The organism is Listeria booriae, assembly GCF_000766865.1.
In the GTDB taxonomy this organism is placed as follows: domain Bacteria; phylum Bacillota; class Bacilli; order Lactobacillales; family Listeriaceae; genus Listeria_A; species Listeria_A booriae.
Genome location: NZ_JNFA01000028.1, coordinates 57,672 through 115,342 on the forward strand (window position 1 = coordinate 57,672; position 57,671 = coordinate 115,342).

Annotated in this window: 54 protein-coding genes and 1 pseudogene (2 of these 55 cut by a window edge); 50 read left to right on the plus strand and 5 right to left on the minus strand. The window is 40.7% G+C overall.

Features of this window, described 5'->3' with window-relative positions:
- From mreB to EP57_RS12930, 7 genes and pseudogenes are all read left to right on the plus strand, one after another.
- Positions 1-124: the end of a rod shape-determining protein gene (mreB, locus tag EP57_RS12900; protein ID WP_036087330.1), read on the plus strand. 869 nt of this gene lie to the left of the window's left edge; the window shows 124 of its 993 coding nt (coding positions 870-993); its start codon lies beyond the left edge, outside the window; it ends in the stop codon at positions 122-124.
- A gap of 37 nt (positions 125-161) precedes the next feature.
- Entirely contained in the window at positions 162-593 is a 432-nt protein-coding gene (gene fabZ / locus EP57_RS12905; protein WP_036087331.1) for a 3-hydroxyacyl-ACP dehydratase FabZ, read from the plus strand.
- 282 nt (positions 594-875) lie between these two features.
- A complete protein-coding gene (locus EP57_RS12910; RefSeq protein WP_036087333.1) occupies positions 876-1,244 on the plus strand; it encodes a single-stranded DNA-binding protein in 369 nt (122 codons plus the stop codon).
- Between the two features lie 400 nt (positions 1,245-1,644).
- Complete coding sequence (locus tag EP57_RS12915; protein ID WP_036087335.1) at positions 1,645-2,478, plus strand: LysM peptidoglycan-binding and 3D domain-containing protein; 834 nt, start codon at positions 1,645-1,647, stop codon at positions 2,476-2,478.
- Between the two features lie 151 nt (positions 2,479-2,629).
- Positions 2,630-3,361 (plus strand): WecB/TagA/CpsF family glycosyltransferase, encoded by a 732-nt coding sequence (locus EP57_RS12920; protein WP_036087336.1) that lies wholly within the window; start codon positions 2,630-2,632, stop codon positions 3,359-3,361.
- Between the two features lie 9 nt (positions 3,362-3,370).
- Positions 3,371-4,496: pseudogene (gene menC / locus EP57_RS12925) on the plus strand (o-succinylbenzoate synthase).
- Positions 4,497-4,518: 22 nt separating this feature from the next.
- On the plus strand, positions 4,519-5,556 hold the full coding sequence (locus EP57_RS12930) for a glycosyltransferase family 4 protein (RefSeq protein ID WP_375379796.1): 1,038 nt from the start codon (positions 4,519-4,521) through the stop codon (positions 5,554-5,556).
- A 48-nt stretch (positions 5,557-5,604) separates the two neighbouring features.
- Here EP57_RS12930 and EP57_RS12935 read toward each other — a convergent pair whose 3' ends face one another.
- The 3 genes from EP57_RS12935 to EP57_RS12945 form a co-directional block, all read right to left on the minus strand.
- Complete coding sequence (locus EP57_RS12935; protein ID WP_036087339.1) at positions 5,605-6,654, minus strand: LCP family protein; 1,050 nt, start codon at positions 6,652-6,654, stop codon at positions 5,605-5,607.
- A 255-nt stretch (positions 6,655-6,909) separates the two neighbouring features.
- Positions 6,910-7,452 carry a GNAT family N-acetyltransferase gene (locus tag EP57_RS12940; RefSeq protein WP_036087340.1) on the minus strand — a complete coding sequence of 181 codons (543 nt, stop codon included), beginning with the start codon at positions 7,450-7,452 and terminating at the stop codon, positions 6,910-6,912.
- Positions 7,453-8,088, minus strand: a complete 636-nt coding sequence (locus tag EP57_RS12945; protein WP_036087342.1) for a YigZ family protein — start codon at positions 8,086-8,088, stop codon at positions 7,453-7,455. It lies immediately after the preceding gene.
- A 383-nt stretch (positions 8,089-8,471) separates the two neighbouring features.
- On the opposite strand from EP57_RS12945, the gene EP57_RS12950 reads away from it, so the two are divergent.
- The 22 genes from EP57_RS12950 to phoU all read left to right on the plus strand — a co-directional run bounded on the left by EP57_RS12950 (position 8,472) and on the right by phoU (position 33,785).
- Positions 8,472-9,158 (plus strand): response regulator transcription factor, encoded by a 687-nt coding sequence (locus tag EP57_RS12950; RefSeq protein ID WP_036087343.1) that lies wholly within the window; start codon positions 8,472-8,474, stop codon positions 9,156-9,158.
- A gap of 20 nt (positions 9,159-9,178) precedes the next feature.
- Positions 9,179-10,030 carry a DegV family protein gene (locus EP57_RS12955; RefSeq protein WP_036087344.1) on the plus strand — a complete coding sequence of 284 codons (852 nt, stop codon included), beginning with the start codon at positions 9,179-9,181 and terminating at the stop codon, positions 10,028-10,030.
- Positions 10,031-10,322: 292 nt separating this feature from the next.
- Entirely contained in the window at positions 10,323-11,600 is a 1,278-nt protein-coding gene (locus tag EP57_RS12960; RefSeq protein ID WP_052167692.1) for an ATP-dependent helicase ComFA, read from the plus strand.
- Entirely contained in the window at positions 11,593-12,273 is a 681-nt protein-coding gene (locus EP57_RS12965; protein ID WP_036087345.1) for a ComF family protein, read from the plus strand. Before EP57_RS12960 ends, EP57_RS12965 begins: the two co-directional genes overlap by 8 nt.
- A 214-nt stretch (positions 12,274-12,487) precedes the next feature.
- Entirely contained in the window at positions 12,488-13,051 is a 564-nt protein-coding gene (hpf, locus tag EP57_RS12970) for a ribosome hibernation-promoting factor, HPF/YfiA family (RefSeq protein ID WP_036087346.1), read from the plus strand.
- Between the two features lie 332 nt (positions 13,052-13,383).
- Positions 13,384-15,897, plus strand: a complete 2,514-nt coding sequence (secA, locus tag EP57_RS12975) for a preprotein translocase subunit SecA (RefSeq protein WP_036087348.1) — start codon at positions 13,384-13,386, stop codon at positions 15,895-15,897.
- Between the two features lie 134 nt (positions 15,898-16,031).
- Positions 16,032-17,133 (plus strand): peptide chain release factor 2 gene (gene prfB, locus EP57_RS12980; RefSeq protein WP_114982999.1). Its coding sequence is split into 2 segments (ribosomal slippage): positions 16,032-16,103 and positions 16,105-17,133, totalling 1,101 coding nucleotides; the frame shifts between segments, so codons are not numbered across the junction.
- A 10-nt stretch (positions 17,134-17,143) separates the two neighbouring features.
- Positions 17,144-18,013: a YitT family protein gene (locus EP57_RS12985; RefSeq protein WP_036087563.1), complete on the plus strand. Its 870-nt coding sequence runs from the start codon at positions 17,144-17,146 to the stop codon at positions 18,011-18,013.
- A 548-nt stretch (positions 18,014-18,561) separates the two neighbouring features.
- On the plus strand, positions 18,562-19,248 hold the full coding sequence (gene ftsE / locus EP57_RS12990; protein ID WP_036087352.1) for a cell division ATP-binding protein FtsE: 687 nt from the start codon (positions 18,562-18,564) through the stop codon (positions 19,246-19,248).
- Complete coding sequence (gene ftsX / locus EP57_RS12995) at positions 19,238-20,125, plus strand: permease-like cell division protein FtsX (protein ID WP_036087353.1); 888 nt, start codon at positions 19,238-19,240, stop codon at positions 20,123-20,125. Before ftsE ends, ftsX begins: the two co-directional genes overlap by 11 nt.
- A gap of 97 nt (positions 20,126-20,222) precedes the next feature.
- Positions 20,223-21,518, plus strand: coding sequence for a C40 family peptidase (locus tag EP57_RS13000; RefSeq protein ID WP_036087354.1), 1,296 nt, complete (start codon positions 20,223-20,225; stop codon positions 21,516-21,518).
- Between the two features lie 132 nt (positions 21,519-21,650).
- The gene (locus tag EP57_RS13005) at positions 21,651-23,006 is read left to right on the plus strand and encodes a murein hydrolase activator EnvC family protein (RefSeq protein WP_036087565.1); all 1,356 of its coding nucleotides are present in this window, start codon (positions 21,651-21,653) and stop codon (positions 23,004-23,006) included.
- 173 nt (positions 23,007-23,179) lie between these two features.
- The gene (cls, locus tag EP57_RS13010) at positions 23,180-24,631 is read left to right on the plus strand and encodes a cardiolipin synthase (RefSeq protein ID WP_036087356.1); all 1,452 of its coding nucleotides are present in this window, start codon (positions 23,180-23,182) and stop codon (positions 24,629-24,631) included.
- Between the two features lie 15 nt (positions 24,632-24,646).
- A complete protein-coding gene (locus EP57_RS13015) occupies positions 24,647-25,822 on the plus strand; it encodes a PDZ domain-containing protein (protein WP_036087357.1) in 1,176 nt (391 codons plus the stop codon).
- Positions 25,823-25,959: 137 nt separating this feature from the next.
- Complete coding sequence (locus tag EP57_RS13020; protein WP_114982995.1) at positions 25,960-26,673, plus strand: response regulator transcription factor; 714 nt, start codon at positions 25,960-25,962, stop codon at positions 26,671-26,673.
- Entirely contained in the window at positions 26,670-28,442 is a 1,773-nt protein-coding gene (gene pnpS, locus EP57_RS13025) for a two-component system histidine kinase PnpS (RefSeq protein WP_036087360.1), read from the plus strand. Before EP57_RS13020 ends, pnpS begins: the two co-directional genes overlap by 4 nt.
- Before the next feature lie 219 nt (positions 28,443-28,661).
- Positions 28,662-29,573, plus strand: a complete 912-nt coding sequence (locus EP57_RS13030) for a phosphate ABC transporter substrate-binding protein PstS family protein (protein ID WP_036087362.1) — start codon at positions 28,662-28,664, stop codon at positions 29,571-29,573.
- 94 nt (positions 29,574-29,667) lie between these two features.
- Positions 29,668-30,588 carry a phosphate ABC transporter permease subunit PstC gene (gene pstC / locus EP57_RS13035; protein WP_036087363.1) on the plus strand — a complete coding sequence of 307 codons (921 nt, stop codon included), beginning with the start codon at positions 29,668-29,670 and terminating at the stop codon, positions 30,586-30,588.
- A complete protein-coding gene (gene pstA / locus EP57_RS13040) occupies positions 30,585-31,469 on the plus strand; it encodes a phosphate ABC transporter permease PstA (protein ID WP_036087365.1) in 885 nt (294 codons plus the stop codon). Before pstC ends, pstA begins: the two co-directional genes overlap by 4 nt.
- 46 nt (positions 31,470-31,515) lie before the next feature.
- Positions 31,516-32,313, plus strand: a complete 798-nt coding sequence (pstB, locus tag EP57_RS13045; RefSeq protein WP_036087566.1) for a phosphate ABC transporter ATP-binding protein PstB — start codon at positions 31,516-31,518, stop codon at positions 32,311-32,313.
- 29 nt (positions 32,314-32,342) lie between these two features.
- On the plus strand, positions 32,343-33,113 hold the full coding sequence (pstB, locus tag EP57_RS13050) for a phosphate ABC transporter ATP-binding protein PstB (RefSeq protein ID WP_036087368.1): 771 nt from the start codon (positions 32,343-32,345) through the stop codon (positions 33,111-33,113).
- A 12-nt stretch (positions 33,114-33,125) separates the two neighbouring features.
- Positions 33,126-33,785, plus strand: coding sequence for a phosphate signaling complex protein PhoU (phoU, locus tag EP57_RS13055; protein ID WP_036087370.1), 660 nt, complete (start codon positions 33,126-33,128; stop codon positions 33,783-33,785).
- 49 nt (positions 33,786-33,834) lie between these two features.
- Here the strand turns inward: phoU and EP57_RS13060 are convergent, their stop codons facing one another.
- Entirely contained in the window at positions 33,835-34,230 is a 396-nt protein-coding gene (locus EP57_RS13060; RefSeq protein WP_036087371.1) for a helix-turn-helix domain-containing protein, read from the minus strand.
- 243 nt (positions 34,231-34,473) lie between these two features.
- On the opposite strand from EP57_RS13060, the gene EP57_RS13065 reads away from it, so the two are divergent.
- The 19 genes from EP57_RS13065 to EP57_RS13150 all read left to right on the plus strand — a co-directional run bounded on the left by EP57_RS13065 (position 34,474) and on the right by EP57_RS13150 (position 54,204).
- Positions 34,474-34,779, plus strand: coding sequence for an ArsR/SmtB family transcription factor (locus EP57_RS13065; protein WP_036087372.1), 306 nt, complete (start codon positions 34,474-34,476; stop codon positions 34,777-34,779).
- 21 nt (positions 34,780-34,800) lie between these two features.
- Positions 34,801-36,894 carry a heavy metal translocating P-type ATPase gene (locus tag EP57_RS13070; RefSeq protein WP_036087373.1) on the plus strand — a complete coding sequence of 698 codons (2,094 nt, stop codon included), beginning with the start codon at positions 34,801-34,803 and terminating at the stop codon, positions 36,892-36,894.
- 130 nt (positions 36,895-37,024) lie between these two features.
- A complete protein-coding gene (locus EP57_RS13075; RefSeq protein ID WP_036087375.1) occupies positions 37,025-37,405 on the plus strand; it encodes a hypothetical protein in 381 nt (126 codons plus the stop codon).
- Between the two features lie 16 nt (positions 37,406-37,421).
- A complete protein-coding gene (locus EP57_RS13080; RefSeq protein WP_036087377.1) occupies positions 37,422-38,072 on the plus strand; it encodes an HD domain-containing protein in 651 nt (216 codons plus the stop codon).
- An 18-nt stretch (positions 38,073-38,090) separates the two neighbouring features.
- On the plus strand, positions 38,091-38,333 hold the full coding sequence (locus EP57_RS16715) for a CsbA family protein (RefSeq protein ID WP_077916868.1): 243 nt from the start codon (positions 38,091-38,093) through the stop codon (positions 38,331-38,333).
- Between the two features lie 318 nt (positions 38,334-38,651).
- Positions 38,652-40,628: an excinuclease ABC subunit UvrB gene (uvrB, locus tag EP57_RS13085; RefSeq protein WP_036087379.1), complete on the plus strand. Its 1,977-nt coding sequence runs from the start codon at positions 38,652-38,654 to the stop codon at positions 40,626-40,628.
- A 6-nt stretch (positions 40,629-40,634) separates the two neighbouring features.
- Positions 40,635-43,502, plus strand: a complete 2,868-nt coding sequence (gene uvrA, locus EP57_RS13090; protein WP_036087381.1) for an excinuclease ABC subunit UvrA — start codon at positions 40,635-40,637, stop codon at positions 43,500-43,502.
- A 193-nt stretch (positions 43,503-43,695) separates the two neighbouring features.
- Positions 43,696-44,919: a DUF4097 family beta strand repeat-containing protein gene (locus EP57_RS13095; protein WP_036087384.1), complete on the plus strand. Its 1,224-nt coding sequence runs from the start codon at positions 43,696-43,698 to the stop codon at positions 44,917-44,919.
- Between the two features lie 80 nt (positions 44,920-44,999).
- The gene (locus EP57_RS13100; protein WP_036087386.1) at positions 45,000-46,271 is read left to right on the plus strand and encodes a PspC domain-containing protein; all 1,272 of its coding nucleotides are present in this window, start codon (positions 45,000-45,002) and stop codon (positions 46,269-46,271) included.
- Positions 46,272-46,282: 11 nt separating this feature from the next.
- Positions 46,283-46,471, plus strand: a complete 189-nt coding sequence (locus tag EP57_RS13105) for a PspC domain-containing protein (protein WP_036087387.1) — start codon at positions 46,283-46,285, stop codon at positions 46,469-46,471.
- A 9-nt stretch (positions 46,472-46,480) separates the two neighbouring features.
- Positions 46,481-46,834 carry a phage holin family protein gene (locus EP57_RS13110; RefSeq protein ID WP_036087388.1) on the plus strand — a complete coding sequence of 118 codons (354 nt, stop codon included), beginning with the start codon at positions 46,481-46,483 and terminating at the stop codon, positions 46,832-46,834.
- Between the two features lie 194 nt (positions 46,835-47,028).
- Positions 47,029-47,967 (plus strand): HPr(Ser) kinase/phosphatase, encoded by a 939-nt coding sequence (hprK, locus tag EP57_RS13115; protein ID WP_036087389.1) that lies wholly within the window; start codon positions 47,029-47,031, stop codon positions 47,965-47,967.
- 39 nt (positions 47,968-48,006) lie between these two features.
- Positions 48,007-48,840, plus strand: coding sequence for a prolipoprotein diacylglyceryl transferase (gene lgt / locus EP57_RS13120; protein WP_036087390.1), 834 nt, complete (start codon positions 48,007-48,009; stop codon positions 48,838-48,840).
- A gap of 24 nt (positions 48,841-48,864) precedes the next feature.
- Positions 48,865-49,515 (plus strand): pyrophosphatase PpaX, encoded by a 651-nt coding sequence (gene ppaX / locus EP57_RS13125; RefSeq protein ID WP_036087391.1) that lies wholly within the window; start codon positions 48,865-48,867, stop codon positions 49,513-49,515.
- Complete coding sequence (locus tag EP57_RS13130) at positions 49,515-50,000, plus strand: acyltransferase (RefSeq protein WP_036087393.1); 486 nt, start codon at positions 49,515-49,517, stop codon at positions 49,998-50,000. Before ppaX ends, EP57_RS13130 begins: the two co-directional genes overlap by 1 nt.
- 110 nt (positions 50,001-50,110) lie before the next feature.
- Complete coding sequence (locus EP57_RS13135) at positions 50,111-51,595, plus strand: tetratricopeptide repeat protein (protein WP_159106435.1); 1,485 nt, start codon at positions 50,111-50,113, stop codon at positions 51,593-51,595.
- A gap of 59 nt (positions 51,596-51,654) precedes the next feature.
- Positions 51,655-52,611 carry a thioredoxin-disulfide reductase gene (trxB, locus tag EP57_RS13140; protein ID WP_036087394.1) on the plus strand — a complete coding sequence of 319 codons (957 nt, stop codon included), beginning with the start codon at positions 51,655-51,657 and terminating at the stop codon, positions 52,609-52,611.
- 164 nt (positions 52,612-52,775) lie between these two features.
- A complete protein-coding gene (locus EP57_RS13145; protein ID WP_036087395.1) occupies positions 52,776-53,972 on the plus strand; it encodes an MFS transporter in 1,197 nt (398 codons plus the stop codon).
- 46 nt (positions 53,973-54,018) lie between these two features.
- Positions 54,019-54,204 (plus strand): hypothetical protein, encoded by a 186-nt coding sequence (locus EP57_RS13150; RefSeq protein WP_036087397.1) that lies wholly within the window; start codon positions 54,019-54,021, stop codon positions 54,202-54,204.
- 64 nt (positions 54,205-54,268) lie between these two features.
- Here EP57_RS13150 and EP57_RS13155 read toward each other — a convergent pair whose 3' ends face one another.
- Positions 54,269-55,732: an AcpB/EbpR/MafR family transcriptional regulator gene (locus tag EP57_RS13155; RefSeq protein WP_036087398.1), complete on the minus strand. Its 1,464-nt coding sequence runs from the start codon at positions 55,730-55,732 to the stop codon at positions 54,269-54,271.
- Between the two features lie 278 nt (positions 55,733-56,010).
- Here EP57_RS13155 and EP57_RS13160 point away from each other — a divergent pair, with 278 nt between their 5' ends.
- A complete protein-coding gene (locus EP57_RS13160) occupies positions 56,011-56,691 on the plus strand; it encodes a Crp/Fnr family transcriptional regulator (protein ID WP_036087400.1) in 681 nt (226 codons plus the stop codon).
- A gap of 237 nt (positions 56,692-56,928) precedes the next feature.
- Positions 56,929-57,671, plus strand: partial view of an immunoglobulin-like domain-containing protein gene (locus EP57_RS13165; RefSeq protein ID WP_036087402.1) — the start only. It continues 1,732 nt past the right edge of the window; only the first 743 of its 2,475 coding nucleotides appear in the window; its start codon is at positions 56,929-56,931; its stop codon lies beyond the right edge, outside the window.

Here is a 57,671-nt window from a genome sequence, read left to right on the forward strand (position 1 = left end):
GGACGAATTATTGGCTGAGGAATTGAAAGTCCCAGTTCTTCTAGCTGAAAATCCATTAGATGCTGTAGCTATAGGTACAGGAATTCTTTTAGAGAATGCAAGAACTAAGAAAAGCTGGCGTTAACAAGCTAATCTAGTTAATAATTGTACGGAGGTTTAGTATGTTAGATATAAGCGAGATTAAAAAAATATTACCGCATAGGTATCCATTTCTTTTAGTAGACAGAGTCATTGAGTTAGAAGACAAAAAAGTAGTTGCAATAAAAAATGTAACTGCGAACGAAGAGTTCTTCAACGGACACTTTCCAGAATACCCGGTTATGCCAGGTGTACTAATTGTAGAGGCACTGGCTCAAACGAGTGGTATTGCAATGATGCAAGTAGAAGGAAATGAAGGCAAGATAGGCTTATTTGCCGGAATTGATAATTGTAGATTTAAAAGACAAGTTATACCAGGCGATCAATTGCGTCTTGAAGCTGAGATACTTAGACTAAGGGGCTCTATAGCAAAAGCGCAAGTAAGGGCCACGGTTGATGGAGATATTGTTTGTGAAGCAGAAATAATGTTTGCTTTAACTGATGTAAACAAATAATGAATGAATAAGTCGCGACTCGTTCGTGGCTTATTTTATTTGAATCTGAATTTAGAATTCGAGAATAACACAGTTAACTTCAAAAATAAAGCGAATAAAAAACTTCCCAAAAGGTGAAAATTCTATTTTAACAGGACGTATTTGAGACATAATTATATTTTCCTTTAGAGAAAATCTGTTTTCCAAGACTATTAAACCTATGAAAAAAATTTTTAGTGATTTTACAAAAGGTAAGTGAAGTATTATGCTGTATTCAACTTGAAAATAGGAGTGGGTGCATATATGATTAACCAAGTGACAATTGTAGGAAGACTAACTGAAGATCCTGAAATAAGATTCACATCGGATGATAAGGCGGTGGTGAATGTAACGGTTGCATTAAATCGTTTTGGCAAAGGTAGAAGAGTAGACCACGCGGCCGATTTTATACCATGCGTTATTTGGGGAAAGCAAGCAGAGAATACGGTAGAATATTGTCAAAAAGGCACGTTGGTGGGAATTATTGGTGAATTACAGACTCGAAATTACACGAATAGAGAGGAGAAGAAAATTTATGTAACGGAAGTGTTAGTGGATAAAATACGCTTTTTAAATAAAAAAAGGGAAAGTAAGGAAATGGAGATAGAGGAAGAGCAAGAATTAGAGGGCTGAAACAGCGATAATATTTGTAATCTCTTGTCATATTTCAAGGGAAATGAAGCATAAATCCTTTTATCTAAAAATTATTTGGGCAAATTCTCAGTTTTTTTGAAATAAAACAAAGGGTATTTAAAAATATATTGATATAAAAATATTATTTTAATGAACTATAATTCTAAGCTAGTTTTAAATTGTAGGGCACTGGTACAATAGGGTTCAAAAGCATTTATCCTAATTATTATTAGAAAAATGTTTTAGAAAGAAAATTAAATCAATATAGTTGATTAACAAATGTTACGCACAAAGATAGCGATTAATGCTTCATGTCACGTAGCTTTAATAGTTTAGTAACCAAAATCCATTTTCCATATGATACGATTGTTCTCGAAGTTATCAAGGAGGTAATTGTTACATGAAAAAAACAGTAGTAACTATCGCAGCTGGGTTAGTTTTAGCTGGTGGAGTTGGATCGACGCAAGCAAGTGCCGCAGAATATACGGTTAAGCCAGGGGATTCCCTTTGGAAAATTTCTAATGAAAATAATGTCTCTATAAATCAAATAAAAGTGGCTAACAAATTGACGTCGAATCTAATTTTTCCTAATCAAAAATTAGAAGTAGGAACTGCCGCACCTGAAGCAACTACTACAGCAAAAACGTATACAATTGTATCAGGAGATACCCTAAGCAAAATTGCTTTGGAAAACAGTGTTACAGTAGCTGAGTTAAAGAAATGGAACGAGTTGTCGTCTGACTTAATTATTGCGGGTAATACTTTGAAAATTATCAGTGATTCTCAAGAAACAGTGGCACCAAAACAAGAAGTGAAAGAAAGTACATCTTCTAATTCAAGTGTCCAAGAGCAACAACCAACTCAAAAACAACAACCGCAACAAAAATCAAATAGCAATCAACAAAGTAGCCAATCTCAAAGCTCTAGCAAAAGCTCATCAAAAAGCGTTGCTAAAGAAATCACAGTGACGGCTACTGCATATAGTAAGGCGGAACCAGGTATGGGACATATTACAGCTTCAGGTATTGATTTGAACGATAATCCTCGAGTAATTGCTGTGGATCCTTCCGTTATCCCACTAGGAACGAAAGTTTACGTTGAAGGATACGGAGAAGCTATTGCTGCTGATACTGGCGGTGCCATCAAAGGAAACAAAATTGATGTGCATATGAATACGGTACAAGCATGCTATAATTGGGGCGTTAAAACAGTTAAAGTACAAATACTTAACTAAAAATAGTCTTACAGGATCGTGGCTAATTCCATTTAGCCGCGATTTTTTTATGTTTTCATACATAAATCGTATAATATTATCTAATTTTAACATAGGAAGAATTGAATATTTATGATAAACTAATAGCTAGGAGAAATATAGGAGTGAGCATATGGAACAGACTGTAGAGATTTTAGGTATTCCGTTTTATAATGTTTCTCAAAATGCTTTTATAGAAGAGTTGATGGGGGCAGCAGCGAACAACGAACGTAGATTTGTTGTGACCGCTAATCCGGAAATTGTAATGCATGCGCAACAAGATATTGCTTTTAACCAAGCTGTTCTGAATGCGGACTATATTGTCGCTGATGGCATTGGTGTTGTAAAAGCAGCGAGTAGTATTGGAAAGCCGTTGCAGGGCCGAGTAACTGGTTATGATACCATGCTCGGACTTTTAAAAAGGGCAAATGAAATGAAAATGCGAGTATACTTTCTTGGCGCAAAGCCAAATGTTATAGAAAAAGTGGTTGAACAAGTTCAAATTAATTATCAAAATATTGAAGTTGTTGGGGCACGCGATGGGTACTTTTCTGCGGAGGAATCTGCCCTAATTGCGGAGGAAATTACTGCGAGTGAGGCGGATTTTGTTTTCTTAGCGCTAGGGTTTCCTAGACAAGAGAAATGGATAGCAGCTAATTTAGAGAATTTCAAGAAGGGGATTTTTATAGGCGTTGGTGGAAGTTTTGACGTCTTTTCAGGGTGCACGAAAAGAGCGCCAGGAATTTGGGTTAAGCTCAATTTAGAATGGCTGTACCGAATTTTGTCACAACCAAGTAGGTGGAGAAGGGCAATGGCAATTCCGCGATTCATGGCAGCTGTACAACGACAAAGAAAGCAAGGGTGATTCTGAGTTATGTTGATTAAGAAGGCGGAAATATTCCACTTGCAAATGCCGCTTCTAGCTCCGTTTAAGACGAGTTATGGTGAAATGAGTATAAAACACTTATGCATCGTGAAATTGGTCTCAGAAGACGGTATAGAGGGCTATGGCGAGCTAGATGCATTTGAGGTCCCTTGGTACACAGAAGAAACGACAGAAACGGCTAGCTTAATCATCAAATCTCATTTATTACCTCAACTAAAAGGCGTGGATTTACAAAATCCGAATCAAGTGAATACGTTGTTCAAGGTTTTTCGAGGAAACGAGATGGCCAAAGCGGCTGTCGAAACAGCAATTTGGGATATGTTTGCCAAAGCATCTAATCAACCGTTAGCCACATTTTTAGGAGGCTCCATCGGCGACATTGACGTAGGTGTGAGCATTGGTATTCAAGAAAGCCCAGAAATTTTAGTCAATGTTGTTCGAAAATATGTTTCTGAAGGCTACTCACGTGTGAAACTAAAGATCAAACCAGGCTCTGATGTCGAATCTGTCAAGCAGGTCAGAGCAACTTTTCCGAATTTAAGCTTGATGGTAGATGCTAATTCTGCGTATACAAGAGCGGATATTGAAACGTTAAAGAAACTTGATAAGTACGACTTGGCAATGATAGAGCAGCCTTTTGGGACAACGGATTTTGTAGATCATGCATGGCTTCAAAAACAAATTGCTACCCCAGTATGTTTGGATGAGAATATTCGATCTTTAGAAGATGTGAAACAAGCCTTCACGCTACAAAGCGCAAAAGCAATTAATCTGAAAATAGCAAGAGTTGGCGGTTTAGCAGAAGCAATAAAAATCGCAGAATTCTGCTTTGAAAACAATATGTTAGTTTGGTGTGGCGGAATGTATGAGGCTGGAATTGGTCGAGCACATAATATCGCATTGGCGTCGCGCGCAGAATTCACATTTCCTGGTGATATATCTGCATCAAATCGTTACTTTCATCAAGATATTATTCAAGATGAAATTACAATTAATAATGGAAAAATAGCAACGCCTACAAATATAGGAATAGGTGTTACGGTAGATCAGCCAGTCTTGGAGAGCTACTGCACGAAACGAGAAGTCATTGTGTTAGACTGAAGGATGGAGCTGAAATTAAGTTGCAAATATGGATTATGATTATTTGTTTTCTAATCGGGATTTTACTTATTCCGTTAGTGCGCAAATTTGCTTTTTTTATAAATGCTGTGGATGAGCCGCGGGAAAGACATATTCATAAAAAAATCACCCCAACATTAGGTGGACTTGCTATTTTCCTTTCTTTTACGGTAGGGATGATTTTGCTAGCTGTCGATAAAACCGAATTTTTGCCAGTGTACATAGGTGCGTTGATTATTGTTACAACTGGACTTATTGATGATATTATCGAATTATCGCCTCGTTGGAAGCTTGTTGGTCAAATCGCTGCGGCATTGTGCGTGGTATTATGGGGACAAATTACGATTGAATTCATCAACATTCCGTTCGTGGGTCCGCTATACTTTGGTGGTTGGGCGATCCCGATTACAATTATTTGGATTGTTGCGATTGTTAATGCGTTAAACCTGATTGATGGCTTGGACGGGCTTGCTGGTGGTGTTGCGATTATTGCTTTGCTGACGATTGCAGGAATGGCGCTATTGCTACAAGATGTTTTCGTGGCACCAGTGGCATTTATGCTAATCGCCTGTATTTTGGCGTTCTTGGTGTATAATTTCCCGCCAGCTACGATATTTATGGGAGATACAGGATCATTATTTTTAGGTTACATGATAGCAGTATTATCACTGATGGGCTTTAAAAACGTTACTTTTATTTCGATATTAGTACCTCTGATTATTCTAGGTGTGCCGCTTTCTGATACGTTTTTTGCGATTATTAGACGATTGAAGGCTAGAACGCCGATTTCGATGGCGGATCGTTCGCATATTCATCATCGTTTGCTAGCACTAGGCTTCTCGGAACGGCAAACTGTGCTACTCATATACTGCATGGCAATTCTTTTTTCCATCACAGGTTTTGTATTTTCCTTTTCAACAACGTGGGGAGCTGTTATTTTACTACTGCTACTCGCATTTTGTATTGAAATAATCGTGGAATTTATAGGGCTCATAGGCGAAAATTACCGCCCAATCTTGAATATATTATCAAAAGTACGGCGAAAACGAAAATAAAATAAGGCGCTAAATCGATGAATGGAATCACTGGTTTAGCGCCTTATTTTATTGATTAGTATTTTCTTCGCTGTACGGCATTGCGTTCGGGAATGGCTTATTGACACCTTTTAACTGGCTGGCAAACTCATTCGCAACACTTTCTACAGAGTTCTCATCTAGTTGGTAGTAATAGACACCATCTTGTGGGGCATCTTCTCCTTTTAGAGCCAATGATTTCATGTCAATATCATTAGTCATACCATATTTAGCGATGGAAAGCATTTGTGAGAAAGTCATGTTTGTTTTCATGTTATCGCCGACAGCTTTGATTACGTCTGAATACTTGTTGATAGAACCGATAGAAGTTGCCTTGTCAATAATAGCTTTCATGACAAGTTGTTGTCTTTTACCACGTTCGATATCATTATCGATGTGACGCGTCCTAGAAAGGGCAAGGGCTTGTTCGCCATTTAGCGTTTGTTTTCCCTTCTTCAATGTGATTGCGCCAGCTTTGTCGTTGGAATCTTGCTCCGTGAAATCAACTGGAACATCAACATCCACGCCATTAAGGGCATCCACAATTTCTAGAAAAGCATCAAAATTAAAGCGAATGTAGTAATCGACCGGTACTTTGAATAGGTCCTCCACGGTTTTCATTGTTAGTTCAGGTCCACCAAAAGCATGGGCCGCGTTTATTTTTGTATATCTGTTTGTTGTGTTGTCATCACTTTGAATATGAACATAAGAATCACGAGGGATACTTGTCATTTCTAATTTGTTATCTTCCACATTGAGCGTCGCTAGAATAAGCGCATCACTTCTAGGGTTACCACCATTATTAGCTTGACGTTTAGTACTGTCATCAACACCGATAATCAAGAAAGAAAAGCTATCCTTTATCGGATCCACATCTTTATCTCGTAAGGAGGAAGCTTCCCCACTCCGAACATTATCATAAGAGTTATCTACTGCAAGTTTAGCAGAACTGAATAAGAATGTAGCGTATCCAGCACCGGCGAGTACAATTAGCATCAATGGGACCAAAACTAGAAAAAGTACCAAGCGGCGTCGTTTATATTTTGCGCTTCTTGGTGCAGGGCTTTTGTTTATAGGCATGAATTGTTTGCTCCTTATAAATTAAATTCTAAGAGTTACGTTATTATCCCGAAGTAAGTATCTGTTCATCAGATAGTTGTCATTGTACCATATTAAAAGAACGCACTTGTTACAGCCAAATTACGTCTATTTTAAAGTTACAATAAACGTGCTGTAAACATCTGCACTTTTTTCTATTATACATAAGTCGCTGGCAAATTAACATCATTATTATCATGAAGCACATAAAATAAGTCGTATGTAATGGCTAGAAATTTATTTCAAATTGAGCTTATATTGCCTAACTTTTTCAAGATTTTTACTCTTCATGTCGAATTCGGAGACCAAATCATCAAATTGAAAGCCTAGTTTTATAAGTAACGTGCTAGATGGAGCATTTTTAGGAGACACTTTTGCGGTTAGTGTTCTAATAGGCGTTGTACTATGTATCACATGGATAAAAGTACTAAGAATGGTAGACATAATCCCTTTTCGCCAATAAGCTCGCTTCAATTCATAGCCAATTTCGGCAGTCATTGTCCCTAAATAAAGTTCATTTATACCAAAAGAGCCAATGAGTTCCTTTGACATTGTATTCTCTATAACATAACGGCAAGCTGTTTCTGTCTTGTCGATAGCATCAATGATTTCTTTGGCTTGGGTTAGTGTATCAAATGTTTCTATATTCATGTATTCCGTAACTTTCGTATCCGACCAGATTTCGAGAAGCTGCTCAGCATCCTCGGCAGTCATATACCGGATATGCCAAGTATCGCTCACGAATTCACTAGGAAGGGTTTGCAATGTTTCTACTAACATTTAAATGACATCCTTTTCACGATATTTTTCGCCAGATTCGTGCATTTTAATTTGGCCATTTGTTATGTTTACAGCCCATTCTTGAAAATTAGAAACGTCAGGACTGTCCACATATACATCGATGGTAACTTTGTCGGTAAATGTCGTATTGGCTATTTGATAATTTTGTTGTTCCAGTGCATTTTCAAATTTCGCATGGGCAGAATAATCAAGTGTACAGGATATAATAATGGCAAGTGAACGCTCGACAATACCGATAGCGTTACAAGCCTCACTAACCGAATTACCATATGCACGAACCAATCCTCCAGCGCCTAACTTGACACCGCCGAAATATCTAGTTACTACAACCGCAACATTTTTCAGGTGCTTTTTCTTCAAAACTTCTAACATAGGGACACCGGCTGTTCCACTAGGCTCTCCATCATCATTCGCTTTCTGAAATTGATCTCGTTCGCCAATAATATATGCAGAACAATTGTGACTCGCGTTCCAATGTTCTTTCTTTATCCTTTGAATGAAGTCCTGTGCTGTTTTTTCATCTTCAGCCCTAATGACAGAGCAAATAAATCTAGATTTTTCGATGATGATTTCATGTTGCCCAGCTTCTTTAATCGTTAAATACTTTTCCATCATATAGGCCTCCAATAGTTAATTTAATTACTCTATTTCACATTTTAACGGAAAAACGAAGACATGTATAGTTATAAAATGTGTTTGGTGGATATTTGAAAGATGAAGTGGGAGCAAATTCATGGTATAATGAAATTCATTGTTACTTTTGATAGATAAACTTCTTTTCATCTAGGCATTTTTGTAGAAATTCAAATGTCTATCCAGAGTGTTCAGAAAAAGTAGTTAGGCAACGAATAACAATGGCTTCTAGAAAAGCATGAAATGATAAAAAGATAAGCTATAGAAATATAGTCAGCGAATTATTTGAATCAGGCTTTAGAACTGATAAGGGGATAAAATGGGAACGAATATGGAAATATCAATTTGAAGGAGGATTTCTCATTATGACTGTGAAAATCATGATTGTAGACGATCATCAATTATTTCGTGAAGGTATCAAACGCATACTAGAGCTAGAAGACTCATTTGAAGTGGTTGCAGAAGCCGAGAATGGAAAAAATATTGTTGCGAAAGTACGCGAATATCGACCTGATATCGTGTTAATGGATATAAACATGCCAACAGTAAATGGCTTAGATGCTACAGAAATGCTAGTAAGACAATTTCCAAGTATTAAAGTAGTAGTTCTGACAATCCATGACACAGATGAATTCGTGACAGAAGCATTGCGCGCAGGTGCAGTCGGCTACCTACTGAAAGAAATGGATGCTAAAGACCTTGTTGACGCAATCAAGACTGTGGAAGATGGTGGAGCTTATATCCATCCGAAAGCTGCTATTAAATTAGTACGTGAATATCGCCATTTGGCCAGCACTAACAATGCGCAGGGTGCTTACGGCTATCAACAACCCGAAGTGAAAATGCCGCTACATATTCTCACACATAGAGAATGTGAAGTACTGCAATTATTAACAGATGGCAAGAGTAACCGTGGTATCGGCGAAACGCTATTTATCAGTGAAAAAACAGTTAAAAATCATGTAAGTAGTATCTTGCAAAAAATGAAAGTAAACGACCGAACACAAGCTGTTGTTACTGCAATCAAAAACGGCTGGGTGTTCATTAGATAGTATCAAATTGAGGTGACATTATGGGGGAAAAAATTGCTATCGTGACAGACAGCACTGCTTATCTACCCCAAGCAGTGACAGAAGAACTTGAAATTTATAGTGTGGCGCTTTCTGTAACGATTGATGGAAAGTCCTATATTGAAGACAAGGACATTGAAGAACATTCTTTTTACGATTTGGTGAAGAATGCGAAAACCTTTCCGACAACATCGCAACCTGCTCCAGGCGAATTTGTTTCTTTGTACGAGAGCTTACGCGATAAAGGATTTGATACAATTATTAGCATACATCTCAGCAGTGGAATCAGCGGAACTTATCAAAACGCAATATCTGCCGGGGAGTTAGTTTCAGGTGTTAATGTCATTGCATATGATTCAGAAATCGCCTGTATGGCAATGGGAATGATGGTTGAAAAAGCTGCACATTTAGCCAAAGATGGAGCAACATCTGATACAATACTGTCCAATTTAGATGCGATGAAACAAGCGCTAGATGCCTACTTTATTGTAGATGATTTGAATCACTTAGCTAGAGGCGGAAGACTTTCCAATGCCCAAGCGATTATCGGAAGCTTACTGCAAATTAAACCTATTCTTCACTTTGAAGACACGAAAATCGTTCTTTTTGAAAAAATCCGTACGCAGAAAAAAGCATTGAGAAGAATCGAAGCTCTATTAGGTGAAGCAGTAGCTAATAAAACAGCACAGCAAGCCCACATTGTTCAAGGTAATTGCTATGAAAAAGCAGAAGCCTGGAAAAATGAGCTACAGAAACAATATCCTACTGTGGATTTCAAAATCAGTTACTTTGGACCAGTCATTGCAACGCATTTAGGCGAGGGCGCGCTAGCTCTTGTCTGGACAATTAAATAAAATTTGAAAGCCTTCTAACACGTTTAGGAGGCTTTTAGTGTACTCCAAAAAAATAAAAAGTCAAAATGCCTAAAAAAGTTCAAAAGCACTGCAAAATGTTTGGAATAAGGGCAGAAAACAGCTGATTTCTTTTAAAATATCATTTTGAAACAGAAAATGGACGGAAAATAGAAAATTAGCAGTTCGCCAAAATTATTTATTTCGTGTATAACTAGTGTACGAGGTGATTACAGTGTGTAGCAGAATAGAAGGAAGACTATACTTAGCTAACGAAATCACGAGGACAGAAGGAATGCAACAAGTTAAAGCAATACAAGTGACAGGTTCTAAAAAAACATGTTTTAGGTGCGGCAATAATAAAGAGGAACTATTTTTCCGCTCACCTTGTAGTTACTGTAACCAAGAAGAATGCTTGTATTGTCGCAATTGCATTATTATGGGTAAAATGACAGAATGCCAACATCTTTATTTCGAACCAAGTCAGCCTCTAATGACCCCGTATCAAAATCGATGTTTAGCATGGAAAGGCCAGCTTTCCCCTGGCCAACAAGGTGCATCAGATGCCGTCTTAAAAGCAGTAATTAATCGAGAATCATTGTTGCTTTGGGCCGTTGCTGGTTCAGGAAAGACAGAAATGATGTTTCGAGGAATGGATGAGGTTATAACAAATGGAGGGCGACTTTGTGTTGCTTCCCCTCGAGTGGACGTTTGTCTAGAACTGTATCCGCGTCTGCAAGAAGTATTTCCTAACATTGACATGGTTTGCCTATATGGTGATTCCGATGATGTCTATAATGGAGAACGTTTTGTCGTTGCAACAACGCACCAACTTATTCGTTTTTATCAAGCATTTGATGTTATTTTTATTGATGAAGTAGATGCTTTTCCATATGCGAAAGACCCCTTTTTAGAATATGCAGTCCGTAAAGCCTTGCTTGACAGCGGATGCTCTATTTTCATAACCGCAACTCCAGAACGTAAATGGCAGTCGGAATGCAAAAATGGAAAACGAAACTATATTAAAGTTCCTGCTAGATATCATCGGCAACCACTACCAGTACCAGAAAAAGTCTGGATTGGGGATTGGAAACGTTCGCTCGAAAAGCAAAAGATATCGCCAATTATTCTAACTTGGATTCGGACAAAGTTAGATGAAGGATGCCCAGTGCTGTTATTCTTTCCTGAAATCAAGGTCATGCATCAAGTTGCGCCTATCCTAGAAAAGCTAGGATTCGGTCCTTTACTAACAGTCCATTCTGCGGATTCAGAACGGAAAGAGAAAGTGCAACAAATGCGTGATGGCACAATTAAACTACTTTGCACTACTACAATTCTAGAACGAGGTGTAACATTTACAAACGTACAAGTTGGTGTATTTGGTAGTGAAGGACGAATTTTCACCGAATCAGCTTTAGTTCAAATATCTGGTCGTGCAGGTCGGAAATTTGATTTTCCAACAGGAGATGTGAAGTTTTTTCATTTTGGTGTATCTAAGAGTATGGCATTAGCTATAGCACAAATAAAAATGATGAACCAACTAGGGAGGCGTCAAAAATTATTAGATGAGTAATCATTGTTTAATATGTATGAATCAGTTGACTATCAGTATTTCATGGCGAAGTTTATTTGCTAAACCACAACAGAAAAATATATGTGCTTCTTGTAGACGTAAGCTAGAAGTGATAGGCGCAGATGTATGTAGGAAATGCGGAAGGCCACAAGAAATAGGCGGTGAAATATGCCCAGACTGTGAGAGATGGACGAAGAGCGGGTCAGACCATTTAGCTGAAAATATCGCCTGTTTCACTTATAACGAGTTTGCCAAGGACTTAATGGCGCTTTACAAATATCGCGGAGACTATGCGATAGCTGCTGTATTTTCGGGAGAATTAATCAAGAAGTGGTCTTATGTAGCGAAAGAAGTGACCATCCCACTCCCCATAAGTGCAGAACGCAGAGATGAAAGAGGATTCAATCAGACAGAAGGTTTGCTTAAACTAGCGAATATTCCATTTACCACACAATTAAAAAGGGAACACACGGAGAAGCAATCCAAGAAGACTCGTAGAGAACGGATAGATCAAGAACAGTACTTCTTTGTAGAGGAGCGAGATACCGTTGCGTCGAAAGAAGTCCTCCTAATAGATGATATCTACACTACGGGAGCCACTTTACACTTAGCCGCAGAAGCCCTTATGAAATCAGGTGCAAAGAGCGTTTCCTCCATCACGATTTTTAGATAGCCTAAATTTTCAATCATTTTAGGTTTGCATCTGAATATTTGTGGAATCAATAGAGTAACAGCATCATACAATTGACTATGTTAGAGGCTAATAATAAAGTGGTTCTAGTCTTTGCAAATGTTTGCAAAAAGCCACATTATAACGTAGACTGTATATAAGAAGTCATTCACTTCTTGTAGAGTATGATTTGTTTTATTTCAAAGGAGGAATTGCTATGCTAAAGTACAACATTCGTGGCGAAAACATTGAAGTAACGGAGCCAATTAGAGATTATGTTGAGAAGAAAATCGATAAATTAGAACGTTATTTCAGTGAGGCACCAGATGCCAATGTTCATGTAAATCTTAAAGTTTATTCTGATAAGAATGCAAAGGTTGAAGTGACCATTCCTCTCCCTAACTTAGTACTACGCGCTGAAGAGACTAGCGGGGATTTATATGCAAGCATTGATTTGATTGTAGATAAGCTAGAAAGACAGATTCGTAAACACAAAACAAAAGTGAATCGTAAATTCCGTGATAAAGGTGCTGAGCAAGATTACTTTGCTTTTGCAGATGCTAATAGTAATCCAGATGCAGAGGAATTTGAGAACGATAGTGATTTAGAAATCGTGCGTACGAAAGAATTTTCATTGAAACCAATGGATAGTGAGGAAGCTGTACTTCAAATGAATCTATTAGGACACAGTTTCTTTGTATATACAGATGCAGAATCTGATGGTACGAATATTGTGTATCGTCGTAAAGATGGCAAATACGGTTTGATTGAAACAAATTAACTTAGAATTTCCTCTAAAGGCCGGGATCCAACAACAAGGGGATCTCGGCTTTTGTTGTCAATAGGTAATTTGGATTTTTTACAAGTGAATGACCAAAAGGCTCGGAAACATATATTTTTTTAAGAGAGATTATAAGATTTTATTGGCTTTTCTGTAGTGTTGAAGGGAAATGCGTCGAAATGTTCACAGGAAAACAGGTTGTAAAACAAGGGTGAAAGATGGTAGAATTGTCTAGTGTGCCTGTATAGGGCAGTTGCGTCAGAAAATGGGAAGAGAGCGCGACGATTTTCAACTTCAGGGAAAGTATAGAAACAGTAGAGGAGAATAAGATCATGGCAGGTTTATTGAAAAAGATATTTGAATCTGGTAAAAAAGACATTAAATATCTAGAAAAGAAAGCAGATCAGATTGAAGCATTGGCTGATGAAACAGCGAAGCTTTCTGATGATGCGTTACGTGCAAAAACAGAAGAATTTAAGGAGCGTTTCCAAAACGGAGAAACATTGGATTCTCTTTTGGTAGAGGCTTTTGCAGTAGCGCGTGAAGGAGCTAAGCGTGCATTAGGCATGTTCCCGTTCCGCGTTCAATTAATGGGTGGTATCGTACTACACGAAGGTAACATCGCAGAAATGAGAACTGGGGAAGGTAAAACTTTAACAGCGACACTACCGGTTTATTTAAATGCGCTATCTGGTACTGGCGTCCATGTTGTTACAGTCAATGAGTACTTGTCGCAACGTGATGCTGAAGAGATGGGTATTCTATATAATTTCCTGGGCTTATCAGTTGGACTAAATCTAAATGCTCTTTCCAGTGAAGAGAAACGTGAAGCATATGCTGCTGACATTACGTATAGTACGAATAACGAATTAGGTTTCGACTATTTGCGTGATAACATGGTAGTTTACAAAGAACAAATGGTGCAACGTCCGCTTTCTTTTGCGGTTATTGATGAAGTCGATTCCATCTTGGTCGATGAAGCTAGAACACCATTGATTATTTCTGGGCAAGCTGAGAAATCCACGATTCTTTATGTTCGTGCGAATTCATTTGTGGAGACTTTGACTGTAGAGAAAGATTATACAGTTGATATCAAGACGAAATCAGTAAATATGACCGAAGACGGTATGACAAAAGGTGAGAAATATTTCGACGTCGAGAACTTATTCGATTTAGAAAATGCGACATTGCTACACCATATTGCACAAGCGTTAAAAGCAAACTACACGATGCATCTGGATGTGGACTATGTTGTGCAAGATGACGAAGTGCTAATCGTTGACCAATTCACTGGTCGTATTATGAAAGGTCGCCGATTCAGCGAAGGCTTACACCAAGCCCTAGAAGCTAAAGAAGGCGTAACTATTCAAAACGAATCGCAAACAATGGCGACTATCACATTCCAGAACTATTTCCGTATGTACAAGAAATTATCTGGTATGACTGGTACTGCCAAAACCGAGGAAGAAGAATTCCGCGATATTTACAACATGCGCGTTATTGAAATTCCGACAAATAAACCAATCATTCGTGATGACCGCGCTGATTTAATCTATACTTCCATCGAAGCGAAGTTTAGTGCAGTAGCTGATGATATCGCAGAACGTCATGGCAATGGGCAACCTGTCCTTGTTGGTACTGTTGCGATTGAAACGTCCGAAGTTATCTCACATAAATTAAAACGCCGTGGTATTCCGCATAACGTCTTAAATGCGAAGCAGCACGAAAGAGAAGCCGAAATCATCCAATTTGCAGGTGAAAAAGGTGCCGTAACAATCGCGACCAACATGGCCGGTCGTGGTACGGATATCAAACTTGGCGAAGGTGCTATCGAAGCAGGCGGATTAGCCGTTATCGGTACAGAACGTCATGAATCAAGACGTATCGATAATCAGCTACGTGGTCGTGCCGGACGTCAAGGGGACCCTGGTGTTACACAATTCTATCTTTCTATGGAAGATGAGTTGATGAAACGCTTTGGTTCAGACAATATGAAATCAATGATGGAACGCTTTGGTATGGACGATGAAGCAATCCAAAGTAAGATGGTTAGTCGTGCTGTTGAATCTGCGCAAAAACGTGTGGAAGGAAATAACTTTGATTCACGTAAACAAGTTTTGCAATACGATGATGTGTTGCGTCAACAACGTGAAGTTATTTATAAACAGCGTTACGAAGTTATCACAGCTGAGAACAACCTGCGTTCTGTTATCGATCCGATGATTCAAAACGTCGTGAACTACATTGTCCAATCCAATGCGCCGAGACAAGAAGACCGCGAAGAGTGGAACTTGCAAGGTATCATTGATTATGTAGAGGCGAACCTGTTGCCAGAAGATGCAATCAGTGTAGATGACATCAAAAACATGGAAACAAAAGAAATTCAAGACTTCATCCTGAAAGAAGTGGAAGAAGCTTATAACGAAAAAGAAACATTGCTTCCAGAAGAAGAATTTAACGAGTTCCAAAAAGTTGTCCTGCTTCGTGTTGTAGATACGAAATGGGTAGATCATATCGATGCAATGGATCATTTGCGTGACGGTATTCATTTACGTGCTTACGGTCAAATTGATCCGCTTCGTGAGTACCAATCAGAAGGCTTTGAAATGTTTGAAGCAATGATTAGTTCTATCGATGAAGATGTTGCGCGTTACATCATGAAATCCGAAATTCGTCAAAACCTTGAACGGGAACAAGTTGCAAAAGGTGATGCCATCGATCCAAATGAAGGCAAACCGGTTGCTAAGAAACAGCCTGTTCTTAAAGATCAGCATATCGGACGTAATGATCCTTGCCCATGTGGTAGCGGCGAGAAGTACAAGAACTGCCACGGCAAAGAAAAATAGAATCCAAAACCAGGGACGATCGCTCTCTGGTTTTTCTATGTGAATTTTTCCCGTCGCAGTTTGTTCGCAAGTATGCTATATTAATAAAGGCGCTATTACCGTGTCTTTGAAAAACTAAAAAGAGGTGTTGGAAAATGGAATTAGCTGAAATTCGTAATGAATTAGAAAAAACAACGCAACAAATTAAAGACTTTAGGGGGTCTCTTTGACTTAGACAGTATCGAGGTTCGAATTGCTGAGTTAGAGGATCAAATGCTAGACCCAGATTTTTGGAATGACCAACAAGCCGCGCAAAAAGTAATCAACGAAGCAAATGGCTACAAAGAAACGTATAACGCGTTCCATGAGTTGGAAGAAGAACAAGAAAATCTTGAATTGAGTTTGGAACTTTTGCGTGAAGAAGCAGACGAGGAGTTACAAGCAGAATTAGAGACTGATTTGACAAATTTTGTGGCTAAATTAACGGATTTCGAATTGAAATTGATGTTAAGCGGCCCTTACGATAAAAATAATGCCATTCTTGAACTCCATCCAGGAGCAGGCGGCACGGAGTCACAAGATTGGGGTTCCATGCTTTTGCGGATGTATCAGCGTTGGGCGGATAAGAAGGATTTCAAAGTGGAGATGTTGGATTATCAAGCAGGAGACGAGGCTGGTATTAAGAGCGTAACATTGCTCATTAAAGGGCATAATGCTTACGGTTACCTCAAAGCAGAGAAAGGTGTGCACAGACTTGTCCGGATTTCACCATTCGATTCCTCGGGCCGTCGCCACACATCTTTCGTTTCATGCGATGTAATGCCAGAAATGGATGACGATATCGAAATCGAAGTACGTCCAGAAGACTTGAAAATCGACACATACCGCGCAACTGGTGCTGGTGGCCAGCATATTAACACGACCGATTCGGCGGTTCGGATGACGCATATCCCATCAGGAATCGTTGTTACATGCCAGTCCGAACGCTCACAGCTAAAAAACCGTGACCAAGCAATGCGGATGTTAAAAGCTAAACTATACCAAAAAGAACAAGAAGAAAAGGAAAAAGAACTCGCAGAACTTCGCGGTGAGCAAAAAGAAATCGGTTGGGGAAGCCAAATTCGTTCGTACGTTTTCCATCCCTATTCGATGGTTAAAGATCATCGCACAAACGTAGAAACAGGAAATACACAAGCCGTGATGGATGGCGATATTGATGAGTTTATCAATGGCTATCTACGTTCACGGATTGATTAAGGGTGACAACATGACAGAAATCAAACCAATCAAGCGTCGCAAAATTCATCCGAAATTAGCAAAAGTGATGGAATATGTATACGTGATTATCGGGGCGTTCATTATTGCAGTAGCGTTTAACGTCCTACTTTTACCAAATCATGTAGCCTCTGGTGGCGTCAGCGGTATTAGTACGATTATTAACTACTTGACCGGCTGGAATCCTGCCTACATTCAATGGGCCTTTAATATCCCGCTGTTTTTTGCCGGTGTGCTTTTCTTAGGCTACCAATTTGGCATAAAAACCTTTGTCGGAACGATGATTATGCCATTCTTCGTTTATATAACGGCGGACTGGACGGTCTGGACCAATCAACCATTAGTTGCAGCGCTATTCGGTGGTGTGCTCGTTGGAATGGGACTGGGAATTGTGTTCCGAGGTAAGGCTTCAACGGGTGGGACAGACGTCATCGCTCAAATTTTACACAAGTTCACGCATTTATCGCTTGGCATTTGCGTGGCACTTATTGATGGCTTTGTGGTTATCGCGGCCATGTTCGTTTTTGACATCGAGTCGGGTCTGTACGCACTAATCGGCCTTTTCGCAACAAGCAAAACAATCGATCTAGTTCAAGTTGGCCTAAACCAATCGAAGACAGCATTGATTATTTCCGAAAAACAAGATGAAATTCGCCAAGCCATCCTTTTCAAAATTGACCGTGGTATTACAAGACTTTCGGCAAAAGGTGGCTATACAGATGACGAAAGACAAATTTTGTTATGCGTTATCGCCCAATCCGAATTTTCCAGATTGAAAGAAGTCATTAAAGAAATCGATCCAAACGCGTTCGTAGTCGTCATGAGTGCGAGCGAAGTAATGGGTGAAGGTTTTAATATATAACAGAAAAACAGTATGAGCGGCTTAAGTTCATGCTGTTTTTTTACGATTTAAAAAGTAGAGCTCTATACATTTTGTATAACAGTTATGTAACAAGAAGTTAAATCCTAGTAAATAGTTCGGTATTTATGTGACAAAAGCGGTCTATTCCAATTGATTTCACTGTAACTATTTTTAATCTCCCTGTAATGTTATTTCCTTGTAAAACACGGTACAATAAGAGAGTAATAAAAACAGTGCGTATTTTTAGAGGCGCGTTTTTTTATGGGATTTTTTTAAAAGTAAAAATAGACGACGATGAAGTATCATTTGAAAATGTAAATAAGTATGTTGCGAATAAAATAAAACTTGTCATTGGTTGAAATATAACTGTAACGCAAATAACCTAAACCTGAAAGATTGAGATGTTATAATTGGGTCATGTGTTGTGACTTCAAGTGCTTCAATAAAGAAATGGTGGATTGTGCGACAGCTGTTGCTCACTTCTAAAGGTTATCTTACATGTTATATCATTCGAACTTGATTTAAGAAAGGCATAGTTAGGTGATAAAATGATAGTAATGGAAGATGTCTACAAGAAATATCCGAATGGCATAACTGCTGCCAATGGATTAAATATTCGTATTGAGCAAGGTGAATTCGTTTATGTTGTAGGTCCTAGTGGTGCTGGTAAATCAACTTTTATTAAGATGATTTATAGAGAAGAACGAGCGACGAAGGGCACGATCAACGTTGATAAATTTGATCTTCTCCATATGAAGAACAAAGAAGTACCATTCTTAAGAAGGCATGTCGGGGTTGTCTTTCAAGATTTTAAGTTACTACCGAGCAAGACCGTGTATGAGAACATTGCGTACGCGATGGAGGTAGTAGAAGAAGATCCGAAAGTCATTAAAGACCGCGTCATGGAAGTACTAGACTTAGTAAACTTGAAACACAAAGTAAGAATGTTACCAGACGAGTTGTCTGGCGGGGAGCAACAAAGGATTTCGATTGCTCGCTCGATAGCAAACATGCCTAAGGTTTTGATTGCAGATGAACCAACTGGAAACCTCGACCCTGATACTTCGTGGGAAATCATGAACATCCTTGAGGAAATAAGTAATCGCGGAACGACAATCGTTATGGCGACGCACAATAAAGAGATTGTTAATACTCTCAAACATCGTGTAATCGCTATTGAAAACGGAAGAATCGTTCGTGACGAACAGCAAGGAGATTATGGCTATGAAATTTAGAACAGTAGGTAGACATTTTCGAGAGAGTTTTAAAAGCCTCTATCGTAATGGTTGGATGACATTTGCAGCAGCTAGTGCTGTGACTGTAACATTGATTTTGGTCAGCGTGTTCTTCGCAATTATGATGAACATGAACAAGCTGGCAGATGACGTTGAGAATGACGTTGAAATTAATGTGCATATTCAGTTGACAGCGACGAAAGCACAACAGGATGAGCTACAGAACAACATTGAGCAATTAAATGGTGTCGACAGCGTTACATTCTCTTCCAAAGATGAGCAAATGGAGAAATTAGTCTCTACATATGGTAAAGATTTCGAGCTTTTCAAGCAAGATAATCCACTTTACGATGTGTTCATTGTTCAAGCGAAGGAGCCGAGTGACACGGCAAAAGTTGCGAGCCAGATTGAGAAAATGAAATATGTCGCAAAAGTGAACTACGGTGAAAAAACTGTAGATAAATTGTTTGATGTCTTGAAATGGGGAAGATATGCTGGTATTATATTAAGTGCTGGTCTTTTACTGACTGCGATGTTCTTAATCTCAAATACGATAAAAATAGCGATTTATTCGCGTAGAACTGAAATCGAGATTATGAAACTTGTAGGAGCGACAAACTGGTTTATCCGGTGGCCGTTCGTGTTAGAAGGAGCATGGCTTGGTCTGTTAGGATCAATCGTACCAGTAATACTAACATTTGTTGGTTACATTAACACTTACAATTTAATAAACCCAAGACTTGGTGAAGGAACGAATCTTTCCTTGCTAACACCGACACCGTTCATGTATGAGATTGCCGGCTTAATCATCGCAATCGGCGTATTAATCGGTATTTGGGGAAGTGCAATATCCATCCGTAGATTCTTAAAAGTATAAAAACTAAATGTGTATCAGAGAAACGAACACATTTTAAAAAATAATAAAAAAATTAAACGAAAGAAAAGCCTAGGGAGCTTTTTAGGAGGTAAAATCTTTGAAGAAAAATACACTAATCGCTGCATCAATGGCAGCTGTAATCAGTTTATCACCAGTTTTTACAACGAATGCATTTGCAGACGTGAACACGGACATCCAACAGAAAGATGCTAAGTTGAACGATCTTAAATCTAAGAAAGCTGATTTACAAGCAGACCTTTCATCTTTAGTGGGTAAATTAGAATCTGCTCAAGCGAAATCAAAAGAGCTACAAGCTAGCTTTAACAAATCTGCTGAGCAATTAAAGAAATTGAATGCTGACATCGCATCAATTAACAAACGTATTAAAGAACGTGAAGCAGTATTGAAAGAGCGCGCTCGTTCAATGCAAGTGAACTCTAATTCAAATGTGTACCTTGACGTAGTTCTTGGCGCAAATAACTTCAGCGATTTAGTTGACCGTGTATCTGCAGTTAACACAATCGTTGACTCTGATAAAGCAATCCTTGACGAGCAACAAAAAGACGAAGATGCTCTAAAAGAAAAATCAGCAGCAGTGAAGAAAGAACAAGAGAAACAACAAAAAGCAATCGCAAGCTACGAACAACAACAAAATAAAATCGAAGCTCAAAAAGCTGAAAAAGAAGCTGTAGTAGCACAATTAGCAGCACAACAAGCAACAACGGAGAAAGAAAAATCTTCTTTAGTTGCACAACGTGATAGAGAAGCAGCAGCGGCGGCAGCTCGTGCAGCAGCAGCAAAAGAAGCGACTACTGTTCAACCAGCAGCGGCTACACAAACTGCTTCATCATCAACATCTTCTGATGACAATAACAGCTCATCAAGCTCTGATAACTCAAGCAGCTCTAACTCGAGCTCAAACAGCACTAGCTCAAGCAGCTCTTCATCATCTTCATCTAAGAGCTCATCATCTTCAAAATCAACAAGCAATAACTCAAGCAGCAGCAACCTACCAGCACCAACTGGTTCAGGATATGATGCAATGATTTCAACTGCATACGCACAATTAGGTAAGCCATATTCACTAGGAGCAACTGGACCAGGTTCATTTGACTGCTCTGGATTCACTTCTTACGCTTTCCGTTCAGCAGGAATTTCATTGCCAAGAACATCAGGTGCACAATATGCTGCATCTACAAAAATCAGCTCAAGCCAAGCAAAACCAGGTGACTTAGTATTCTTCAGCTATGGTAGTGGAATCGCTCACGTTGGTATCTACATCGGCGGCGGCAAAATGATTAACGCGCAAAACAATGGCGTTAGTATCGATAGCCTATCAAGTAGCTTCTGGGCACAATCTCTAGTAGGTTTTGGCCGTGTAGCTAACTTCTAATAAGATTTTTTGAAAAAAGAAAAGTACCTTTGCGCGACATGTTGCCGGAGGTACTTTTTTATAACTATCAAGCTGGTAAAATTAGTATTATTTAAGTGAATTAGGAGGAAACTGTGAATGACATATAAGAAATTGATCCGCAATAGCATCATTGCAACTGTAGCAGTTGGACTCTTTAGTGGAGCGCCAGTCAACGTTTTGGCCGCCGATTTAAACGAGTTACAAAAACAACAACAAGAGCTACAACAACAAAAAGCAAATATCGATGAAAGCATACACGAAAAAGAACATGAAGTATCCGTTTTGGAAAGTAAACAAGTAAGTGCTGCAGCAGAGTTAGAGGCTTTAGTAAAAAGCATTACAGAAACCAATGCCAAATTGCAAAAGCAACAACAAGAAGTAGCCGTAACTAATGCCGAAGTAACGAAACTTAAAGGTGAAATTAAAGAATTACAAAATAATATTCAAGAACGTTTCGATTTATTGAAAGACCGCGCTCGCGCTATTCAAGTGAATGGCAACAGCCAAGCCTATGTCAATGTCATCCTAGCATCAGACAATTTCAGCGACTTCATCGATCGTGCCACAATGGTAACGACATTAGTAAGCGCCGATAAAGACATCATGGCAGAACAAAAGAAAGATGAAAACAAACTGAGCTCCAAACAAAAAGAAACAGAAACCAAACTAGCGAGCCTTAAAAAACTAGCGACAGAAATCGCACTTTCGAAAAACAATCTAGAAAGCCAAAAAAGTCAAAAAGACGAGCTAATTTTAGCAATCGCGGCTGAAAAAGACTTAACACAGCAACAAAAAAACGATTTGCTATCTAAACAAGGTGCATTATCAGCAGACGAACAAAAAGTAGCAGGCAATATCCAAGCAGAAAAAGATCGCCAAGCGCAAGCAGCATTGGAATTAGCGGCAGCCAGAAAAGCAAGTGCTGAACGTGCGGCAAAAGAAGCAGCAGCAAAGGCGGCTACAGCCAAAGCAAGTTCTAAAACAATGACTAGAACGGAAACACCAGCTGAGCAACCATCTGAAACCGTGTCTATTCCATCAATTAGTAGTGGTTCTTCCACAGGAATGTTCATCAAACCAGCAGCAGGTATTTTAACATCAGGATTCAGCGATCGAACAAACCCAGTGACCGGCCAACACGAATCTCATAAAGGACAAGATATCGCAGCAGGCGGAAGTGTTCCAATCTACGCAGCAGCAGGCGGTACCGTTGTCTTCTCAGGATTCGGAGCACCAGGAAGTGGTTACGGCGGTTACGGATATGTCGTAGAAATCGATCATGGCAATGGTTACCAAACATTGTACGGTCACATGCGCGCGGGTAGTTTACAAGTCGTTGCAGGCCAGAGCGTTGCACAAGGCCAAGGAATCGGTATCATGGGTTCCACTGGCCAATCAACAGGTCAACATTTACACTTTGAAATTCACAAAAACGGTGTACCAGTTGATCCAACGCCGTATATCTAAAATATAATTTGAATGAAGTCGAATGTACATTTTACCCATTAAGGTGAGTAGGTGTCTTCGGCTTTTCTTTATGCTTTGTAGAATTGTTCTTAGTAGTACATATATGTATAAATATAAATATAAGCTTATTTATGATATGATAAAATAGTAGCAATATCATTGGGAGGTTCATTATGGGGATTTGGGTAGTTTTGTTGATTGTGTTGTTGCTTATCAACGTATTATTTGCTGCCGTGATGGTGTTTTTAGAACGACGTGACACTTCGGCAACATGGGCGTGGCTGTTAGTTCTAACATTCATACCAGTTATTGGATTCATTATATATTTAATTTTTGGGCGTAAGTTATCGCATCGTAAAATTTTCGACTGGAAGGGACAGGAGAAAATCGGGTTGCGCGAGTCGACGGATAATCAGATTAGTATGATTAGGCAACAGGAATTTCCATTTAGTGATCGGAATGTAGCGAAACATCGTGATTTGATTTATTTATTACTAGTCAACGATGGTGCGATTTTGACGCAAGATAATGAAGTAACACTGTTTACGGATGGACATGAGAAATTTGATGCGTTGTTGCGAGATATTGAGATGGCGACGGATCATATTCATTTAATTTATTACATTATTCATTCTGATACGCTTGGAAAACGTTTGAAAAGCGCGCTTATTAGAAAGGCGGAGGAAGGGCTTGACGTTCGTGTTATTTACGACGCGATGGGATGTCGGACCACGAAAAAGTCTTTTTGGAACGATTTAAAAAGTCATGGCGTGAAAGTCTGGCCGTTCTTTCCTTCGAAGTTGCCGCTGATTAATTTTCGGTTAAACTATCGGAATCATCGTAAGTTGGCAATTATTGATGGAGAAATTGGCTATATTGGTGGCTTTAACGTGGGCGACGAGTATTTGGGCTTGGATAAAAGTTTCGGATATTGGCGTGATACGCATCTTCGTGTTCGTGGAAAAGCGGTGTTTGCGATGCAGACGCGTTACATCATGGACTGGAATTCAGCATCGTCCGCTAGTCAAAAACTAGATTATCAAACGCGTTACTTCCCGTCATTTCATGGAAAAGGGCAAACAAGTATGCAAATCGTATCAAGTGGCCCTGATTCAGAATGGCAACAAATCAAGAATGGTTATATTAAAATGATCAATTCAGCGAAGAAATCGATTTATTTGCAGTCGCCGTACATTATTCCCGATGCCAGTTTATTGGAAGCTTTAAAAATTGCCTCTTTGTCTGGTGTCGATGTTCGTTTAATGATTCCGAATAAGCCGGACCATGCATTTGTATACCGGGCGACGACGAGTTATTGTGGCGAGTTGATTGAGAGTGGCGCTAAAGTTTATATTTATGATAATGGTTTTATTCATGCGAAAACATTGGTTGTTGACGGCGAAATTGCTTCAGTTGGAACGGCGAATATGGATTTTCGTAGTTTCCGTTTGAATTTTGAAGTGAATGCGTTTTTGTATGAGAAAAAAATCGCGCAGAAATTAGAAGACATTTTCTTGCAAGATATTTTAAAATCATATCAGTTAACTGCGGAATTGTATGCGGAGCGATCGATTTGGATGAAGGTGAAGGAAGGAGTATCGCGCCTACTTTCTCCTATACTATAAAAGAGGTGAGTGAGATTGGACATACTGGGCGAAATTGCAAAAGGAATTGGAAGTTTATTTATTCAGCCAGCGCTATATGTGGCGATACTTCTCGTTATTGTCGCGGGATTTAGCCGGATTAGATGGGAACGAAAAGCATTTCATGTTAGTATTCATTCGCCTTGGCAGGAACTAAAGGGCTTCTTTGGTATTGGACTGCTGTTTGGTTTGACGTTGTCGATTGTGACGTTTTTCATTGGACTGACATTGACGGTTACGTGGATTGCGATTTTTAATGTTGTGATGATTGTATTATTGCTTGTTGGGCTGTTTCGGATGGCTTCGACGGCGTATACGATTGGGATTACGAGTTTGGCTTATTATGCCGTATATTATTTCAATTTGGACTTGTCGCCGTTTGTGGACCAAATGTTGCCATTGCGGGATTTATATGTCGATAATTTCATGATTGTACTCGTATTATTGTTGGCTTTATTGCTAGCTGTAGAGGCATTTTTGATTCAGTTTTCGGGGGCTAATCATGCGTCTCCAATGCTTCGGAAAAGTGGACGTGGAAAATTGGTCGGCGCGTTTCAGTTGAGACGGCTTTGGTTTGTGCCGCTTGTTTGTTTTATTCCTGGACATGGTTTTGCGATGTTATTTGATTGGTGGCCTGTTTTTCAAATTGGGAATCAGTCGTTTGCGCTCATGGTATTGCCTCTTGTGATTGGCTTTCAACAGCAGGTGCAGTCGCAGTTGCCAGCGCAAGCCGCTCATAAATTGGCGGTTCGGCTAACAAGCCTTGCCATTGTTGTAGCGCTTATTGGTGTTGTGAGCATTGTGGTGCCAATTCTGACGTTGCTAGGATTTGTTGTTGCGATTGCTGGACGGTTCTGGGTTTCGTATCGCCATCGTGCGGATGAGCGTAATGCTCCGTTTAAGTTCACGCCACAGCCAGATGGAATTATGATTTTGGGCGCTCGTGACAATACGCCGGCGAGTCGGATGTCGCTTTTGCCTGGTGAGAAAATTTTGGAAGTGAATGGGCAGCCGGTTCGAAATCGTGAGGATTTGTATGAGGCGCTGAATGAGAATCGCGCGTATTGTAAGTTGAAAGTGCAGGATAATAATGGCGAACCGCGCATTGTGCAGACGGCTTTACATGAAGGGGACTCTTTTGAATTGGGGCTTTTCATGGTGGAAGCGAGGTAGCTTTTTTAAGATTGTGTTAATCTGAAGTGTTTTCTACCCGATGATGGTAAATTCGTGCTATATTTTAGATGAAGAGTACATAACAAGTTGTGGCAAGTTTGTAAAGGCCGCGCGTTATGAACGGGGAGGAAAAGGCGTTGACAAAGATTTTAGTAGTGGATGACGAGTCTTCTATTGTAACTTTACTACAATTTAACATTGAAAAAGCGGGATTTGATGTGGTGACGGCGGAAGATGGCAGGACGGGATATGAACTTGCCCTAGCGGAAAAACCAGATTTGATTGTGCTTGATTTAATGTTGCCAGAAATGGACGGGATTGAGGTTTGTAAACAGTTACGTCAAGATAAGGTGGAGACGCCGATTTTGATGTTGACGGCTAAAGACGATGAGTTGGATAAAATTATCGGGCTGGAGCTTGGCGCGGATGATTATTTGACGAAGCCGTTTAGTCCTCGTGAGGTTGTGGCGCGGATTAAAGCGATTTTGCGACGGAGTGCTGGGAAGTCAGCGGAAGTTGAGCCGGAAGTGGCGCCGAAAGAAAAAGCGCTACATGTCGGTGATTTGAAAATTTTGACGGAGAGCTACGAGGTGTATTTGCAGGATGAGTTGCTTGATTTGACGCCGAAGGAATTCGAGTTATTGTTATATTTGGCGAATCATCGCGGGAAAGTTTTTTCGCGAGACCAGTTGTTGGATGCGGTATGGAATTATGATTATATTGGTGAGACGCGGATTGTCGATGTGCATGTGAGCCATTTGCGCGACAAGATTGAAGCGGACACGAAGAAACCGCAGTATATTAAGACGATTCGTGGTTTTGGTTATAAGATGGAGAACGTGAAATCATGAAAAAACTGTGGCTAAGAATAGGACTGTCTTTTTTTATCTTATTTTTTGTGGTCATGGTGGTCGTTGGATTTTTCTCTGGGGAATTGATGCGCGGCGTTTATTTGCACATGAAGGAGAGCCAATTACAGGATGACGCGAAGATTTTACTGACGACGACCAAGCTTGAAGACATTGATTTGGACAAAAATGCCGATCAAATTCAAGCGGATTTAAAACCGTTAGAAGATAAAATCGGAGCGCGGATTACGGTCATTGATCAGAGTGGTCGCGTTGTGGCGGATACGAAAGAAGACCCGCACAGCTTGCCGAATCATATGGATCGACCGGAAGTTCAAGAAGTGCTGAAAGATGGCAAAGATGTAGGCATCGCAACACGCAAAAGCTCGACGCTTGGCTATAGCATGCTTTACGTGGCCGTTCCAATCACGCATAACGGTGTGACGGATGGAGTTTTGCGGATTTCGATTTCATTAGAGTCAGTAGAAAACGCGGTACATCAATTGTGGCTTAGCTTGGCATTGATTTTTGGCTTGGCGCTTGTGTTTATTGGCTTTATTAGTTTCTTTATTTCCCGTCGGATTACGCGGCCGGTCAATGAGATTATTGACGTGTCGATGGATTTGGCGAACAATCGTTACTATAGTAGAATTACCGGTAAAACAACCGGCGAACTGCATGATTTATCGCTCAGTGTCAACCAGTTAGCGCAAAGCCTCGAAAAACAAATGCAAGAAATCGAGTTAAATCAACAACGGCTAAGCGGCATTGTGCAAAATTTGGTGAGCGGCGTCATGCTTATCAACCAACGCAAACAAATCGTGATGACCAACCCGATGATGGAACAAATTATCGGCGAGAAAGACATGACCGGAAAAGCCTATTACGAAGTCCTAAAAAGTTTCGCGTTGACCCAACTTGTCGATCAATGTATGGATCAAAAAACGTTCCAACAAGAAGAAATTACGATTTACTTCCCACGCGAACAGATTTTAGACGCCAATGTGTCGCCGATCTTATCGCGGACGGGTAGTATTACTGGCGTGATTGTGTTACTTCACGATATTACGGAAATTCGCCGTTTGGAAAATGTACGTTCTGAATTCGTAGCCAATGTGTCGCATGAACTGAAAACACCGGTCACTGCGCTGAAAGGTTTTGCAGAGACGTTACTTGATGGCGCGATGTACGATGAAGAATTGCTTAAGAAATTTTTGACGATTATTAAAGAAGAGAGCGACCGATTGCACCGCTTAATCATGGACATTCTAGAGTTATCGCGGATTGAGCAGAAACACGTCTCGATGAATCTTGAAGAAGTCGATGTAGAAGATGTGGTCATTGCGACGATGGACACCGTCCGTGCGCTAGCCGTAGAAAAAGGAATCCAGCTCATTCCGCCAAACCTAGCGGCGCCAATCATGATTCAAGCAGAGCGCGATCGTTTGCAGCAAATCTTAATCAATTTAATTTCCAATGCTATCGTGTATACGCCGCAAAATGGAGAAGTATCCGTAGGCGTAATGGAAAACATGGCAAATGAAACAGTAACAATCACGGTCACAGACAACGGTATCGGTATTCCAGTCAAAGATATCGATCGTATTTTTGAACGTTTTTACCGTGTAGATCGCGCACGCAGCCGTCATTCAGGCGGAACAGGTCTAGGACTTTCCATCGTGAAACATATCGTGGAAAGCTGCGGCGGTCAAATTCACGTCGAAAGCATAGAAGGAGAAGGCACGACTTTTACAGTCATACTTCCCCGATAAACAAAAAAAGAGCGCAGGCCTCCAACAATGGTCTGCGTTTTTCTTTACATAAAACCAAGCTGAAACCGCCCATTCTGCGGTCTTTTTGTCATTTTCTTTTAAATAAATTTACAAAAAAACCATCTTAACATTCTCTTAACATTAGCTACATACGACCTTAACTGTGGGAAGGTATAGTAAACATGTAAGTTAAATCGAAAAAAAGGTGGTTTACATTTCATGAAAAAGAGATTATTAGGACTAGTAGCTGTGTTGGCAGCATTCACACTTATCATTGCAGGATGTGGAAATTCAAGTTCATCATCAGATAAAGCAAACGGGAATAGTACAAAAGATAGCGCAACAACCGAAGGCTCGATTACAGCAGTTGGTTCAACAGCATTGCAACCACTTGTCGAGGCAGCTTCGAAACAATATACAGCTGAAAATCCAAAAGCACAAATCAACGTACAAGGTGGCGGATCAGGTACTGGTTTAACACAAGTACAACAAGGTGCAGTGGACATTGGTAACTCTGACGTTTTTGCTGAAGAAAAAGATGGCGTTGATGCTTCTAAACTTGTCGATCATAAAGTAGCAGTAGTTGGCATGGCTCCAGTAGTAAACAAAGACGTTGGCGTTAAAAACATTTCAAAACAACAATTAATCGACATCTTCACTGGTAAAGTGACAAACTGGAAAGAAGTTGGCGGTAAAGACGAAAAAATCACAGTTATCAACCGTGCAGAAGGAAGCGGAACACGCGCTACTTTTGAAAAATGGGGCTTAGATGGTGCGACTCCAATCAAAGCACAAGAACAAGATTCCTCAGGTACTGTTCGTAAAATCGTAAGCGAAACTCCAGGAGCAATCAGCTACCTAGCATTCTCTTACATTGACGATTCAATCCTAGGACTTTCACTTGATAACGTAGAACCAAAAGAAGAAAACGTAGCAACAAACGATTGGAAAATCTGGGCTTACGAGCACATGTACACAAACGGTGAGCCAAAAGGATTAACTAAATCATTCTTGAAATACATCACTAGCGAAGACGTTCAAAACGACCTAGTACCACAATTAGGTTACCAATCGATTCACTCGATGAAAGTAGAACGTTCCGCTGACGGCAAAGTAACAGACGTTAAATAAAAGTAAATATGGGGAAGCGTCTACTTCAAAAACGAGGTAGGCGCATACCCGTGTGTTGGGGGTAAAAACCAACGCTCGGAAAGGAGTTAGGACTGTGGAGGCAAGAGAAAAAGCATTAACACAAACTTCCAAAAAAGCCCGTCTTGAAAAAAGGGGGAAAATCATCACATTTATCTGCATCAGCATAATGGTGATTGCAGCAGCATCCATACTTTTCTTTGTTATTTCGAAAGGTTTGGCTACTTTTTTTGTAAATCATGTTTCCTTTGTTGATTTTATAACAGGAACAGACTGGAACCCTTCGAAAACAGATGCGGCCGGAAATCCACTTGTTGGCGCCTTGCCGATGATTATTGGTTCTTTCGGTGTTACTTTACTCGCAGCATGTATTGCAGCACCACTTGCGATTGGGGCAGCTATTTTTATGGTAGAAATCTCGCCTAAATTTGGGAAGAAAATATTGCAGCCTGTTATGGAATTGCTTGTTGGGATTCCGTCGGTCGTTTATGGTTTTATTGGTCTTAGTGTTATCGTTCCGTTTATTCGCGAACATATTTCCGGAAGTGGTTTCGGGATCGCAGCAGCAACGGCAGTACTTACTGTAATGATTTTGCCGACTGTGACAAGTTTGACAGTGGATGCGATTCATTCGGTACCACGTCATTATCGTGAGGCTTCGCTTGCCCTTGGTGCAACGCGCTGGCAGACGATTTGGAAAGTAATTTTGCGTAGTGCGCGTCCTGGTATTTTAACAGCTGTCGTTTTTGGGATGGCTCGGGCGTTTGGCGAAGCACTAGCAGTACAAATGGTTATCGGAAACTCCGTGGTTATTCCGACTTCGTTATTCGAACCGGCGTCCACGTTAACAAGTATTTTAACAATGGGAATGGGAAATACCGTCATGGGAACGCTAGAAAATAACGTATTATGGTCACTAGCAATGGTGCTACTTGCCATGTCCCTATTCTTTATCATAATGATCCGCTTTATCGGTCGTAGGAGGAAGGTCAAATGAACGTAAAAACAAAAGATAAAATTGCCACCACGGTTTTCTATCTCATCGCTGTACTCATTGTCGTGATTTTGGCTGGATTACTCGGCTACATTTTAGTTCGTGGCGTTCCGCATCTAAGCTGGCACTTCCTAACTTCACCACCCGAATCGTTTAAAGCTGGCGGTGGGATTGGTCCAGAAATTTGGAATTCCTTTTACATGTTGTTCATTACGATGCTCATTTCGATTCCAATCGCACTTGGCGCAGGCATCTATATGGCCGAATATGCCCGCAAAAATTGGTTGACCGACTTTATCCGTACAACCATCGAAGTTCTTTCTTCCTTACCATCTATCGTTGTCGGTTTGTTCGGCTTCTTGGTTTTCGTATTACAAATGGGTTGGAGTTTCTCCGTTATTTCAGGGGCTCTAACGCTAACGATCTTTAATCTACCGCTACTTATTCGTGTTATCGAAGAGGCTCTAAACGCCATTCCGAGCACGCAACGAGAAGCAGGGCTGGCACTTGGCTTATCACGTTGGGAAACCATTACTCGCGTTTTAATTCCAGCTGCACTTCCAGCTATCGTAACAGGCATTATTTTAGCAGCAGGCCGTGTATTCGGTGAAGCCGCTGCATTAATCTACACTGCAGGACAAAGCACGCCGACACTTAACTTTGGCGATTGGAACCCGATGAATCCGACATCACCGCTTAACTTATTCCGTCCAGCAGAAACATTAGCAGTTCACATTTGGAAAATTAATGGCGAAGGAATCATGCCCGATGCAGTAGCCGTGTCCGCGGGAGCATCTGCCGTACTCATTCTTTCCGTCTTACTTTTCAATATTTTAGCCCGCATTCTAGGAAAATTCGTATTCAAAAAAATGACGTCTTCCTGATTTGGCGGACAAAAAGGAGTTTTTGACAATGATGGCAACGACTAATATGTCATTTGCGATTAACGAACCGAAAGAAATCGTAATGACTGGCGCGCCCGCAATGGCAACAAACGATTTGCATGTATATTATGGAGACAATCACGCCATTCAAGGTGTGAACTTAGAATTCCACGAAAACCAAGTAACTGCCCTAATCGGCCCATCCGGATGCGGAAAATCAACGTATCTTCGCGCATTGAACCGCATGAACGACGAAATCGATGGCTGCCGCATGGAAGGTGAAATTTTATATAACGGCATCAATATTAACCGCAAAGAAGTGGACCTGTATAACGTCCGCAAAGAAATCGGCATGGTGTTTCAAAAGCCAAACCCGTTCACGAAATCAATTTTTGAAAATATCGCTTTTAGCTTGAAACGTCATGGCATGAAAAATAAGGCCGAGCTAGCTGAACGCGTAGAACAAAGCTTACGCAGCGCAGCACTTTGGGATGAAGTAAAAGACGATTTAGGCAAAAGCGCGCTATCCTTATCTGGCGGTCAACAACAACGCCTCTGTATCGCCCGTGCCATCGCGATGCAACCAGAAGTATTGCTTCTAGATGAACCAGCTTCGGCTTTGGACCCGATTTCCACAAGTAAAATTGAAGATTTAATTCATGAACTCAAGAAGAAATATACAATCATCATTGTCACGCACAACATGCAACAAGCCGCTCGTGTCTCTGATTACACTGCATTTTTCTATCTTGGAAAAGTCGTGGAAGTTACGGATACATCGACATTGTTCACGAATCCATCCAACAAACAAACGCAAGATTATATTTCAGGTAATTTTGGTTAATTAAATTATCGAATGAAGGAGGCGCCCCAATGCCAGCAACCGCAACCGAATACGTCATCGAAACAAAAGACGTAGACCTATTCTACGGTCAAAAACAAGCATTAAATAAGATAACCCTCAACTTCAAAAAAAATCGCGTCACAGCGCTTATAGGCCCGTCTGGATGCGGAAAATCAACATTCCTTCGCACTTTGAACCGCATGAACGACCTGATTCCAAATGTAACAATTAAGGGCGAAATCAATGTTGCCGATGAAAACATCCAAAGCTCTAAAATCGACACAGTAAACCTACGCAAAAAAGTCGGCATGGTGTTTCAACAACCAAACCCGTTTCCTTTTTCGATTTACGATAATGTCGCGTATGGCCCGAGAACGCACGGCGTGAAAAGCAAGAAGCAATTAGATGAAATCGTCGAACGCAGCTTGCGCCAAGCCGCACTTTGGGATGAAGTACATGATCGTCTGCATAAATCAGCGCTCGGCATGTCCGGAGGCCAACAACAGCGCCTTTGTATTGCTCGTGTTTTAGCAGTTCAGCCAGAAGTCATTTTAATGGATGAACCGACGTCTGCTTTAGACCCGATTTCCACAGCAAAGATGGAAAATCTGATTTTGGAACTAAAAAAAGACTACACAATCGTTATCGTCACGCATAACATGCAACAAGCGTCACGTATTTCCGATGAAACAGCCTTTTTCTTAAACGGTGAAATCATTGAATTTGCCGATACAACAACCATTTTTACAAATCCAGGACAACAAAAAACGCAAGATTATATTTCAGGACGATTTGGATAAGGAGCGAAGCATATGCCAGTTAGAAAAATTTTTACAGAACAATTAGATGAGTTACATCAACACTTATTGGAAATGGGAATGTTGGTCAATGAGGCGATTTACAAAGCAGTGAAGTCGCTTGTAAACCGTGATCAAGAACTAGCAGAGAACGTCATTGCGGGCGACCGTTCCATTAATAATATGGAATTAGCCTTAGAACAGCGCTCATTCGAACTCATTGCCTTGCAACAACCAGTGGGCATTGATCTTCGCAAAATCGTGACCGTTCTTAAAGCAAGCTCTGACTTGGAGCGAATCGGTGACCACGCGGTGAGTATCGCTAAAACAACGATTTTAGTAGGCCGTAGCAAAGTCGTGAAACCAATTCCCGAAATTCAAGAAATGGGCGACATCGTTAAAATTATGGTTCATGATGTTTTGAAGGCCTATTTGGCAGAAGATGAAGAAGCTGCGCGTGAAATTGCTTCTCGTGATACGCAAGTCGACAAACTACAGCGCGTTATTTATACAAAATGTATCCATTTCATGCAAGAAGATCCGGATCATTTAGAAGAAATTTCGTATTTATTGCTAGTTGCGCAATACTTAGAACGAATTGGCGACTATGTAACGAATGTCTGTGAATGGATTGTTTACTTGAAGAGTGGCGAAATTGAAGAATTGAATAACTAAATATAATAAGGCGTTACATCAACTGAAAATGCTGATATAACGCCTTATTTTAATTATTCATTTTTTTCGCTTGTTTCAATGTGAATTCGAGTGAGTCGATGATATACTCTGTTGTTTCTTCTTGTAAATACTCACCGTTTAAATGTTGGTGCTCTTCGTAGCGTAAGTCTTCCGCTATTTTTTCAAGTCGTTTCGCAATGTCATTTTTCTCTTTCGTTGTAACGGGTTTATAAGAGGGTTCGCTATTTTGACCAATTAAATAGTCTACAGATACATCGAACAATGTCGCAATATGGCGAACGGTATCCAAATCAGGCTCCCTGATACCATATTCCCAGTTGCCGTATGTAGAAGGTGCTTTTAGTCCAAGCCGTCTTGCTGTCTCAGCTTTTGACCAGCCTTGCTTCTCCCTTAAAATAGTCAAACGTTTGCTTAAATCTGGCATGTTATCACTCCTTTGTGTAAATTATATCATGATTTTGCTCAGAGGGCTCATTTTTTACATAAATACAGTAATTTTATATATAATGGGACTTAGTAAGGATGGGACTTGCAATTTGGATGGAAATATATTAATATATGTGTATATAAACATATATTAATAATAAGCGTCAAATATTTGCTTTGTTCTCATTTTTGGTATATTATATGCGTATATGAACATATATAAGAATTGGAGTTGTTGAAGATGGAACAGAGCAAACAATTGTTAGGTGAAGAAACGTTATTTGGTGTCACTCAGATTTTTAAAGCATTGGCAGATCCAACGCGAGTTCAGATTTTGAACTTAGTGCAAGACCAAGAGTACTCCGTGAACGACATTGCGCGAACGCTCGGCTTTAACCAAACAACGGTTTCCCATCAATTACGCTTTTTAAAAAATTTACGGTTGGTGAAATCACGCCGCGAAGGGACAACGATTTACTACACGCAAGACGATAATCACGTGTTAGAGTTGTTGTCACAAGCGATTAGGCACGTGGAACACCAATAATGCGGAGAGGAAGGAATAGCAATGGCTGAGTTTAAATTAAGTGGCCTTTCCTGTGCACACTGCGCGCAAGAAATGGAAATGCAGATGAGGAAGTTAAAACACGGAGAAGACGCCAAAATCATGTATAACTCCGGAAAAATGGTTATTTCGGACAAAATGGCAATGGCGGACGTAGAAAAAATTCTACAACAAGAAGGTGTTGCAGCATCACCAATGGCTGGCGGACACGAAGATCACGACCACAATCATGATCATGGCGACACATCGCTAATCGTTCAAATCGCCATTTCCACCATACTCTTTTTTGTAGCGATGCTTACTGATAAATACTTGCCAACGTGGGGCACATTCAGTATTTATTTCGTAGCAGCAGCACTCAGCGGCTATCAAACCTTCTTTAAAGGACTTAAAAACCTGTTCCGTTTGAAATTCAATATCGACACATTGATGACCGTAGCGCTAGTCGGTGCCTTCATTATCGGGGACTGGGGTGAAGGAACGGTCGTGGCCATACTTTTCGGTGTGAATGAATACTTAGAAGGCTTCGGCATGCGTCAAGCCCGCAAATCGATGGCTGCACTTTTGAAAGTCGTACCGAAAACTGCGAACCTTTTAAAAGACGGCGTAACGAGTGAAGTGCCAATCGATCAATTACGTTTAGGCGACACCGTTTTAATTCGAGCAGGAGACAAGGTTCCATCAGACGCAACAATCGTCGACGGACGCAGTTCAGTAAATGAAGCAGCAATCACAGGTGAATCGATGCCTGTTGAAAAACAAGTTGGCGATGCCTTATTCGGTGGTTCTGTAAACAATGAGGGTACACTAAAAGCTGAAATCACCGCCATATACGCCGATTCTTCCTTAGCTAAAATTTTGCATCTTGTAGAAGAAGCGCAGGAAACGAAAACACCAACGGAACTATTTATTGATAAATTCGCGAGATACTACACACCGATCATCATGTTATTCGCCGTATTAGTAACCATCGTTCCACCGTTATTATTTGGAGGCGCTTGGAGCCACTGGGTTTACGAAGGGTTAGCCGTACTTATCATCGGTTGCCCATGCGCGCTCATTTTATCATCACCAGTCGCCATCGTTTCAGGAATTACCCGCAGCGCCAAAAACGGTGTCCTCATCAAAGGCGGCGTCTTCCTAGAACAACTCGCTAAAACAAAACAAATCGCGTTCGACAAAACTGGTACATTAACAGAAGGAAAACCAGTCGTAGCAAAAGAAATCACATACGACGACGCAAACTTCTTCCAAATTTCCGGCATGATGGAACAAAGCTCTAGCCACCCAATCGCAAAAGCCATCATGGACCACATCGGCGACACAAAACTCGCTGAAATGGAGCAGTTAACAACAGTTGGCGGCAAAGGATTAGGCGGTACTTTTGAAGGCAAGCAATATTTCTTAGGAAATGAGCAACAAATTCCCGAGGCAAGCTGGACAGAACAAGCGCGCGCAGACGTGGCCCAACTAAAACAAGATGGCTACACCGTCGTTATTACTGCTTCTGAAAACACGATTCTCGGCATGTTCGGAATCCAAGACGCCTTGCGCAAAGAAAGCAAGCAGCTCGTGCAACAACTCCACCACGAAGGCATCACCAACATCATCATGCTCACTGGAGACCACGAGAAGACCGCCGAAAAAGTAGCCAAAGAAATCGGCATTGACAACTACTACGCAGGCTTGCTGCCAGAAGATAAATTAACCAAAATCCAACAACTCCACGACCAAAACGGCAACATCGCAATGGTCGGAGATGGCATCAACGACTCCCCGGCCTTAGCAACCGCAGATCTCGGCATCGCGATGGGCAAAGGAACCGACAGCGCCATCGAAGTAGCAGACATCGTTCTCATGCAAGACCATCTAGGCAAACTACCACTCACAGTCAAAATCGCAAAAAAAGTTCGCTTCGTCGTAGGCTTCAATATCGCCTTCGCTCTAGGACTCAAAATCTTGGCATTACTACTAGCCCTAACCGGCTACCTAACACTCTGGATGGCAATCATGGCAGACATGGGCGCAACAATCATCGTCACCATTTTCGGACTCTCCATCCTCTTCCGAACCAAAGCAGAAAAAGAACTTCAATAAGCAACGCAAAAACAAGGATAGCACCACCTCCTTGTTTTTTGCTATCTATCATTGATAAAGTGCTATATGTTGCTATCACTAGCCATCCTCGTTATACTAGAAAAAAAGAAAACCATTTGGGGGCAAAGCAATGAAGCAATTATCTAGTGGCAAAAAAATCATCGTTATATTAGGCATTATCGCATTAATAGCGATCTCTATTTCAACAATATGGCTAAACGATAATTTGACAGCAGTCATTACCATATCCGTTATCCAATTTATTTTAATCCAAGCCGTTTGCTACGTTGGCATTTACTCCGAGATGAAAGTTGGCAGTGCACGGGGACATAAGCTATTCACATGGGGCATCGTTACCACACTGATTTTTATGGGCCTTATTTATATTTTTGCAGCAGACAATTTCAGACAATATTCCGCGGCGATTATTGCTTTATTAGGCTTTAGTTCCGCGCTAATTATGCGTGAAGTCGAAAATACGCATCCCGACAATAAAAAACAAGAACAATAAGAGGAGTGAAAACAAAATGGGAATCCATCAATATTTTCGTAGTTTATCCGATTTAGAAAACATTTACCGCTGCCCAGGAAAGTTCAAATACCAAGAACATTCCGTAGCGGAGCATTCTTTCAAAGTCACACAAGTCGCCCAATTTCTAGGTAATGTCGAAGAACAAGCAGGCCAAGAAGTCAACTGGCGCGCACTCTATGAAAAAGCACTCAATCATGACTACCCAGAACTATTCATCGGCGACATCAAAACACCCGTGAAATACGCCACACCCGAGCTTCGCGAAATGCTTTCCGAAGTAGAAGAAACGATGACCCGCAACTTCATTGACAACGAAATCCCAGAAGAATTCCAAGCGATTTACCACGTCCTACTAAAAGAAGGCAAAGACGACACACTAGAAGGCCGCATCCTAGCCGTAGCAGACAAAGTAGATTTACTCTACGAATCCTTCGGCGAAATCCAAAAAGGCAACCCAGAACCAACCTTCATCAAAATTTACAGCGAGGCACTAGAAACAATTTATGAGTTCCGCGAAATGGCCTGCGTCAAATACCTCATCCGTGAAATCTTGCCTGATCTACTGGCCGAAAAAGGCATTGAGAAAACCGAATTACCATCCTTAACAAACAAAATCCAAGCACGCGTCTTAACAAGCGATAACTAAGAAAAGGAGAGCGAGCCCATGTGGGACCAACTAATTTCCGCGTTACTATTTCCAGGACTACTAGTCATCATCCTATCTCGAATTAGCTACAACCGCTTCGTTGGCCTAGCTCTCACAATCATCTTAATCGCCGTCTCCGCCCGTCTAGGATTCACCAACACCTGGTACCTCATCATCCTAGACGCTATCTCCATGACCGTCGGCTTCATCCTAGCCACCCACATGCTAACCCGCCTCCGCCAATCCGGAAGAGAATGGTGAAAAATGGGAGAGCAATCTCGTTCATTAAATGAACCAAACATTGTTTGCTATTGATACAAAAACGTAGCCAACAAACTTTTGAGCGACGAGAAGCATTCAGATGCAAGGCGGAAGCGAGCACCGAAGCGGAGTGTACTCCCGTACATGAGCATCGGAGCACAGCTTCCAACGCCGCAGATGAATGCTTCTCGTCGCTCAAACCGAAAATATGTTCGCTTTTTGCTGTATCTTTACAACTAATTATGGTAAAATAAATACAAGTAATGAGTCTGGGGATTACCTAGGCTCACTTTCGTCTTTGCAAAAGGAGGAGAAAAGGTGAAGGATACATTTCAACTAGTTTCGAAGTATAAACCACAAGGAGATCAACCAAAAGCAATTGAGAAGTTGGTCGCAGGGTTAAATAGTGGTATCAAGCATCAGACCTTACTTGGAGCCACTGGGACAGGTAAAACATTCACGGTGTCCAACGTAATTCAAGAAGTAAATAGACCGACGCTTGTCATTGCGCATAACAAGACATTAGCGGGGCAATTATATAGTGAGTTTAAGGAATTTTTTCCGGATAATGCTGTAGAGTACTTTGTCAGTTACTACGATTATTATCAACCAGAGGCCTATGTGCCACAAACAGATACATTTATTGAGAAAGATTCTAGCGTCAATGATGAAATCGATAAACTTCGACATTCAGCAACTGCTTCTTTATTTGAGCGACGCGATGTTATCATTATCGCCAGTGTTTCCTGTATTTATGGTTTGGGTTCTCCAGAAGAATACGGCGCAATGCTTGTTTCTTTACGACCTGGCATGGAAATTAGTCGCGACCAGTTACTGCGTGATTTAGTAGAAATTCAATATGATCGTAACGACATTGACTTTCAACGTGGGCGTTTCCGAGTGCGTGGGGACGTTGTTGAAATTTTCCCAGCTTCTCGTGATGAGCATTGTATGCGGATTGAGTTTTTCGGGGATGAGATTGAGCGGATTCGTGAAGTAGATGCGCTTACTGGTGAGATTATTGGCGAACGAGAACATGTCTCGATTTTCCCGGCTTCCCACTTTGTGACGCGTCCTGATATTATGAAGAAAGCTATTGTGAACATTAAAGCAGAACTGGAGGATCGTTTGAAAGTTTTGCGTGATGATAATAAATTGCTTGAGGCGCAGCGTTTAGAACAACGGACGAATTATGATATCGAAATGATGGAGGAAATGGGTTATTGCTCAGGAGTTGAGAACTATTCGCGTCATTTGGCGTTACGTGAGCCTGGTTCGACGCCGTATACATTGCTTGACTTTTTCCCGGATGATTTCCAAATTGTCATTGATGAGTCCCATGTAACGATGCCGCAGATTCGTGGTATGTATAACGGTGACCAAGCGCGTAAACAAATGCTGGTTGATCATGGTTTTCGTTTGCCATCTGCTTTGGATAACCGTCCATTGCGATTGGAAGAATTCGAGAAGCATGTGAATCAAATTATGTATATTTCTGCAACGCCAGGACCTTATGAGTTGGAGCATAATCCAGATGTTATTCAGCAAATTATTCGTCCAACTGGCTTGTTAGATCCGATTATTGATGTGCGTCCGATTGAAGGACAGATTGATGACTTAATCGATGAGATTAATGACCGAATTAAGAAGAACGAACGTGTCTTAGTAACGACGCTTACGAAGAAAATGTCCGAAGATTTAACGGATTATTTGAAGGAATCTGGGATTAAGGTGCAGTATTTGCACTCTGAAATTAAGACATTAGAACGGATTGAGATTATTCGTGACTTGCGACTTGGCGTATACGACGTACTTGTCGGTATTAACTTGCTGCGTGAAGGGATTGATATTCCGGAAGTGTCGCTTGTTGCGATTCTTGATGCGGATAAAGAAGGATTTTTGCGTTCCGAGCGTTCGCTTGTGCAAACCATTGGTCGGGCTGCGCGTAACCAAGAAGGCCGCGTTATTATGTATGCCGACAAGATGACCGATTCGATGAAATATGCGATTAGCGAAACTGCGCGTCGCCGTGAGATTCAAGAAGCCTATAATGAGAAACATGGCATCACGCCACAGACGATTATTAAAGATGTACGTGGCGTTATCGCTGCAACAACAGCCGCCGAACAACGCGAAGCAGACCATCTGAAAGACCTTAGCAAGATGAATAAGAAAGAGCGTGAAGCCTTCATTGAAGAATTAGAACACGAAATGAAAGACGCGGCGAAAGCACTTGATTTCGAACGTGCCGCACAACTTCGTGATACGTTACTCGAGCTAAAAGCGGAAGGATGATTGTAGTTGGAAAAAGATAAGATAGTAATACAAGGCGCTAGAGCCAATAATTTAAAAAATATAAACGTAGAAATTCCGCGGGATAAGCTTGTCGTTATGACAGGTTTATCTGGTTCGGGTAAATCATCACTTGCTTTTGATACGATTTACGCAGAAGGCCAACGCCGTTACGTGGAATCTTTGTCTTCTTACGCGCGTCAATTTTTAGGACAAATGGATAAGCCGGACGTTGATTTAATAGAAGGTTTATCACCAGCCATCTCGATTGACCAGAAAACGACGAGTCGTAACCCGCGTTCCACAGTTGGTACCGTTACGGAAATTCATGATTATTTGCGTTTAATGTATGCGCGTGTTGGTCATCCAATCTGTCCGAATCATGGCATCGAAATAACATCGCAGACTATTGAACAAATGGTAGATCGTGTGTTGGAGCTACCCGATAAGACACGCATCCAAATTCTAGCCCCAATCGTTTCCGGCAAAAAAGGTGCTCACAAAAAGACATTAGAAGGCATCAAAAAAGAAGGTTATGTACGCGTTCGTATTGACGGCGAAATGTATGATATTGGTGACGATATTGATTTGGAGAAGAATAAGAAGCATTCCATCGACATCGTTATTGACCGTATCGTTGTCAAAGAAGGTATTACATCTCGTCTGTTCGATTCGATTGAGTCTGCGTTGCGACTTGCAGATGGTTATGCGGTTGTGGACGTTATGGGTGAGAAAGAATTATTATTCAGCGAACATTATGCGTGTCCTTATTGCGGTTTCTCCGTAGGGGAATTAGAGCCAAGAATGTTCTCTTTTAACAGCCCATTCGGAGCATGTCCGACATGTGATGGTTTGGGAACGAAGCTTGAAGTGGATATTGATACAGTTATTCCAGATATGAGTTTAACACTTAACGAAGGCGCAATTGTTCCGTGGAAACCGATTAGTTCACAGTATTATCCGAAGATGTTGGCCTGTGCTTGTGCAGAGTTCCAGATTGATATGGATACACCGTTACAAGATTTGCCGAAAGAGCATTTAGATATTATTTTGCATGGCTCGAATGGTAAGGAATTTTATTTTGAGTATAAGAATGATTTCGGGATGACTCGCGAAACAAATATTCCGTTTGAGGGTATTATTCCAAATGTCGAGCGTCGTTACCGCGAAACAAGTTCTGATTTTACTAGAGAACAAATGGCGCAGTATATGACGGATTTGCCATGTCCTTCCTGTAAAGGCTACCGCTTAAAAGAAGAAGCACTTGCCGTCAAAATTAATAAAACGCATCTTGGCGAAGTCAGCAATTTCTCCATTATTGAAGCACTGAACTTCTTTGATGAAGTGACGTTGTCGGAGAAAGAGACGCAGATTGCGAAACCAATTTTAAAAGAGGTTCGGCAGCGTTTAGGATTCTTGAAGAACGTTGGATTGGATTATTTGACGCTTAGTCGTGCGGCTGGAACGCTTTCTGGTGGTGAGGCGCAGCGGATTCGATTGGCTACGCAGATTGGTTCACGTCTGACTGGTGTGCTTTACATTCTGGATGAGCCGTCGATTGGTTTGCATCAGCGGGATAATGATCGTCTTGTTCATACATTACAAAGCATGCGAGACATTGGTAATACGCTGATTGTCGTGGAGCATGATGAAGATACCATGCTTGCGGCGGATTATTTGATAGATATCGGTCCTGGTGCGGGTGAACACGGCGGTCAAGTCGTTGCGGCTGGGACACCAGAAGAAGTCCGCAATAACAAGAATTCCATTACAGGTGATTATTTGTCTGGGAAGAAATTCATTCCGATTCCATCTGAGCGTCGGAAAGGTAACGGTAATTCCTTAGAAGTCGTTGGAGCCAAGGCCAATAATCTCAGAAACGTCAGCGCGACATTCCCGCTTGGCACATTTACTTGTGTTACAGGGGTTTCCGGATCAGGAAAGAGTTCGCTAGTTAATGAAGTGTTGCGCAAAGCATTGTCGCGTCATTTAAACCGTGCACATGCAAAACCTGGTGAGCATAAAGAAATTAAAGGCATGGAGAATTTGGAGAAAATTATCGATATTGACCAGTCGCCAATCGGCCGCACACCTCGTTCGAATCCAGCAACTTATACAGGTGTTTTCGATGATATTCGCGATTTGTTCGCATCTACAAATGAAGCCAAAATCCGTGGCTACAAAAAAGGTCGCTTTAGCTTTAACGTGAAAGGCGGTCGTTGTGAGGCATGTAAAGGCGATGGCATTATCAAAATCGAGATGCATTTCCTGCCAGACGTGTATGTACCGTGCGAAATCTGTCATGGGAAACGCTACAATAGCGAAACGCTAGACATCCGCTTTAAAGGCAAAAACATCGCAGAAGTACTGAACATGACGGTAGAAGAGGGATTAGATTTCTTCAAGAACTTACCGCGTATTAGCCGGAAACTGCAAACGATTGTCGACGTTGGACTTGGCTATATTCGCCTAGGTCAGCCTGCGACAACATTATCCGGTGGGGAAGCCCAACGCGTGAAGCTAGCCTCTGAGTTGCACAAACGCAGTAACGGAAAATCGTTCTATATTTTAGACGAACCGACAACGGGTCTTCATGCGGATGATATCGCCAGACTTCTGAAAGTATTGCAACGCCTTGTAGATGAGAACGGCGATACGGTGCTAGTTATCGAGCATAATTTAGACGTAATCAAGCAAGCCGACCATATTATTGACTTGGGACCTGAAGGCGGAGACGGTGGCGGTCAAATCATCGCCAAAGGAACGCCAGAACAAGTCGCCAAGGTCAAGAAGTCCTACACAGGCAAATATTTAAAACCAATTTTGGAGCGAGATAAAGAAAGAATGAAAAGCAAAATTGCTAGTAAAGCAGAGTAATTAGAAAAAACTAGAGATTATAAATGGTCTCTAGTTTTTTCATGTCCAAAAGTCTAAACAAATAATCATACTCTGGTTGTATGACAGAAATCGTGTTGTCCTTCATAATAGAGTTATCAGTTAGAAAACATGAATTTGAAAATACTTAATTATTTCAGGGATATCGCTTTATTTCCACGAGGAGGAAAAAACAATGGAAAACGAACGTAAACGTATTTTAGAATTAGTAAAACAAGGTATTATTTCCACGGAAGAAGCCCTAACATTACTTGAAAATATTTCGAAAAAAGAAGGCAAGAGTGCTACGGCTGAGAACTTCCGCACATCGGAAGAAACAACGGTCGAAGAAGACGTGCAAGAGGAAACAACGTATGACTATTCGCAAGGTTGGAACACGAAAGAAAATCCTTACCGCGGCGGCTCAACTTACAAGAAACGCCCGGAGCCAAAGAAAGACAGCGATGCGAATCGTGAAAAAACGCAAGATACTGGACGCCAAATCATGGATGAGTTGTCACAAGCAGGCGAGAAGTTTGGTAAATTCTTAAACAGTGCTTTTGAGCAAGTGAAGGACATGCCGATTCCGTTTTTGACTTCTACGAAACTAGAACGCGATTTTGTATATCACGACACAACATTGTCTATCCTAGAGTTTGAGATTGCTAACGGTAACGTTGAATTCAAGCCATCTGATAACAATGACGTGAAAGTACATGCGAACATCAAGTTGTTCAAAGAATACCCAGAAGATGAAGCACTGCAAATCTTCTTTGACAAAACAACATTACGCGTGGACGAAGAAACATTGCGTTTCCAATCGCCATCGAAACAAGTGGTAACGAACTTGACGGTTTACTTGCCGGAGCGCGAATATGATTATGTATCAGTGAAAATTTTGAACGGTAACTTCCATGTGGAGAACTTGACAGGACGCGATATGTTCGCCAAAACAACGAATGGTAACATCAGCGTGGGCACATTGAACACGACGCTTACAGAAGTCGAATCAATCAACGGCAATGTCCGCGTAAACAACGGAACAGTTCGTGATTTGTCACTAAAAACATTCCACGGTAACGTATCTGCAAAAGGTGCATTCGATTCAACCAACCTACAAACAAAAACAGGAAACATCTCATTCACATTAACAAACCACGATTCTAGTTTCCTAAAAACAAAAACAGGTGTTGGGAACATCGAAGTGTTAGTACCGAACGAATTAGGCGTTGACGGTAAACTACACACGAACCTTGGTAAAATCCAACTAGGAATCAGAGACGCAGACATACTTGACGAAACATCTGATTCTGTCAACAAAACAATTCTTTTTACAAAACTACCAAAAGCTAGTGAAGCCGTATTGAAAATTGAAGCAGAAGCAACGACAGGTAACGTCCGAGTTAAAGACGTAAAATAAAGAGGCATCGCGAATGTTGTGTCTACATGCAGCATTCGCGATTTCGCTACATATTTTGAAACTGAAAGGAAGGAATAACGATGGACAAAAAATTAAGGAGATCCAGATCAGACCGTAAAATTGGTGGGGTATTCGGCGGTTTGTCGGATTATCTAGGTATTGACGCAACCGTTTTACGTGTTATCTATGTTATCCTCATCATTATTTCTTGGAAAACGATGATCGGGGTTATTGCTTATATTATTGCCTTGTTTATCATACCTTCCGAGGATGCGAGTTACGATGATGTTATCGATCGCCATAATCAGAAAATGAAGGATAAATACGACCGCCACGAAAAACGGATGCAATCAAAAAGCGAACGTATTCAACAAGCACAAGCAATGCACACAGAACGCGCGAAAGAAATGCAACAACGCCACCGCGAACGCGCACAAGCAACACGTGAACGCCACCAAAATAACAACTGCAGAAAACCGCATAATCGACCAGTTCACCCATCACAAAAAACAGCTAGACCAAGACCAGTTCGTGAATTCGAATTTAACAATACAACTTTCCGTACAATGAGTTTAAAAGTAGCGACTGGTGATATCATCATCCGCACTTGGGATAAAGAAGACGTGAAAATGCGTGCAGTATTGGCTGTTCATAATAAAGCCCGCGCCATTCAACAACTGAGCGAAGAGAAACTATGGGACTACTTCTTCACACAAACGACGCTAGACATGTCTAATGACCGTTTTGTATTTGAATCGAAGAATGACGCCTTGAAAACAGACATCGTTCTAACGATTCCAAAACGTGCCTATGAGCAAGTGAAGATTCATTTATTAAACGGAACATTGAAATATGACGATATTACAGTAGACGACAGCACATTGAAAGTACGTCACGGCGATATTCGTTCTACAGGAACAGCAGGTAAATTCCTAGTTGCCAGCACGGATGACGGCGAGATTCTATTCAAGAGCGGCCATGTTGAAAACATCGAGCTACGTACAACAAAAGGCGATGTTTCTGTCACAGGTGATTTCCAAACAACCGTTGCCGTTGCAGAACAAGGCGATGTAGCCTACATTCTTCAAAACGACCAAGCGACAGCAGCCGATTTGAAAGCACCGCACGGCGACATCCGTATTCAAGTTCCAGCAACATGGAAAGTAGACGGAACACTAGGCACGAAACGTGAAAAAATCTATTTCGATCTAAAAAATGCGAAAGTATGGGATGAATCTAATAAGTCGCTCGTATTTACGCAAAATCCAGAAGAAATGAGCGTTGCTACTTTGCAAGCCGCAGTAGAAAACGGAATAATAAAAATTACAGAACTAGAAGAAAATCAAAATTAGGAGGAACTAACATGAGAAAATTAACGAAATCATCCAATAAGATGCTAGCAGGTGTTTGTAGTGGTATTGCTGAATACTTCGGCTGGGACGCAACTTGGGTTCGTATCGCATACGCAGCATTGACATTGTTTTTCGGAACAGGTATCATTCTATACATCATATTAGCAATTGTTATGCCGGCTAATACAAGTTGGGAGTGATTTTAGTCCATGCGTTGGATAATAGGTGTTTTAATTAATGCAGTGCTTTTTGTAGCCTTATCGGGATTCTTTACTAGTTTCCACGTTGACGGTTTTACAGGAGCGATTATAGCAAGTTTTGTACTGGCGATTTTGAATATGTTGGTAAGACCGATTTTATTCATTTTGACATTGCCGATTAACTTTCTTACTTTAGGATTATTTACTTTCGTGTTGAATGCGTTGATGCTTGAGCTCACGTCATTCTTCTTAGAAAGCTACATTCAAATTGATGGTTTCGGCACAGCGCTACTTATCGCGTTACTGATGTCGCTTGCTAACATGGTCATCAATTCTGTATTGTGGAACAAAGATCCGAATTGATAAAAGAAGCCTTGACATCTTAGGTCTTGCCACTGCGAGCCCTTGGATTTCGGGGCTTTTTTTCTTGGACTTAAAAATAGCTAGCCTTAAAAATTAGAAAGTGCTAAAATGAAAGAGAGATTTCAGAAAAAGGATTAGCGGGATGGGCTGGTTTATTGAAGTTTGGAGCCTGTTGTCGTAATGGAGGTACTTTCATGACAAAGTCGGTAACGGTCAAAGATTTAAAGGAACGTCTTAATTTGGAATTGATTTGCGGTGAAGAGGGATTGGAACGCCCAATCTCAACAAGTGATTTGTCACGTCCAGGGCTAGAATTGACTGGCTTCTTTTCTTATTATCCAGAAGATCGTGTGCAACTTTTTGGGATGACAGAGATTTCGTTTTCAGAAGGGATGTCGAGCGATGAGTGTTTGAAGCGGTTCCGTCAAATGTGTACGGACCGGACGCCAGCATTTGTTGTATCGCGTCATTTGGAAGCGCCGAAAGAATTGATACAGGCAGCAACAGAAGCGAAAATACCGGTTTTGCGTTCGAAGTTAAAGACGACGCGTTTATCGGTTTATGTGACGAACTATTTGGAAAGCCAGTTGGCACCTGTTATTTCGATGCACGGGGTTCTTGTTGATATTTACGGGCTTGGTGTGCTTATTATGGGATCGAGTGGTGTTGGTAAGAGTGAGACGGCGCTTGAGCTTGTGAAACGTGGGCATCGCCTTGTTGCGGATGATAACGTAGAGATTAGGCAAGAAGATGAATTAACGTTAATTGGGCAGTCTCCGGCGATTATTGAGCATTTGCTTGAGATTCGTGGACTTGGTATTATTAACGTGATGACATTGTTCGGCGCTGGGGCTGTGCGTTCTAGCAAGAAGCTAACCATTGTCGTGCATTTAGAGAATTGGGATCCAGACAAGCATTATGATCGCGTTGGATTGGATGAAGAGAAGATTCGTATTTTTGATATGGATGTGCCAAAAATTACGGTACCGGTTCGTCCAGGGCGAAATTTGGCGGTCATTATTGAAGTGGCAGCGATGAACTTCCGCTTGAAAAACATGGGCTATAATGCGGCAGAGCGTTTTACGCAAGATTTGAATAACCTTATTGGTCAAAATAGTAGTATGACAGATTGAGGCGGCTAACGTTTCGCTGTTTTAGAAAGTAGGGGCAAAATGGAATTGAATTTAGGGGCACTGGATCCAGTTGCCATCCAATTAGGCGGTATTTCAATACGTTGGTACGGAGTTATTATTGCAACGGCAGTCGTTGTTGCGTTGTTAATTGCGATGCAGGAGGCGAAGAAACGCAATGTGGATCGTGAATTATTAGTCGATTTACTGATTTGGGCGATTCCGATTGCGATTATTAGCGCGCGGATTTACTACGTGCTGTTTGAATGGAGTTATTATAAAGATCACCTAAACGAGATTATCAAAATTTGGCATGGCGGGATTGCGATTCATGGGGCTTTACTTGGCTCGGTGTTGACGGCGATTATCTTTGCGCGAATTAAGAAAGTATCGTTTTGGCAGTTGGCGGATATTGTGGCGCCGAGTTTGATTATTGCGCAGGCAATCGGGCGTTGGGGTAACTTTATGAACCAAGAGGCGCATGGTGGGCCTACGACGCGGGCATTTTTAGAGAGCTTGCATTTGCCGGACTTCATTGTGAATCAGATGTATATTGATGGTGTTTATTATCAGCCGACTTTCTTGTATGAGTCGCTTTGGAATGTGCTAGGCTTTATCGTATTACTTGTGTTGCGACGGACGCGGATTTTGCGTGGTGAGTTGTTCTTGTCGTACGTGATTTGGTATTCGATAGGTCGTTACTTTATTGAAGGTATGCGGACGGATAGTTTGATGTTAACGGATACGTTGCGTATGGCACAAATGATTTCGATTGTGTTGATTGTCATTGCGGGTGGCTTAATTGCGTACTTCCGCGTGAAAGGAAATCGACCTTATTATTTGGAGGACAAATACGGGATTTCAAGAAAGAAATAATGCGAATTTAGAGAGGACGGGAACATGACTAAGAAAATTACGACATTGTTGTTTGACTTAGACGGGACTTTGATAAATACGAATGAATTGATTATTGATACGTTTCAGCATACGTTGAAAGCTTATTTTCCAGATCGTACTTTTGCGCGGGAGGATATTTTACCGTTTATTGGGCCTTCGTTGATTGATACGTTTACGTCGCTTGACCCTGAGAAGGCGGAGGAAATGGTGGCGCATTATCGGGCGTTCAATAAGGAGCATCATGATGAGCTGATTTTGGAGTATGATGGCGTGTATGAGGCGATTCGAGCTCTGTATGAGGAAGATTACAAGCTGGCAATTGTTTCTACTAAAATGTATGACATGATCTTAAAAGGGCTACAAACGACTGGGCTAGACAAGTATTTCCAAGTGGTGATAGGGCTAGATCAAGTCGGTGCTCCAAAACCTGATCCGGAAGGGATTAATATGGCGTTGAAATTGCTTAATTCGACGGCGGATGAGGCGATTATGGTTGGTGATAATTATCATGATATCGAAGCGGCGCACAATGCACATGTGAAAAGTGCTGGTGTGGCGTGGGCGATTCGTGGTGCGGATTATTTACGTAACTACAATCCAACATATATTTTAGAATCGATGGGTGATTTATTGGACATCGTGAGGGAAGACTAATGCGGCAAACGGAGCGCTTTGAAGCTAAAGGTGGCGCGAACCCGCTATGGAAAGTTTACAAATCAGTTTCGTTTTTACGTACATTGAAAAATACGCTCGTCATTGAATTCGGGCGTGTTTTTCCTTTTATGGCTGGAAAGCGTTGGTTGTATCAGCACGGGCTTGGGATGAAGATTGGTGAGCAGACATCGATTGCTTATAAGGTGACGGTGGACCTTTTTTATCCGGAGAAAATTACGATTGGGCGCAATTCGGTGATTGGTTTTAATACGACGATTTTGACGCATGAGTATTTGATTAAGGAATATCGGATTGGGAATGTTGTGATTGGTGATGAGGTATTGATTGGCGCGAATGTTACAATTTTGCCTGGTGTTGTGATTGGGGACGGTGCCGTGATTGGTGCGGGAACGGTCGTGACGAAAGATGTGCCAGCGCGGTGTTTTGCACGTGGAAATCCGGTAGTAATTAGCGAAATAGAATAGAAATGATTTTGTAAGGGCTAACTTGTCTACAAAGTCATTTCTTTTTCGTTTTTACGGTGGATTTTGTGGTATACTCTTCTTACTGGATAAATGCGCGGAGGTTAATGAATTTGAAGAATAGTAAACAAGAAGGCAACAAGATTTACCCGTTTCGACCGAATGGTGAATTTTATTTTCAGCGTGGTATTGAGGCTTTTCGTAATCAGGAAATGCCGGAAGCACTGCGTTATTTGGAACGGGCAGCTTTTTTTGAGCCAGATGAGCCGGTGATTATGTGCCAGCTTGCGATTTGTTATACGGAATTAGGTCAATTTGATAAATCGAATCAGATTTTGCGTCGGGTGCTGGATGAGGCGGATGACATTCATTATTGCTATTATTTCATGGCGAATAATTATGCATACATGAAGGATTTCAAAAGTGCGTTGCAGCATGCAAATAAGTATTTGGCGGTCGTTGCTGAGGGCGAGTACGTGGAAGAAGCGAAGGATTTGATTCAGCTAATCATGGAAGAGGCACCGCTAGCAAGCTTTGGTGTGAGCGACATTTCGGACATGGAGAAGGACTTTTTTGCGTTCAAGGAGAATGTGGAGGAGCTTATTTCGGAGGACAAGTTGGCTGAGGCAAACCAATTTCTTGTGGCAAAAATTGAAACGGAGCCGACTTTTTGGCAAGCGTATGTGGAACTAGCGGGAATTCGGTTTAAAGAAGAGCGTTTTCCGGAAGGTTTAGCGATTTTGGAGGATTTATTGGATCGTGATCCTGGGAACTTGTTGGCGTTATGCGAATTGTATTTGTATGCGTACTATCAAGCGGAGTGGGAACAGGCGGACAAAATTTTCAAGGAAATTCGGAGTATCGAGCCGTTTATGTCTTTTCAGCGTGAGAAGTTAGCGCGGATTTGTGCGATGGCTGGGGATTATAAGCGTGCGGATCAGCTGTTTTTTAAAGTGAATCAGTTGGAGATTATGGATCGGTATGCGTATTATTATTATCGTGCGGAGACGGCTTATTTCTTGGAGCGGATGGATGAAGCGGAGGCTTTTTGGGAGCAGTTTCAGCAGATTGACGGGGAATCTTTGGCGTTTCCTTGGGATGCGCCTGAGTTGCTTGCCAATGATGAGTTTGCGGTGCTTGCAAAATTGAAAAGTCGCGATACGGCGAAGCATTTGTTAGGCGTTTATTTGATGACGATTTCGGATAAACAGCCGGCATTGATTATGTTTAATGATTATTTTGATATGACGGGCTGGGACTTTTTTGCGCATTTGATTTTCTCGGAGTTTGAATTTTTGCCGGATAGTTTGGATGCGGCGAATTGTAATGGGGTCGTTGCGATTCTGGGACGAATGGAAGAGCTTGGTTTTCCAGCGACGGTTGAGACGACGAAGCTTTATGTAGAGGCTTTTGATTTTATGCAACTGGCGATTGACCGGAAATATGATTTGCGCACGAAGAATTTGGATGGTTTGGCGGCTGCGATGCTGTATCGCCATAAGTTTGGGACGCAAAAGCAGATAGCAGGGCTGTTTGGCTTATCGGTTGCGACGTTGCGGAAGTTTTTACAAGAATTGGATGTTGTTTTGAGCAGATAGATGGACGGAAAACGGCTTTGGGTTTACCATTGTTTTAGGACGAGATAGGAGGAATAGCAGTGAGTGAAGAAAAGATTTATGATGTTATTATTATCGGTGCTGGACCTGCAGGAATGACTGCGGCGCTTTACACTTCTCGCGCTGATTTAGATACTTTAATGATTGAACGTGGTGTGCCTGGAGGTCAAATGGTGAACACGGCGGATATTGAGAATTATCCTGGTTTTGACAGTATTTTAGGCCCGGATTTGTCGGAAAAAATGTTTTCTGGCGCGAAACAATTCGGAGCAGAATACGCGTATGGTGATATTAAATCTGTCGAAAATGGCGAAGAATATAAAATCGTCGTTGCTGGTTCGAAGACGTACAAGGCTCGTTCGATTATCATTGCAACCGGCGCAGAGCATCGCAAGTTAGGCGTAGAAGGCGAAGATCCGTATAGCGGCCGTGGCGTTTCTTATTGTGCGGTATGTGACGGCGCATTCTTTAAAAATCGCGAATTAATCGTCGTAGGTGGCGGAGATTCAGCAGTAGAAGAAGGCGCGTATTTAACGCGTTATGCTAGCAAAGTAACTATCATTCACCGTCGCGACAAGCTTCGTGCCCAACAAATCTTGCAAGATCGTGCTTTTAAAAATGAGAAAATCGAATTCGTTTGGAACAGTACGGTAGAAGAGATTCTTGGCGATGACATGAAAGTGACTGGCGCGCGTTTAGTTTCAACAATTGATGGTTCCACATCAGAAATTAATGCGGACGGGGCATTCATTTACGTTGGCCTTGTACCACTTTCCGCGGCGTTTAAGGATCTTGGAATTTTGGACGCTGAAGGTTATGTGATTACGAATGAAGAAATGGAAACAACGATCCCAGGGATTTTTGCAGCAGGAGATGTTCGTGTGAAATCGCTTCGTCAAGTTGTTACGGCAACGGGAGACGGTGGTTTAGCAGGGCAAAATGCGCAGAAGTTTGTGGAAGAGTTGAAAGAGAAATTGGTTGAAGGATCGCAAATTTAATAAGATTGGCAGTCAGTGTGGTTTTGTCGCGCTGGCTGTTTTTTGTGGATTTATTTAATCGGTTATGGGATAATAAGTAAATACTAGGTTTTTCAAATGTATTTGTAGGAAGGGTATAATGATAATTAGGTTTTACTACTATCGAGATTACTAAAGGAGATAAAATGTTAAAAAATCAGAACTTTAAGTATTTATGGTTTGGACGATTGTCCAGTAATGCGGGAGACAGTATTTATTATATTGTATTATCATGGTATATTCTCCAAACTACCAATTCTTCATTTTGGGTAGGGATATTGAATTTTGCTATATTTATTCCTAACATCTTTTCATTTTTATTTGGGCACTTTATTGATTCGCATGATAATAAAAAAACGTTAATATTTTGTGAGCTAGGCCAATTGATTGCTATTTCGATATTGGCGTGTACTGTCTATTTTGAAGCTGCCAATCCATTACTTACTTGTATAATCGTGTTTTTTGCTGCTTTGTTTGGTATGAATACGTATACCATTCAAGATACGATGATGCCAAAAATTGTGCCTAAAAAAGATCTTACTAGAGCTCAGTCGTATATGTCATTTGCTTATAACGGAACAGAGTATTTTTTCAATGCAATAACAGGATTTTTAATTAATATTATGAGTACGTTTTCACTCTTGCTTGTTAATTGCATAACGTTTATCATTTCAATTGGTTCTTTTTCGCGCATAAAGACGGAAAAAGAGGCTGTCGCATCTCAAAAAGATAGTAGTTTTAAGGAGAATATTTTTAAAGGGTTCTCATTGATTCTAAAAGAGAGGGCGATACTGTGCATAGCAGTGGGTGGCAGCATTGCTAATTTCCTATTTGGTGGACTAAATGTGTATATCGTCTTGATTGCCGATGCGCAGGACAGTCCTGTTATATTGGGATTAATGACTGCTTCAATGGCGGTAGGGGCACTAATAGGATCTACTCTGGGGGCGACATTTATTTTAAAAGTATTACCACATGGAAAAGCGCTAGTTTTGTGTACGTTGCTTTTTGGTGTAGGAATCGTAATCTGTGCAACAGTGGTATCTTCAGTACTGGTAACAGTGGTTTTTGGAATAGCTAATATATTCCTAGGAGTTACACATGTTTTGCAAAAACCTTATTTTCAGGTGTTGTTGCCTAAAGAAGATTTAGGGAAAGTGTTTAGTGCGTTATTTAGTGTTAGCGTCGGAACACTTCCTATTGGAGCACTATTTTTTGGAGCTATTGCCGGGAATTTAAATGCTTTTTGGTTTTTAATCCTTTTCGGAGTTATTTACATAGCGATAGCATTACTTTATATGTTCAATAAAAAAGTATTTCATTTTGAGTTGAGTGAAGAGTAACTGGAATGAGTGTAAAAGTTAATGATATATCATCGGGGGTGTAACTATGAGGAAAATTGTTGATGATGCGTTTGTTATATTTGGCATGATGTTTTTGATTTGTATCGTGCTTTCGTATTTTGTTCCGGTAGGGAATATGCTTTATAACGGCAGGGCTTATTTGTTGGTGCTGTTCTTGGCCATTATTGTTGGAAGGTATGCTAGGTTTAGGATAAAAAGCAAGAGCAATTAAATACTTAAAAACTGTGTAAGTAGCGAATTCTAGACTCGTTCTTACACAGTTTTTTTGCGTGCAGCTAAATGTCAAAAACTAATTGGGAAACTTTATCCCAGTCTGCCGCATTGGGTTGCCTAGAGCACGTATATGTTTCGCAGTCAAAATGCTCGTAGCGCTCCTTATAATTTTTCACAAGAATATCGACTTCGAACTCCTTAATGTAATCATTTGTAACCCGCTGATTCGACAAAAATGTCATTTTCGTGTTACTGCCCACGATATTTGCCGCAAAAACTTGTAGATAGTTCAAATAAGCTGTTTTTCCATCAAACGAAAACAAAATATGCTTCTTTTTGCCGTGATTCTTATTGTTCACATAAAGCGTAAACATCGTGAGATTAACGCTTACATCATCAATATGCGCGACATGCTGAAGTTCAGGGACAGCATTGCTTTTCAAAATATCATACCAAACTTCGAAAATATTGCCGTGATTTTTCTTAATCGAAGCATTCACTTCAAAGAAATTTTTCTGGAAAAGAGGGGACAGTCTGCTCAACAAGATAATATTTCTTAAGAAAAAAACAAAGATGCTTAAAGAGGCCTCGTCAGGTTCCTCCAACTTATTTCTATCAAAATATTCCCGCACCATAGCGAATAAATTCTCAATCAATGTCGCATTCTCCATATTCACGATGCCACTAGAAAATTGTTCGGTATAAACATAATTATCCAACAAGATGAAATCTAAAAATAACATTTCATTCCTATTAACCTCTGCATCAGAAGAAAGAACAAGCCCCAATACCTCTACAGCCAAGTTTTCAATGGATTTATACGTCAGCGGCAGCTCTTTTTGTTTCAACTGTACATCATCACTAATTTGAATATATTGGCGTAACTCTAAGCGCTTTGTAATTACCATAATCCAATACAAAACACTCCGGTGACTCACATGCCCCTCCAAATCGCTATGTTCCATGATGTACTGAAAACTCTTCTCAAACAAATTAAATATCCTCTTATCCGGCCTAAAATTGTGAGAAACATCATCCGTACTATAAAAGAAATAGTGAAAGAAATATCGAATATTAACCTCGCTGCCTTTAATTGCAACCGGGCTCAACTGCAACTTTAAATGAAAGTCCGCCAATATCTCCTTAAAATGATTCAAATAACGATAGAGCGTCGACGTCGATATGTATAATTCATCGGCCCACTCGTCAATATTCAAATATCGTCCTTCAAAGATATTTTTAGTAATAGCAAAAAGTGGTGATTTTTCAGCTAATTCAGCCAAAACAAAATCAACAAGCTCATTATCAGTAATCTCAAGCATAGAAGCAGAATGTTTAATAATTAAATTTTCTTCCATGTCTTCTATCTCTTGCACATCTCTTTTTAAAGTTCGCAATGACGTATTAAGTGTATCAGATATTTCATCTAGCGTAATCGAATACCTAGCTTTGGCAATTTGCTCAATCAACAAGATTTGGCGATGGACTTTTTTATCAGGTATTAATCTTAGACAAAAGTGATTCATATGCAACCCCTCGTTTCAAAAATGCCCAGAATTTAGGCAAAATAAAATGGCGATGATAAGTTAATTATCATAAAATAAAAGTATCCCCAGTGAGACAAGACGTATCACAAACACCAACTTTTCTATTCTTTTCCCCGAATGCCACTTTTTAATCTGTTAACTTCTCAAAAAGAATAACTGTCACAAATAGTTCACAATTTAGACCATAGGAGCATTTTTTCAGGTAACAAACGTCAAAAATAATATGACATACTATTAATCATAAGGAGGTTGTGTATTTGGGGCAAAATAATTTGTATTCCAGAAAAATGATCAAACGCGAATTTAATCAGCCTAAACTTTTTAAACTATTGATAGAAGACACGTTCTTTAATATTGAAAAAATAAATATGTCATTCAAAAAGAATACGACTATTCCTTTATATCAAGATGATACAGAATATGTATACTACATTTGCAACGGGATTGCCAGTGTAAGTATAGCGGACGAAGTATTCGAATTCAAGGGCCCTTACGAATTTATCGGCCTTTCAGATAGCATGATAAATACAAATAGTGAAGATTTCAAGATAACAACAATCGCAGAAACAATCATCTGGCGGTTCATAAAAAGTGATGTTATCGCAAAAATTATGAGCACACAAGAAGGGTACCTTTTTCACTATCTGAGCATGTTGGACCAATATAGTTTTTTTACAAAGAAGCTCATGACGATGAAAAAAACACATAAGGAACGCGTTTTTATCGCTTTACAAGAATTAGGGGAAAAATTCGGTTCGCTGGTGAACCATGGTAATTACGTAAAAATTCCTCCTGTATTTACACGGAACCTCATCGCGCAATATGTAGGGATTGGATTAACGAAGCTGAGCGATAGTTTACTAACCTTACAAGAGGAAAATCTTATACAGGTAACAAGTAAACGTGAAATTATTTTAGAAATAAAAAGTTTAATGTAAAAAACAGATAATTTTCTAATTGATACTAGGAGGTGAGGTATAATCACGAATGATGAAAGACGCCTACCTATATCTGAGAAACAGGTAATCGCGCAACCTCTATAAAAAAAGCGAACAAGAACATAGGTGGCGTTGTCATTCTAAGTAGGACATATAAGGAGGTGATGGGCAAGGGGCCGCTCACGAGAAAATAGTAGTTTAAAAAGTAATCAAACATAAAGGAGAATGGAAATAAATATGTTAAATAATAAAATGAAAAAAGCAGCAAGTATCATGGCAGTAGCAGCACTAATCGGAACATCAGTAACGACACCACTAGGAGCACTAACTACTAAAGCGGCAGAATCACAACCGCAATCGCAACCAAGCACATTAGCGGTGCTTAACCCAAACTTATTAAGTCAAGATATTTCTGTATCAGCAACCAATAGTAAAAGATTCGCAACAAACTGGAATCTAACATCGGGTGCGGCTTATACAACGCTTGGATATGACACTAATGGTGGGGCAGTAGCGACAGATGCAGTGGGCAATATATTTCATCTAACCAATGCAAGTATGAGCATGCAAACCACATTTAAAGCTAGAACGAATGTTGCTGTATCTCAAACAATCGACACAGAAATCGGAAAAGAATACACGTATACATCGAGGTTTTATCTAGATGAAAGTGTTGGCCCTGGTCCGACTAGAACAATGGTAAATAGAAATATTACGTTACAGATTAATGATTTGACACCAAGAACATTGATTGGTTTAAATCAGGGAATTGTCAATGGCTATGAAGGTACTTTTAGCTTTGTAGCAACATCAACAAAAACGAATATCACGCTAGCTTCTATTGGAACATCCTCTACAAGAGATTATAGATTGTTCCAAACTTTGCAGAGCATTAAGAAAAGTGATAAGCAAGTACAACAAGATGCCATCGCACTAGAACAACAAGCACAACAAGCTGTAAATAATTTGTTTAATGGAAG

Excerpts from the sequence above, each read along its gene's own strand:
- fabZ (WP_036087331.1), top strand. The coding sequence starts at position 162 with ATGTTAGATATAAGCGAGATTAAAAAAATATTACCGCATAGGTATCCA.
- EP57_RS12910 (WP_036087333.1), top strand. The coding sequence starts at position 876 with ATGATTAACCAAGTGACAATTGTAGGAAGACTAACTGAAGATCCTGAA.
- EP57_RS12915 (WP_036087335.1), top strand. The coding sequence starts at position 1,645 with ATGAAAAAAACAGTAGTAACTATCGCAGCTGGGTTAGTTTTAGCTGGT.
- EP57_RS12920 (WP_036087336.1), top strand. The coding sequence starts at position 2,630 with ATGGAACAGACTGTAGAGATTTTAGGTATTCCGTTTTATAATGTTTCT.
- EP57_RS12930 (WP_375379796.1), top strand. The coding sequence starts at position 4,519 with ATGATTATTTGTTTTCTAATCGGGATTTTACTTATTCCGTTAGTGCGC.
- EP57_RS12935 (WP_036087339.1), bottom strand. The coding sequence starts at position 6,654 with ATGCCTATAAACAAAAGCCCTGCACCAAGAAGCGCAAAATATAAACGA.
- EP57_RS12940 (WP_036087340.1), bottom strand. The coding sequence starts at position 7,452 with ATGTTAGTAGAAACATTGCAAACCCTTCCTAGTGAATTCGTGAGCGAT.
- EP57_RS12945 (WP_036087342.1), bottom strand. The coding sequence starts at position 8,088 with ATGATGGAAAAGTATTTAACGATTAAAGAAGCTGGGCAACATGAAATC.
- EP57_RS12950 (WP_036087343.1), top strand. The coding sequence starts at position 8,472 with ATGACTGTGAAAATCATGATTGTAGACGATCATCAATTATTTCGTGAA.
- EP57_RS12955 (WP_036087344.1), top strand. The coding sequence starts at position 9,179 with ATGGGGGAAAAAATTGCTATCGTGACAGACAGCACTGCTTATCTACCC.
- EP57_RS12960 (WP_052167692.1), top strand. The coding sequence starts at position 10,323 with ATGCAACAAGTTAAAGCAATACAAGTGACAGGTTCTAAAAAAACATGT.
- EP57_RS12965 (WP_036087345.1), top strand. The coding sequence starts at position 11,593 with ATGAGTAATCATTGTTTAATATGTATGAATCAGTTGACTATCAGTATT.
- hpf (WP_036087346.1), top strand. The coding sequence starts at position 12,488 with ATGCTAAAGTACAACATTCGTGGCGAAAACATTGAAGTAACGGAGCCA.
- secA (WP_036087348.1), top strand. The coding sequence starts at position 13,384 with ATGGCAGGTTTATTGAAAAAGATATTTGAATCTGGTAAAAAAGACATT.
- EP57_RS12985 (WP_036087563.1), top strand. The coding sequence starts at position 17,144 with ATGACAGAAATCAAACCAATCAAGCGTCGCAAAATTCATCCGAAATTA.
- ftsE (WP_036087352.1), top strand. The coding sequence starts at position 18,562 with ATGATAGTAATGGAAGATGTCTACAAGAAATATCCGAATGGCATAACT.
- ftsX (WP_036087353.1), top strand. The coding sequence starts at position 19,238 with ATGAAATTTAGAACAGTAGGTAGACATTTTCGAGAGAGTTTTAAAAGC.
- cls (WP_036087356.1), top strand. The coding sequence starts at position 23,180 with ATGGGGATTTGGGTAGTTTTGTTGATTGTGTTGTTGCTTATCAACGTA.
- pnpS (WP_036087360.1), top strand. The coding sequence starts at position 26,670 with ATGAAAAAACTGTGGCTAAGAATAGGACTGTCTTTTTTTATCTTATTT.
- EP57_RS13030 (WP_036087362.1), top strand. The coding sequence starts at position 28,662 with ATGAAAAAGAGATTATTAGGACTAGTAGCTGTGTTGGCAGCATTCACA.
- pstA (WP_036087365.1), top strand. The coding sequence starts at position 30,585 with ATGAACGTAAAAACAAAAGATAAAATTGCCACCACGGTTTTCTATCTC.
- pstB (WP_036087566.1), top strand. The coding sequence starts at position 31,516 with ATGTCATTTGCGATTAACGAACCGAAAGAAATCGTAATGACTGGCGCG.
- pstB (WP_036087368.1), top strand. The coding sequence starts at position 32,343 with ATGCCAGCAACCGCAACCGAATACGTCATCGAAACAAAAGACGTAGAC.
- phoU (WP_036087370.1), top strand. The coding sequence starts at position 33,126 with ATGCCAGTTAGAAAAATTTTTACAGAACAATTAGATGAGTTACATCAA.
- EP57_RS13060 (WP_036087371.1), bottom strand. The coding sequence starts at position 34,230 with ATGCCAGATTTAAGCAAACGTTTGACTATTTTAAGGGAGAAGCAAGGC.
- EP57_RS13065 (WP_036087372.1), top strand. The coding sequence starts at position 34,474 with ATGGAACAGAGCAAACAATTGTTAGGTGAAGAAACGTTATTTGGTGTC.
- EP57_RS13070 (WP_036087373.1), top strand. The coding sequence starts at position 34,801 with ATGGCTGAGTTTAAATTAAGTGGCCTTTCCTGTGCACACTGCGCGCAA.
- EP57_RS13075 (WP_036087375.1), top strand. The coding sequence starts at position 37,025 with ATGAAGCAATTATCTAGTGGCAAAAAAATCATCGTTATATTAGGCATT.
- EP57_RS13080 (WP_036087377.1), top strand. The coding sequence starts at position 37,422 with ATGGGAATCCATCAATATTTTCGTAGTTTATCCGATTTAGAAAACATT.
- EP57_RS16715 (WP_077916868.1), top strand. The coding sequence starts at position 38,091 with ATGTGGGACCAACTAATTTCCGCGTTACTATTTCCAGGACTACTAGTC.
- EP57_RS13095 (WP_036087384.1), top strand. The coding sequence starts at position 43,696 with ATGGAAAACGAACGTAAACGTATTTTAGAATTAGTAAAACAAGGTATT.
- EP57_RS13100 (WP_036087386.1), top strand. The coding sequence starts at position 45,000 with ATGGACAAAAAATTAAGGAGATCCAGATCAGACCGTAAAATTGGTGGG.
- EP57_RS13105 (WP_036087387.1), top strand. The coding sequence starts at position 46,283 with ATGAGAAAATTAACGAAATCATCCAATAAGATGCTAGCAGGTGTTTGT.
- EP57_RS13110 (WP_036087388.1), top strand. The coding sequence starts at position 46,481 with ATGCGTTGGATAATAGGTGTTTTAATTAATGCAGTGCTTTTTGTAGCC.
- hprK (WP_036087389.1), top strand. The coding sequence starts at position 47,029 with ATGACAAAGTCGGTAACGGTCAAAGATTTAAAGGAACGTCTTAATTTG.
- lgt (WP_036087390.1), top strand. The coding sequence starts at position 48,007 with ATGGAATTGAATTTAGGGGCACTGGATCCAGTTGCCATCCAATTAGGC.
- ppaX (WP_036087391.1), top strand. The coding sequence starts at position 48,865 with ATGACTAAGAAAATTACGACATTGTTGTTTGACTTAGACGGGACTTTG.
- EP57_RS13130 (WP_036087393.1), top strand. The coding sequence starts at position 49,515 with ATGCGGCAAACGGAGCGCTTTGAAGCTAAAGGTGGCGCGAACCCGCTA.
- EP57_RS13145 (WP_036087395.1), top strand. The coding sequence starts at position 52,776 with ATGTTAAAAAATCAGAACTTTAAGTATTTATGGTTTGGACGATTGTCC.
- EP57_RS13150 (WP_036087397.1), top strand. The coding sequence starts at position 54,019 with ATGAGGAAAATTGTTGATGATGCGTTTGTTATATTTGGCATGATGTTT.
- EP57_RS13155 (WP_036087398.1), bottom strand. The coding sequence starts at position 55,732 with ATGAATCACTTTTGTCTAAGATTAATACCTGATAAAAAAGTCCATCGC.